Below are 56,206 nucleotides of genomic sequence, written 5' to 3' on the forward strand. Positions count from 1 at the left end.
CCGCAAAATGAAGCGTCGTACAGGCTGGAGCCTGGCCGTGCTGTGGCCGCTGCTCGCCGGCAGCGTCCACGCCGACGAGCAACCGACGCGGCCGGCCATCAAGGCCAATCGCTGGCAGGAAGACTGGTCCGTACTGCAGAACCCGGCGCTGCGCACGCAAGCGCTGGACAACCTCAAGTACATCCCGTTGTCAGGCGCCAACCCGTACAGCTACCTGTCGCTGGGGGCGACCTTGCGCGAGCGCTTCGAGATGAACGACGCCAGTGGCTTCGGCGTGAAGAATGTGCAGCGTGATCGCTACCTGATCCAGCGCTTGCAGGTACACGCCGACCTGCATCTGAACGAACACTGGCGGGTATTTACCCAGCTGGAAGATGTGCGGGCGTACGACAAGACCACCGTCGGTGGCGCCGACCAGAACCGCGTCGATTTGCGCCTGGCCTTTGCCGAGTACGTCAACACCTTCGACAGCGGCACGTTCAAGGCGCGAGCCGGGCGCCAGGACTTTGCCTTCGACTTGCAGCGCTTTATCTCCTCGCGGGACGGCCCGAATGTGCGGCAGTCGTTCGATGCGCTGTGGGCCGACTGGGAGACCACCCACTGGCGCTTTATCGGCATCGCCAGCCAGCCGGTGCAGTACCAGGACGGTCGACATTTCGACGACAAGTCCAACAGCGACGCGCGCTTTCACATGGTGCGCGTCGAGCGGCTGGTGGGTGGCAAGAACGAGCTGTCGGCCTACTACGGCGTGTATGAACGCAGCGCCGCGCATTACCTGGATGCCGACGGTGACGAGACCCGCCACCTGTTCGATGCGCGCCTGGGCGGCGCGGCCATGGGGTTCGACTGGGACATCGAAGCGATGCTGCAAAGTGGCTCGGTGGGCAGCAAGGACATTCATGCCTGGGCCGGCGGCAGCCGCACCGGCTACACCTTTGACAGCCTGGCCTGGAAACCGCGCATCGGCCTGCAACTGGACATCGCCTCGGGCGATCGCAAGGCGGGTGACGGCACCCTCGGCACCTTCAACCCGCTGTTTCCCAACGGCTATTACTTTTCCCTGGCGGGCTACACCGGCTACAGCAACCTGATCCACGTCAAGCCATCGATCACCGTCAAGCCCCTCGACAAGCTCAGCGTGCAAACCGCCGTCGGCCTGTTGTGGCGGCAAACCACCGATGATGCGGTGTACACCCAGCCCAACCTGCCGGTGGCGGGAACCGCCGGCCAGGGTGATCGCTGGACCGGGGCCTACGCGCAACTGCGTACCGACTATGGCTTCACCCCCAACCTCACCGGCGCGGTCGAAGCGGTGCACTACGCGGTGGGCCAGACCCTGCGCGATGCCGGCGGCGCGGACAGTAATTACCTGGGGGTCGAACTCAAGTTCAGTTGGTAGCCCCAAACAAGCACACCGGTACAAGCCGTGAAGCCGGTTTAACGGCCATAGTAATCCCGCGTTTTACCCACCCCTATCAAGGAGTTTTGCATGAGCACATTCGTTGCCAAAGACGGTACCCAGATCTACTTCAAGGACTGGGGCAGCGGCAAGCCCGTGCTGTTCAGCCACGGCTGGCCGCTGGATGCCGACATGTGGGAATACCAGATGGAATACCTGAGCAGCCGCGGCTACCGCACCATCGCGTTCGACCGCCGTGGTTTTGGCCGTTCGGACCAGCCGTGGACCGGCAACGACTACAACACCTTCGCCGACGATATCGCGCAGTTGATCGAACACCTGGACCTCAAGGACGTGACCCTGGTGGGCTTCTCCATGGGCGGTGGCGACGTCGCGCGCTACATCGCCCGCCACGGCAGCGCCCGTGTTGCCGGCCTGGTGCTGTTGGGCGCGGTGACGCCGATCTTCGGGCAGCAACCGGATTACGCCCAAGGCGTGCCGCTGGAAGTGTTCGCGGGTATCAAGGACGGTTTGCTCAAGGACCGTGCGCAGTTCATCTCAGACTTCAACACCCCGTTCTTTGGCCTCAACAAAGGCCAGGTGGTGTCTGAAGGCACCCTGAGCCAGACCCTGCAGATCGCCATGCTGGCCTCGCTCAAGTCGACCGTGGACTGCGTCACCGCGTTCTCCGAAACCGACTTCCGCCCGGACATGGCCAAAATCGACGTGCCGACCCTGGTGATCCACGGCGACGGCGACCAGATCGTACCGTTCGAAACCACTGGCAAGGTGGCGTCCGAGATGATCAAGGGCGCCGAGTTGAAGGTCTACAAGGACGCGCCCCACGGGTTCGCCGTGACCCACGCCCAGGCGTTGAACGAAGACTTGCTGGCGTTCCTGAACCGCTGAAACAGCTGAAACACCGCTCTCCTTATTTGGCCGGGCTTGCCCGGCCCTTTTTATTCAGGCAAACCGCCCGCCCAATGTGAAGCGACCCGGCCCGGCGAGCAGTACGCTGGTAAAGATGATCAGCAGCAACCAGCCGAACTGCCCTTCCAACAACGTCCACTGCGGATGCACCACCAGCATGGCGATCAACAGCACCGCCAGGATCGGCAAGCAGGCCAGGCGCACCAGCACCCCGGCGACGATCAACACGGGGCACAGCACCTCGGCGAAAATCGCCAGTAGCAAGGTCATGTGCGCGCCCAAATGAAACGGGTCTTCGATCTGCTTCAACTGTTCGCTGTAGTCGAGCACCTTGGGCAAGCCATGCACCCACAGCAGGAACAGCGCCCCGCTCGCCCGCAGAAACAACAGCCCCAGATCCTGGTGTTTTGATTCGTTCATATGCGCTCCCTGTAGGTGGTTATCGACGTCGATTGTGTCCACCGAGGCGCATGCACGCTTGCAAGCCTGTGCTGACCTTTACTCCCCCGTGCCGGCGAACGCCGCGACGATTTCCTCGATCACCGCGCGCACCCGTGCGGTGTGACGCAGGTCGGCGTGGGTCACCAGCCACACGTCATACGGCAACGGCCGTACACGCTGCGGCCACAGGCGCACCAGGCCGTCGCGTTCGCCGGTGCACACCGGGATCTCACCGATGCCCAGCCCGGCCGCGATGGCGCGGCGCACCAACAGGCTGGAACTCAACGCCGCGACGATGCGCCCCCGGCCCAAAGGTTCGCTGACCAGCGTCAGGTCCTTGTGGGTTTGCAGGTAGGGTTGGTAGACCACCAGGTCGTGGCCGTCGAACAGGCCGCCCGGCTCAGGGCTGCCGTGGCGCTCGATATAGGCCTGCGACGCAAACAGCCCCACCGGCCAACGGGCGATGCGCCGGGCGATCAGATCGGGATTGTCGGGACGGGTATTGCGCACGGCGATATCGGCTTCGCGCTTGGCCAGGCTGAGGATCTGGGTGGAGGCGTCCAGTTGCACGCGCACATCCGGGTGCTTGCCGTGCAGGCTGGCGATGGCCGGGATCAGGAAATCGATGGCCAGGGAGTCAGTGGTGCTGACCCGCACGATACCGGTCAGGCGGTCGTCCAGGCCTTGGATCTGGCGCTCCAGGTCCAGGGCCGAGCGCTCCATTTTTTCCACCGAGTGCAGCGCGGCCTCGCCCACGGCGGTCAGCGCATAGCCTTCGGAGGTGCGCAGGAACAAGGTCGCGCTCAAGGATTTTTCCAGGGCATTGATCCGCCGCCCGACCGTGGCCTGATCCACCCCCAACACCCGTGCGGCACCGCGCAATGTGGACTCGCGGCATACCGCCAGGAAAACCCTCGCATCATCCCAATTCATCTCCGCTCCCGCTGCATATATGCATCATCGTGCCGTGTAATCGCTGCATTATTGCACCTTCAATCCTGGATATGCTGGGCACCGGAAAAAAATCCTCAGGATCGCCATCATGCACGACACCCCACCCCGCAGCGCTGTCTGGCTGCCGATCTTCGCCGGTTTGTGCGCCAGCCTGGTCAGCATCGGCCTGGCGCGCTTTGCCTACACGCCGTTGATTCCTTCGTTGATCCAGGCCCATTGGTTCAGCGCCAGCGATGTGGTGTACCTCGGCGCCGCCAACCTGGTCGGCTACTTGATCGGCGCGTTGATCGGTCGGCCCATCGCTCAGCGCACCTCCAACAAAACCGCCCTGCGCCTGATGATGGTGGCGGTGACCCTGGCGTTTTTTGCCTGTGGTTTTCCGCTGTCGCTGACCTGGTTCTTCGGCTGGCGCCTGCTGTCGGGCATCGCCGGCGGCGCGATCATGGTACTGGTGGCCGCGACCGTGCTGCCGCATGTTCCCGTCGCGCGCCGGGGCCTGGCCAGTGGTGCGATTTTTCTCGGGATCGGCCTGGGCATTGCCGGTTCCGGCACGCTGGTGCCGCCGCTGTTGAGCCTTGGCCTTGCGCAAACCTGGTTCGGCCTCGGCCTGCTGGCCGTGGCGCTGACGGCCGCCAGCTGGTGTGCCTGGCCCAGTGGCACGCCGCAGCAAGCGCCGACGCCATCGGGCGTCTCTGCACCCACACCGCCGGGCGTCTATCTGCTGTTTGCGCAATACGCCTTTATGGCTGCGGGCCTGGTGCCGGCGATGGTGTTCCTGGTCGACTACGTGGCCCGGGGCTTGGGTGCCGGGGCGCATGTGGGGGCGATGATCTGGGTGATGTACGGCCTGGGTTCGATTGCGGGGCCGGTGACCTACGGTTTTCTGGCGGATACGCTGGGCGCGCGCTTGAGTATCCGCCTGGTGCTGGTGGTGCAGGCCATCGCGGTGGGCGCATTGGCAATGGCGAGTGACTTCATGGCCCTCGCCACCCTGGCGGTGATCCTCGGTTCGTTCCCGCCAGGCATCGTGCCGCTGGCGCTGGCGCGGGTGCACGAGCTGATCCCCAACCATCACCAGCAACAAGTGGCCTGGAGCCGCGCTACCGTCTCCTTTGCCACGTTCCAGGCGATTGCAGGCTTTGCCTATTCGGCGCTGTTCAATCTCAGCGGCGGCCAGCATGCTCTGTTGTTCGCAATCGCCGCCGTGGCAATCATGGTTGCGCTGGCGCTGGAACTGGGCATGATCCTGCTGAACCGCCGACCGCTCGATACGGTCCCAACCCATACGCTCATCGCTGCAGGTACTCTCAAATGACGCTTCCCAACGACATGACCCTGATTGAAATCACCACCCCTGGCGACCCGGATGTGCTGCAACCGCGCCAGGTCGACGTGCCGGTGGCCGGCCCCGGCGAGATCCTGATTCGCGTGCACGCCGCCGGGGTCAACCGCCCCGACGCCCTACAACGTGCCGGCAAGTACCCGATGAAACCCGGCATGAGCCCGTACCCCGGCCTGGAAGTGGCCGGTGAAGTGGCGGCATTGGGCGACGGTGTGTCGGCGTTCAAACTGGGTGACAAGGTGTGCGCGCTGACCAACGGCGGCGGCTACGCGCAGTATTGCGCGGTGCCTGCCGGCCAGGCGCTGCCGGTCCCCAAGGGCATGGACTGGATTCAGGCCGCTGCGGTGCCGGAAACTTTCTTCACCGTGTGGGCCAACCTGTTCGGCCTCGGTGATGCGCACACCGGCCAGCGAGTGCTGATCCATGGCGGCACCAGTGGCATCGGCACCACCGCGCTGATGCTGTGCCGCGAGTTCGGTATACAGGCCTTCGCCACCGCCGGCAGCGCCGACAAATGCGCGGCCATTGCCAAGTTGGGTGGGGAGCCGATCAATTACCGCGAGCAGGACTTCGCCGAGGTCATCAGCCAACAGACCGACGGCAAGGGCGTGGACGTGATCCTCGACATCATGGGCGGCTCGTACCTCAACAACAACCTCAAGGCCCTGGCCATGGACGGGCATCTGGTGATGCTGGGTTTCCTCGGCGGCGCCAGGGCCAATGACGTTGACCTGCTGACCATCCTCGGCAAGCGCGCGGTGATCACCGGCTCGCTGCTGCGCGCGCGCACCCGTGAAGAAAAAGCCGCGATCGCCGAACAACTGCGCGAGTACATCTGGCCGGTACTGGAGGCCGGGCGCTGCCTGCCGATCATCGACAAGGTCTATGCCTACACCGACGCGGCCCAGGCCCATGCGCGGATGGAGGGTGGGGATCATATTGGCAAGATTGTGTTGCAAGTCAGCTGACCTGACAGCCCCCGACGGCTCAAGGGGTTGAGGTGCTTGGCCTCAAGCCCGGCCTTGTGAAAATCTCAAACCAAATGGAGTTTCCCTGTGGGGGCCGCGTGTTTATCCGGGGTACGTGGGGTAGTCGGTATAGCCCACTGCCCCGCCGCCATACATGCCCTCTTCCCGCAGTGGGTTCAGCGGCCAGCCGTTGAACAAGCGTTGCGGCAGGTCTGGGTTGGCAATGAACGGTCGCCCGAACGCGATCAAATCCGCCAGCCCCGCGTCCACCAGTTTGGCAGCGCGTTCAGCGGTGTAGCGCCCGGCGTAGATAATGCGCCCGCTGAAGGTGCTGCGTACGGCTTCACGGAAGCTGTCGGGCAGCACGGGCGCGTTGTCCCAATCGGCCTCGGCGATGGAGACATAGGCAATGCCCGAAGCTTGCAGCACCTTGATCGCTTCGATATAGGTGTGGTGCGGGTCTTCTTCCACCAGGCCGATGTAGACGCGGTCCTCGTCGGTGCCGCTGAACAACGGTGAAAAACGCACGCCCAGGCGTTCCGGCCCGACCACCTTGCACACGGCTTCGACGATCTCGCGCAGAAAGCGCAGGCGGTTTTCCAGGGAGCCGCCGTATTCATCATCACGGGTGTTGGAATGGGCCGAGATGAACTGGTTGACCAGGTAACCATTGGCCGCGTGGATTTCCACCCCGTCGAACCCTGCGTCCAGCGCATTGCGTGCCGCTTGTGCGTAGTACCCGACCAGTTCCTCGATCTCCAGCACGGCCAAGGCACGCGGCACGGGTGGCGACATCAATTCTCCAACCCCAGCACCGGTTTCAATAAAGGCCTTGGCCTGCAACGCCGGCAGCGCGGAAGGCGCCACCGGTGCGGCGCCGCCCGGCTGCAAGGCGTTATGGGACACCCGCCCCACATGCCACAACTGAGCGAAGATCACCCCGCCTTCGTCATGCACCGCGTCGGTGACCTTGCGCCAGCCATTGATCTGCGCCGGGGTGTAGATGCCCGGTGTCCACGCATAACCCTGGCCACGCGGTTCGATCTGCGTGCCCTCGCTGATCATGAAACCGGCGCCGGCGCGCTGGCGGTAATACTCGGCCATCAGGTCGGTGGCGATATCACCGGGTTGCGCGCTGCGCTGACGGGTCAACGGTGGCAGCACCACGCGGTTGTTCAAGGTGCGGTGCCCCAGCTTTACCGGGGTGTTCAAAATACGGTCATTCATAGCGGATCTACCAAATTCAGGACGAGTAAACGCATTGGCGGCCCGTTTGGGTCGCCAATGAATGGAGCGGTCAGTCAGGTCAAGCGGTGAGTTTCAGCAGGGCCTTGGCCACCTCGCTGGAACTGCCGGGGTTCTGCCCGGTGACCAGCAGGCCATCGACGATCACGAAGGACTGCCAATCGGCACCCTTCTCGTACTGGCCGCCCAACTGCTTGAATTCATCTTCAATCAGGAACGGCACCACCTTAGTCAGGCCGACCGCTTCCTCTTCCGAGTTGGAGAAGCCGGTAACGCGACGGCCCTTGATCAACGGCTCGCCGTTGACCGCCTTGACGTGACGCAAGGCGCCCGGCGCGTGGCAGACAAAACCAACCGGCTTGCCGGCACGCTCAAACGCTTCGATCAGCGCGATGGACACCGGCGACTCCGCCAGGTCCCACAGCGGGCCGTGGCCGCCTGGGTAGAACACGGTGTCGAAGTCGTCGGCGTTGACTGTGTCCAGCTTCACCGTGGTGGCCAGGGCCTGCTGCGCGGCCGGGTCCTTGCCAAAGCGCTCAGTCTGCTCGGTTTGCGCATCCGGCTCATCGCTCTTAGGGTCCAACGGAGGCTGGCCACCGGCAGGGGATGCCAGCACCACCTCGGCACCGGCGCCCTTGAACGCGTAATAGGGAGCGGCAAACTCTTCGAGCCAGAAACCGGTCTTGCGCCCGGTATCGCCAAGCTGGTCGTGAGAGGTCAGTACCATTAATACTTTCATGTTCCAGTGCCTCGATCAGTGAATGTCAGTGTGTTCAGGGTGACCCAAGAGCTGTCGGGTCAGCAGCAGCGCCTCGTCGAAAGGCGCGGGTGTACGGGTGATCTTGCTCATCACGCTGGCGCCCAGCCATAACGCGTAAAGCTGAGGGGCCAGTTGTTGTGCGCTGTGCCCAAGGTTCAGCGAGCCTTCGTCGACGCCACGTTGCAGGGCTATCGCCAGCAGTTCGATGGTGCGTGACGTACCGCGCTGCAACGCCAAACGCATCGGCTCTGAAAGATCGGACACCTCGGCACCCAGTTTGACGGCAAGGCATTTACCCGCGTCGGTGCAGCCGGTCTGGTTGTCGGTCCAGGCTTGCCAGTAGCGCATCAACTTGGCGCAGTGGGTCAAACCGGGCTGATCGAACAGTTGCCGCATGCCGCGCACGTAGTTGTCGAAGTAGCTATCGAGCAACACCACGCCGAACGCATCCTTGGAGCTGAAGTAGTGATAAAACGAGCCTTTGGGCACTGCGGCGGCCTGGAGGATTTCGTTCAGGCCCACCGCAGTAAACCCTTTGCGGCCGACAAGCACTTGCGCCGTGTCGAGAATGGTCTGCCGTGCACTTTTGGTTTCGCTGTTCATGCTTGATCCCGTCCGATTAGACCAGTCGTCTAGTTCGTTGGGGCCATGTTAGAAGCCGCGCCGGACGCTCACAATGTCAGATGCGCAAGGATTACGGACATGCCGCGAAGTCGGTTGCCGTTTGCCAGGCACGCGCCGACAATCGCCTCTCCCGACCGCTTGGAGAATGATGATGCACAGCGTTGCGCTGATGGTTTACCCGAACTTCCAGTCGCTGAGCCTCAGCCTGGGCTCGGTGTTCGAGTGCGCCAACCTGCTGCGTGGCGAGCCGGCTTATGAGTTCCACCTGGTGTCGGAATGCGGCGGCGCGGTGATGTCGTCCCTGGGGTTTTCGGTGAATACCTCAGCGGTTCGGCCCGAGGGCTATGACACGCTGATCGTCAGCGGCTACCTGGAATTTCGCCTGCCGGAGGCCAACCTGCTGGAGCTGGTCAAGGCCGCTTCGGCCCAGTCGCGCCGGGTCGCCTCACTGTGCATGGGCATCTTTGTCCTGGCCGACGCCGGCTTGCTGGAAGGCAAGCGCACCACCACCCATTGGATTCACGCGCCGGCATTTCGCAAGCGCTACCCGGCCATTCGCCTGGAAGAAGACAAACTGTTCGTCGTGGATGGCCAGGTGTGGACCGGCGCCGGCATGAGCGCCGGTGTGGACCTGGCGCTGGCCATGGTGGAGAACGACCTGGGCAGTGATTTGGCCCGGCGCATTGCGCGCAAACTGGTGATCGCCCAGCGCCGCGGCAGCGAGCAGTCGCAATTGTCGGCGCTGCTGGAACTGGACCCCAAGTCCGACCGCGTCCAACTGGCCCTGGCCTATGCCCGCGAAAACCTCACGCATGACCTGTCGGTGGAAGCCCTGGCCGATGTCGCGCGACTGAGCCCGCGCCAGTTCAGCCGGGTGTTTCGCGAAGAAACCGGGCAAACCCCGGCCAAGGCCATCGAAGCCCTGCGCGTGGAGGCCGCGCGGGCGATGATGGAAACCAGCCGTCATCCGGTTGAAGTGGTGGCGCGTGAAACCGGCTTTGGCGACCGCGAACGCATGCGCCAGGCGTTTCTACGCGCGTTCGGCCAACCGCCGCAGGCGATGCAGCAGGCGTTTAATGCAACGCCGCACGGGTGATCAGATAACTCACCAACTGCGGCTCATCCTCAAGCTCGATGGCGTGCACCGGGCGCGGCAGGTTATCCAGCACCGTGCGCCAGAACGCTTGGGACACTTCGTCCTGGTCATAAAAACGCACCAGCCAATCGGCCTCGCCGCTGCACAGCACCTGGCTGGCGATGGCGCGGCCGATGCCTTTGCGGCGGTAGCGCTTGAGGATGAACAGGTCGGCCAGCTCCAGGGCGTCGACGCCAGGGACTTCACTGTCTTCGATCAACAGGAAACCGGCGATGAAACCATCGACCAGCAGCAGGTTGGCGCTCCAACGCGGGTCCTGCCAGTAGCGGGCCAGGTGTTCGTCGTGGATGTAGAAACGGCCGTCGGCCTCGACATCCTCCTGCTCCCAGTCCGAGGATTCATAAGCGTAGTACTGGTAAAGATTGCGGATCAGTTGGGCCTCTTCAGGGCCGGTCTGGATCAGTTCGACAGTGGTTTCAGGCATGGGGCTCTCGGTGAAAAATGCACGGCGACATTGTTCACAAATCGGCGGAACAGTCCAATACAGCGGCGAACCTTTCTACTTGCTGAACCGATTGCAAATAGCCGTGCCCTGCTGCCGAAGCGCTGAAACATTTCGAATAGACTTCGCCGAAATCCCCCTTTCTCAAGGACATGTATTTTGACGAACGTCTGTTCCGCCGGCCTGGATGTGGGCTTTGCGTCCCTGGATTATTTGCAGATCTTTATCCTGGGGGTGATCCAGGGCATCACCGAATTGTTGCCGGTGTCCTCTACCGCCCATATGCGCGTGGTGCCCGCCCTGCTTGGCTGGCAAGACCCCGGCTCGGCGTTTTCGGCGGCCATGCAGTTGGCGGCGCTGGCGGCGGTGGTGAGTTACTTCTGGCGCGACGTACGCCAGGTGACCACCGGCAGCATCGGCGCGGTGCGCCGAGGTGACTATAACGACCGCTGGTTCAAGCTGGCGGTGGCGATCGTTTTGGCGACTATCCCCATCTGCATCGCCGGGCTGGCACTGTCTTCGACCTTGAATGCCTGCAACTCGCCCTTGCGCGGGTTGATGGTGATCGGCATTTCCTGCCTGGTCATGGCGGTGTTGCTGGCAGCGGCCGAGCTGCGGGCACGGCACACCCGCGAGGTGGGCCAGATGCGCCTGCGGGATGCATTGATCGTGGGTATCGCGCAGATTGGTGCGTTGATTCCCGGGGTGTCGCGTTCCGGCTCCACACTGACCGCCGCGCTGTTCCTGAACTTCAAGCGTGAAGAAGCCGCGCGCTTTTCGTTCCTGCTGGGCCTGCCGGCCATCGCCCTCGCCGGTTTGAAAGAACTCTGGGTGTTGTTGCACGCCGACCTGCCGGCCCACGCCTGGCCGCACCTGCTGTTCGGGCTGGTGGTGGCGAGCGTCTCGGCGTTCTTTGCGATCTGGGGGCTGATGAAATTTCTGGAGCGCTTCTCGACCTGGCCGTTCGTGATCTACCGCGCGCTGCTGGGGGTGTTCCTGATTGTCGCGGTCAGCACCGGACTGCTGCCAGGGTAGTGGCTCTTTTGAGTCATGTGCTCTTCAGGCCCTCGTTTGGCACTCGCTCCACACCTGACGTATCAGTGCTTTGAGCCTCAACGCCTCGGCCCAGCGATCGCTGATCTCACGCCCATCCGCGCCGGTAATCGCATAAGGCGGCGGGCCCAGTTCGCAGGTGAACGACAAACTCCGCGGGGTATCAGCCCGGGCCAGCCAGTCGTCGATGCCGTAGCGCCACCAACCGGTAAAGCGCTCGACCCAGGCGTGGTGCTGGGGAAACTCAAGCGATACCTGCACCTGCTCGCTGCTGGCCACGCGCCCATGGAAGCCCCAGCTGTGACGCAGGATGGTGCGGATCTGTTCATCGTCCTCAACGGTGCCCGGCTCCGGCAACTCACGCCCGACAACATAGTGCGACAGGTCGGCGAGCAGCTTCAGGTCGGGCATTTGCGCCAGCAGGTCGAGGGTGAACAGCAGGTCGTTGGTCAGCCGATAGCGGTGAGTTTCCAGCAGCACCGGAAAGTCCACCTGCTCGGCCAGGCGTTGCCAGCCTTCGACCAGCCGGGCGGCTTCGGCCTGGGTGCGCGGGCGCACGTCGGCTTGCAGCGTGAGGTGGTGGCAGCCATAACCGCTGATCACATCCAGCGCGGCGGCCAGGTCGTCCACCGTTTGCGGGAACAACTGGCCTTCGACCTGTAAGCCCCGCGATGTGGCGGCGGCGTGCAAGCGCGCCACCTCGGCGGGCCGCCAATAGTGATCGGTGATGCCGTCGAAGCCGGCGGCGGCGATTCGGTCCAGCTGCGCTTCGAGCGGACCGGGTTCGGTTTGCATGGCCCACAGCGATTGAAATACCAGCAATTGGCGCATCGTCAGCCTCGCAGTAACTGTTTAAGGGGCCACTCAGGGTCAGCCAGATGGGCCGCGGTGAGCGGGATCCGAGCACTGATCAGGCGTTCGCACAGCTTGATGTCCTTGGCCACGCTGTTGCCGATGCCCCAGCCGCAGGCACCTTGCAAATGGCCCTCGGTATCGAGGTAAAACAGCAGCAGACCGCCGGCCGGCAGTACGCGACCGGCCGTCGTCGCGGTCATCACGCCCACCGTCTGCAGGCCCCAGTCGTATTGGTCGGACCAGAAACCGGGGATCGCGTCAAAAGCCACTTCACGGCCCAACAGATTCAGCGCCGCATGCCGCCCCTGCGCCTCGGCGTTACGCCAGGTTTCCTGGCGTTGATACTCGCCCCCCTGGCGAAACTCACAGACATCGCCGGCCGCATAGATGTTCGGCGCGCTGGTCCGCAGGTAGGCATCCACGCGAATGCCCTGCCCGACCTCCAACCCTGCGTTGGCAGCCAGTTCGAGATTGGGTTGCATACCGATGCCCACCACCACCAGGTCACAGGGCAACATCTGCCCGTCGACCAATTGCACGGCATCGTCATGGATGGTTTCCAGTGCCACATTCAAACGAACATCGACCCCTTGGCCGCGATGCAGGTCCAACAATGCCTGGCTGATCACCGGCGGCAACACCCGGCCCGCCAGGCGCGGCCCGGCTTCGAGCACGCTGACCTCACAGCCCAGGCTTCTAGCGCTCGCGGCGACCTCAAGGCCGATAAACCCGCCGCCGACAATCACCAGCCGCGTGCCCGGACGCAAGGCACTGCGCAGGGTCAGGGCTTCATCATGGGTGCGCAGGTAAAGCACGTTGGCCTGCGCTTGAGGCAAACGCCGCGCCCTGCCGCCGGTGGCCAGCAGCAACCCGGCATAGGCCAGCCATTGGCCGTCGGCGAGTTGCAGCCGCTGTTGCCGTGGCTGCAACTGGGTCACCGGGTTCCCGGCGATATGTTCGATATTCAACTCAGCCATCCGTGCGCTGTCGCACAGGCTGCAACCGGCCAGGTCCGCGGTGCCCTGCAGCACCCCCTTGGACAGCGGCGGTCGTTCATAGGGCAAGTGCGGTTCGTCGCCGATCAGGATCAGGCGCCCGGTATACCCTTCTTCGCGCAGGGTCAGCGCCGCACGGCCGCCGGCATGGCCGGCGCCGACGATGATCATGGGTGCGCTGATCATCACGCCGTGACCGCGAGCAATACCCGCCCCGCTTCAACGCGCACCAGGTAGGTCTTGAGGTTGACGCACACCGGCGCGCCGAGGGCCTTGCCCGAGCGGTAGTCGAAGCGCCCGTTGTGCTTGGGGCACTCGACCACATGGTCCATCACCAGGCCATCGGCGAGGTGGATTTTCTCGTGGGTGCACAGGCCGGCTGTGGCAAAAAATTCATTGTCGGCGGAGCGGAACACCGCGTAGGTGTGGGCACCGTGATCGAAGCGCAGCACGTCTTCTTCGTCTATTTCGCCCACGGCGCAGACGTCGATCCATTGATCGTTCATGGCGTTATCTCTTGTTTTAAGGAGGATTAGCTAACAGCAGCTTCTGCATGTGTCGGGGCACTGGCAGCCGGTTCTGCCTGGGGGCGAATCGGCCGCTGCACGAAATACGTCGGGTCGCGGCGCTGCTTCAGGATCGTCGGGATGATCTCTTTGTAAGCCTCGAACAGATTGGCGTAGGGCGGCGGGCAGTCGTTGCGGATCTCTTCGTGCAACTGCGCCAGGGCGTGGTACGGCACCATTGGGTACATGTGGTGCTCAAGGTGGTAATTCATGTTCATGTAGATAAAACGCAGCACGCGGTTCATGTAGATGGTGCGGCAGTTGCTGCGGTGGTCGAGCACGTCTTCGGCCAGGCCCACGTGCTGGGTCAGGCCGAACACGTAGCCGAGCCAGGCGCCATAAATACTCGGCAGGCCCACCAGCATCAGCGGCAGCCAGCTGTGCAGGTACAACGCCGTGCCGATGAGCAGCGCATATATACCCACCCAGATCCGCGCGGCGCGGTACACCTTGGGCCACTCCGATTCAGGGATAAAGTCCTGCTCCTGGGCGCTCATTTGGCCGACGGCATGGCGCGCCACACCGCTGAAGGTTTTCCAGGCGAGGGGCAGATTGAACAGGCTGAGAAACATCATCCACAGACTCGGCGGGCGCGGCTCGACGATCTCCGGGTCGCGGCCGACCACGATGGTGTCGGTGTGGTGACGGGCATGGCTCCAGCGCCATACATGCGGTTCGAAAATGCACATGAAGCAGGCGACCTGGTACAGCACGTCATTCATCCAGCGGGTCTTGAACGCGGTGCCGTGGCCGGTTTCGTGCCAGCGCGGGTTGGAGGCGGTGCCGTATAACACGCCATAGGCGAGGAAGAACGGCACGCAGGCCCACGAGCCCCAGAACCAATAGCCGCCAAAGCCGGTGGCAAACAGCGCGATCACCCAGATGGCGGTGTCGAGCAGCGCCGGGCCGTCTCGGCGTTGCATGAGTTCTTTCATGCGTTTACGGGAAATCGGCGACTGGTACCAACTGGCCGAGACCAGGCCTTTTTCGGCCGCGCGGGCAGCTTCGGGGCCGGTCAGGCTGTAGTCGCGCCGGGCGGTTTGGGCGGTGTGTTCAGGCATTGTTATTATTCTCCGCAAGCGAAAAGTTTCAGATGCGTTGCGAGACCCACCATAGAGTGCGGCCAAATCCCCCTCAAGGCCTTGAATCCATTCCCTATCAAGCTATCATCCAGGCCCAGCGGGACTTGATAGTTTTCTATCAAGACGCACAAGGGGCCAGCCATGCACACCACCAAACGCCCAACCATCGCCACCGTGGCCGCCCAGGCGGGCCTCAGTGTGGCCACCGTCGACCGCGTATTGAACGCGCGAGCGCCGGTGAACCCGGACACCGCCGAACAGGTGTTCCAGGCCGCCGAAGCCGTGGGCTACTTTGCCGCGCGGCTGATCGGCCAACGCATTCGCGAACGCCGCCCCACCTACCGCTTCGGCATCCTGCTGCTGGGCACGGCGCAGGCGTTCTATGCGAACCTGGCGCAGTCGATCAGCGACGCCGCAGAGCATCACGCCACGGCCAACCTCAGTTGCCAATTCGAATACATCAACGACCGCACCCCAAGCGCCATCGTCGCGCAGATCGAACAATTGGCCGTGCAGTGCGACGCCCTCGCGGTGGTCAGCTTTGCCCACCCGCTGATCAATGCGTGCCTGGCCCAGATCCGCGCGGCCGGCGTGCCGGTGGTGGCGCTGCTTTCGGATATTCATGAGCAGGCCCTGGAACCTTACGTGGGCCAGGACAACCACGTGGTCGGGCGCACCATGGGCTGGTTGCTCGCACGCACATGCGGCGCGCGCAAAGGCAGCGTGGGGATCCTGCTCGGCGGCCATCGCTTCCTCGGCCACCAGGCACGCGTCGAAGGCCTGCACAGCTACCTGGCCGAACACGCGCCGGGGCTCAAGCCGCTGGAACCGCTGATCAACCTGGACAACTGCGACATTACCGAAGAAGCCACCCTCGACCTGATTAGCCGCCACACCGACCTGCGCGGCCTGTGCGTGGTGGGCGGCGGTGGCGACGGCATTATCAGCGCCCTGGCGCAACTGCCCAAGCGGCCCGCGCTGTGCTGCATTTTGCAGGAGTCCACCGAACTGTCACGCCAGGCGTTGAGCCAGGGCCTGATCGATGTGGTGATGGACTCGCAACCGCGCCAGACGGCGCTGGCACTGGTGCAGTTGCTGGTGGAGTTGCAGAGTGCCGAGGGGTTCGATGCGCTGCGGCATCGGGTGCATATAGCGCCGCAGATTGTTACCTCCGAGAATCTTTAGCGCGCCCGGCACTCGACCTTCAACCCGCCCTCCTCCTGCTCGTGGGTTTCAATCACTACCGGCAGGAAGCGGCGGATCACCGCCATATTGCTGTGCAGATGGTCGCTCATCTGCGGCGTGGTAAAACTGCCAGCGCCCGCCAATGCCATCGGTAACAGCAGTTGATCGGCCAGGTGTTCGCCCACCGCCGTGTCGCTGGCCTGCCATTGCAGGGCCTGGTTGATCGCCTCATCGGCCACGGTTTCGGCGCGAACCCTGGCCATGCCAAAGGCGCTGAACACTTCGGTGACGTGCTCGTGTGCGTACTCCAGCATCAGCACATTGCCCGGGCCTTGATCGGGGTCTATCTCGACCGCAGACAACTGCTCCAGGCTGAAGTCCAGTCGCTGGCGTACGCGCTTGAACTCACGCTCGCTCACCTGGGGGGGCAGGCCGGCGCTCAGCGTGGTCGCCCGCGCTTGCAGCAATGTGCCACGCTGCATCAGGTGCAACGGCGCCAGTTCGCCGGGCTGGATAAACGCCTGCAACTCGCCGCCACCGGCCGGGACGAAACCATGCCGGAGCAGCGTCAACTCGACACGCGCGCCCATGCGCCGCAACAACGGCAACCAGGCACGTTGCAAAAAGTCCACTGGCGGCGCCAGCGGGTTATGAGTGCCGCCGCACAGGGTCACGCGGCTGGCGCCCGGTGCCCGCAACAACGCCGGCAACAGCGTTTGCAACACCAGGGTGCAACTGCCCGCCGTGCCAATCGCAAAGCGGTAGTCGCCGCCCTGAATCGGCCCCGGCGCAAAGCGCAGGGTTTGCGATCCCAGCTCAGCGCCTTCCACCCGCGCGCCACACACCTGGGCTGCGGCCAGCACGGCCGTCAAGTGTTGGCGCATCAACCCCGGGCGGCTGCGCCTGGCGCGGATGTTCCTGATGAGCAACGTCCGCCCGGTTACCATCGACAGGCTCACGCCACTGCGCAATACCTGGCCACCGCCGATGGCACCATCCAGTTCAATCACGTCCTGTTTCATAGTCGTCCTTATGCAAACCGTTTGACCGTGTCCCGCAGGTAGCGGTCCAGTCGTTGCGAGTCTTCCCGAGTGCGTGGCAATACCGGTACCTCGCGTTCCAGCTCAGCCACGATGAAGGCATGCAACGCCGGCCGCCGCGGACCATAAGCCGCCTCACCGGCATTGCGTTTGAGCGCCAGCAATGTCGCCACTTCGTCCAACAGAGGCGCGTCGCTCACCGTGCTCAGCAAGTCGGCGAAGGTCATCGGCGGGCGCCCCAGGCCCAGATCGATCCAGCGCACCGCCAGCAACGGCCGCAGCACGTAGAAGTACTTCTTGAAGCGTACCGTTTCGCCTTGCAGGTAACCGCGAAAGTTCTTCCTGGCCATCGACAAGTAGTGATTACGCGCAGCCGGCGGGCTGTAGAAGGCTTCGGCCAACGCCCGCAACTGCGCGGTGGCCTCGGTTTGCTGGCGATACACCAACGGCGAATCCAGCCACTCCAGTAACGTGGGATTGGATTTGCGCAGCAGACCCAAAGTCTTGCGCAGTTCCCAGCCACTCACGTCCAACTCGTCATCCAGCGGACGTTCGATCACGTCGCGCGGCGCATCCACCTGCATGAACCAATCAGGTTTTTCCACATAGACAAAGCGCACATCGTAGTCGCTGTCGGTGGAAGCAAAACCCCAGGCGCGACTGCCGGATTCGCAGGCATACAGCACTTTCACATTGCGCTCGCGCTCTATTCGGTCCAGTTCCTGCGCAACCCGGGCGCGCATGGCGTCGCTCAACGGGTGCCGTTCTTCCCTTTGCATTTCGATTCCTCCGTTTATCCCTTGACGCACACCACCTGATGCAAGGTGTGCAGCACCTGCACCAACTCGCGCTGGGCGTGCATGACGCGGTCGATGTCCTTGTAGGCCATCGGTATTTCGTCGATCACATCGGCGTCCTTGCGGCACTCCACATGGGCGGTCGCGCGGATCTGGTCGGCGACGGTAAAGGTGTTCTTCGCCTTGGTGCGGCTCATGGTGCGGCCCGCACCATGGCTGCACGAGCAGAACGATTGTTCGTTGCCCAGCCCGCGCACGATGAAGCTTTTTGCGCCCATAGAGCCCGGAATAATCCCCAACTCGCCTTTTTTCGCGGAGACCGCGCCCTTGCGGGTCACCAGGATGTCTTCGCCAAAATGCCGCTCTTTTTGCACATAGTTGTGATGGCAGTTCACCGCTTCCAGCGCCACTTCAAACGGTTTGCTGATCACTTGCCGCGTGGCCTGGACCACCGCGCGCATCATTAACTCGCGGTTCTGCCGGGCAAAATCCTGAGCCCATCCCACGGCTTGCACGTAGTCATCGAAGTGCTGGCTGCCCTCATCGAAATACGCCAGGTCGCGGTCCGGCAGGTTGGCCAGGTGCTGACGCATGTCTGCCTGGGCCAACTGGATAAACAGGTTGCCGATGGCATTGCCCACGCCCCGCGAGCCGCTGTGCAACATGAACCAGACACGGTTGGCCTCATCCAGGCACACCTCGACAAAGTGGTTGCCGGTGCCCAACGTCCCCAGGTGTTGGCGGTGGTTGCTGCGCTCCAGTTGCGGGTACTTGTCGGTGATCGCCTTGAAGCGCGGATGCAACGTGGCCCATACCTGATCGGCCTGGGCCGGCACGTCTTCCCACGCGCCTTTGTCACGGCCTTTACGGCTGCGGGTACGGCCATGGGGCACGGCGGCCTCGATGGCACAACGCAGGCCATACAGGTTATCCGGCAGGTCGCCGGCCATCAGCGTGGTGCGCGCGGCGATCATGCCGCAGCCGATATCCACCCCGACCGCCGCCGGGATGATCGCGCCCACGGTGGGAATCACGCTGCCGATGGTCGAGCCCTTGCCCAGGTGCACATCCGGCATCACCGCGAGGTGCTTGAAAATAAACGGCATCCTGGCCGTGTTCATCAGTTGCTGACGAGCTTCGGGCTCCACCGGAACGCCTTCGGTCCAGAGCTTGATCGGTTTGCCGTTGGCGACTTCCAGCAGTTGGTAGGTGTTGTTTTGCATGATCTCGGTTCTTTTCTGAAAAGCCGTCGTTACGGCGTCGTGCTGGTGATAGCAGCAGACGTGCCAGGTTTTACGCTCGGTGTTAAAAAACACGTAATATATTGTTTTATATAACTATTTTTATCCGCAATCTTTTTATCGCTGAAAAACGATGACAAACCCATCCCCCTATTTCTATCCTTACATATCGTTACTTATATTTTGGTCCAGTCATGAAACACAAGCGCACGGTCGCCATCGGATTTATCGGTTCCAAGCTGGATCGCGTCGGCAAGGGCGCCAATCGCTGGAACCACTGGCGCCCCAGCGTCGGGCTGTGCCAGCAGGATGATCTGCAGATCGACCGCCTGGAACTGATCCACGACGTCGACGCCCGCGATGTCAGCCTTGCCGAGCGAGTGCGCGCCGACATCCAGCAGATCTCGCTCCACACCGAGGTGCGCCTGCACCCGATGCCGCTGGCCAATCCCTGGGATTTCGAAGAGGTGTACGGCGCGTTGCACGACTTCACCAGTGCCTACCGCTTCGACACCGAGCGCGAGGATTACCTGGTGCATATCACCACCGGCACCCACGTGGCGCAGATTTGCTGGTTCCTGCTCACCGAAGCGCGCACCTTGCCGGCCCGCCTGATACAAACCTCCCCCAGCCGACGCCTGGATGCCGACGCACCCGCCACCGGCACCCACACCCTGATCGACCTCGACCTGTCGCGCTACGACCGCATCGCTTCGCGTTTCGCCCACCAGCGCCTGGAAGGCCTGGCGTTTCTCAAATCCGGGATCGCCACACGCAACCCTGCGTTCAACGCTTCCATCGAACAGATCGAACGCGTGGCCGTGCGCTCCACCGCGCCGATGCTGTTGATCGGCCCAACCGGGGCCGGTAAATCCTTCCTCGCCCGGCGCATCTACGAACTCAAGCGCAGCCGCCATCAACTGCAGGGCCGCTTCGTTGAGGTGAACTGCGCCACCCTGCGCGGCGATGGCGCCATGTCCGCGCTGTTCGGGCATATCAAGGGCGCCTTCACCGGCGCGCAAAACGCCCGCGACGGCCTGTTGCGCGCCGCCCACGGTGGCATGCTGTTCCTCGATGAAATCGGCGAACTGGGCCTCGACGAACAGGCCATGCTGCTCAAGGCCATTGAAGAAAAACGCTTCTACCCGATGGGCGCCGACACCGAAGTGGCCAGCGACTTCCTGATCATCGCCGGCACCCACCGCGACCTGCGCGAGCGGGTCGCCGACGGGTTGTTTCGCGAAGACCTCTACGCGCGCATCAACCTATGGACCTTCGACCTGCCCGGCCTGGCGGGCCGCCGCGAAGACATCGAGCCGAACCTCGACTTCGAGCTGGAGCGCCACGCCCGCGAACAAGGCCGTCGCGTACGTTTCAACCTGGAAGCGCGGCGCCGCTACCTGGCGTTTGCCTGCTCCAGCGAAGCGGCCTGGCTGGGCAACTTTCGCGAACTGTCCGCTTCCATCACACGCATGGCGACCCTGGCCGACAGCGGGCGTATCGATCAAGCCCAGGTCGAGGAAGAAATACAGCGCCTGCGTTATGCCTGGGGTCTGAGCGCACCCCACGCGTACCTGCCGGCCGACCTGGATCTGTTTGACCAGTTGCAACTCAAGGCCGTCATCGACATATGCCTGCAATCCGACAGCCTGTCCGATGCAGGCCGACGCTTGTTTGGCGTGTCACGCCAGGCCAAGGCGCAACCGAACGATGCGGACCGACTGCGCAAATACCTGGCGCGGTTTTCGATTGATTGGAAGCAGTTGAAGCCGTAGCGCAGGTGGTAATCGCGGCGCAGGCGCTCGCTCACGCACCGTATTTTCCATGTGGGGCCAATTGCATTTGGTCATGGCTTGTAAAGGGCCAGCAAGGCGCCTCCCTTTTAATTGCAGGACGTTTCCTAGACAATCTCCGCCGCCTTGTGCCTGTTGCAATCGGTGGCTAGTCTTCGCTGCGTCGCTGGATTTCAGTGATCGGGTTTAGCAGCCTGACGTCAATAGGCACACGGTTCACCTCTGCGTTTTATGGTGGCTGTGCGCGGGGCACCCTCGGGTGCGCTGGTTTTCCTATTGACCGGTCTGCTAACCCGCGTACAGCTGCCACCCTCGTTTAGCAGCGTTGGCGGTAGCTCCCTTGCTCAATAGGAGTTACACAATGAATAAAGTCCTACCCGACCCACCCCGCGACCCCGCCAAAGACCGTGCCGCCTTTAACCGCGCCATCGACCACTATTTGCCCACCCAAGGCTTTCACGCCATCAACGAAGACCTGAGCTTCGAAGATGCTCTGCTCTACACCGCCAGTTTGCTCGACAGTGCTTCGGCAACTGCGCTGGATTGCGGCGAGGCACTCGACAATCCTCAGCGCGCGAAGATTCTGGCGGTGTGGCATTTGCTGGAGATTGCCAGGACCACAGTGGATCGCTCTATCGAGTGCATGAAGCCCTCGGCCTAAACTCAGTTCAAATGTGGGAGGGGCGGTGCGACGATTCGACTTGCTCCCGATTGCGGTGGGTCAGCTCAGTAAATTTCAACTGACCCACCGCTATCGGGAGCAAGCCCCCTCCCACATTGTCCGCGGCAGCCAAGCCACACCGACTCAGGTCGCCAGAGGCCAACCGATGCGCGCGGCACGGCGCAGGCTGGCCTTGACGACCAAGCGGTGAAAGGGGGCGATCACGAAGAGGTAGGCCCGGCCCAGACGGTTGTGGCACTGGACCACGGTTGAAAAAACCAGTTGGCGACTGCCTTCCGCCTCTGCCTCTTCAGAACACAGGATCGATATCCGGAAGTCGAGGTGCATGTCGTCCTCTCCCAACACGATTTCAGTCTGGTTCGTGCTGTAGACCTTGAAGGGGCCAACCCGATCAGCCAGTGATGCCAGATGCTTGGCTGTCTTGAGCCCCAGACACACAACGAGAGTGTCTCGCACTTTCAGGAGCCATCCGATCCAGGACGGCTGGTGGAAAAGGATGAATCGAGCCAGCAAATCCGGGTTGCTCGATGTGCCCACCGGGAGCCGGATCGCAAAAGCGTCTGTCAGGTTCGTTGACGTGTAAAGGTGGGTAATGCCGGACCTCGAGGGGACGGGTACGCACATAATGGGTTCAACTTCGCGGGGCATCGGGATCTCTCCTTAGATCTGACTACTCAATAGGTTTCTTGCTACCCAGCCGGCAGAACCGGGCGCAACGTCGCACGGCGCTTGCCGACATCGAACCAGATCAACCAACCATCCCATCCTATAGTGCGCCGACCGGCACCCGCCAGCGCAGAGTTGCGCCATACCCTCTCATCCGCCCCGAAAATCCCCGGCACTCAACCCAAACCGACTCATCTTGTTATACAGCCCACCCCGCGACACGTTCAGCTGTTGAGCGGCCAGGCGGATATTGCCGCTGGTGTTTTTCAGCGCGGCGACGATAGCGTGCATTTCGTGGCTGCTCAGGTCCCGCGTGGGTTGCGACTCATAGGCACGGACCAGTGGGCGAGGCTTGGTGTCCAACGGCAGATCGCCGGGCTGGATCAACTCGCTCATGGCCAGGTTGGTTGCCCGTTCGATGGCGTTTTCCAGCTCGCGCACGTTGCCCGGCCAGGCATGCGCCGAGAGCAAGGCCAATGCCTGCGGCGAAAAACCCTGCACCGATTTACGCAGCGAGCGTGCACAGCGCGTGAGAAAGTGCCGCGCCAGCAGTGGGATGTCATCGCGGCGCATGCGCAGGGGCGGTACGGTCAGGTTCAGTACGTTGAGGCGATAGTAGAGGTCCTCGCGAAAGGCACCCTCCGCCACGGCCTGGCTCAGGTTGCGGTGGGTGGCGGCGATGATACGCACGTCCACTTGGCGTGCGCTTTTGGCCCCGACGCGCGCAATTTCGCCTTCTTGCAACACGCGCAGCAGGCTGACCTGGGCGTCGAAGGACATGTCGCCAATTTCGTCGAGAAAAATGGTGCCGCCATCGGCCAGTTCGAACTTGCCCGCCGAGCCGCCACGGGCCGAGCCGGTGAAGGCGCCCTCGACATGGCCGAACAGTTCGCTCTGCACCAGGTCCCGGGGAATCGCGCCGCAGTTGACCGCCACGAACGGGCCGTTGCAACGCTCGCTGGCGTTATGGATGGCCTGGGCGAAGAGCTCCTTGCCGGTGCCGCTTTCCCCCAGGATCAGCGTGGTGGAATCACTGCGACTGGCGATACGCGCCAGGTGCAACGCATCCTGGATCGCCCGCGATGTACCCTGGATGGTGTCGAAGGTATAGCGCGCCTGGGTACCGACAATACGCCGGGTGATTTCGCGAATGCGCCGGTTCTCGCGCAGCGACACAATCACCCCGCCCTGCTCCAGCGGGCACACCGAGACCAGGCACGCGAGTTGGCTACGGTCGTGCAGGTGGAAGGTGCAATCCAGGTCGCGCACGGGCTCACTCAGCGGATCGCTCAACTCACTGCGCCCCAGTCGCTGGAAGGGACTGCCAATCAGCTCCAGCCCCACCCCGAACAACTGACGGGCATAGCGGTTGAGCGCCTTGATGCAGCCGCGCTCGTCCAGCACCACGAGGCCTTCATTGAGCACTTCGAGCATGGCTTGCTGTTCTTCGAGCAAGGCTTGCAGGGCCATCTGCCGAGAGACAGCATCGGCCGCCGCCTGCACGGTGCCCAGGGTGTGGAAGTGGAACCAGCCGGGTTCGGCGGTGAGGGTAAGCATGGCCAGGGTCTGGCCCTGGGCATTTTTGATCGGCGCGGCGGCGCAGTGCATGCGGCGCTGGCGCAGGCCGACGGCGAAGTTTTCTTCGGCCAGCACATACACCAGACGGTCTTCGGCCAGGGCCAGCCCGGTGCAGTTGGTGCCTTGTACCGACTCCAGCAAGCGGCTGCCCACCGGCGTGATATCCAGCCCACAGAAATACAAGGTGGTGCCGTCTGCATCGGTGAGGTTGATGTGCCCGCGCGGGTTGTAGGCCAGCAAGCCATGCATGACCTGTGCGGCGGCGGCGATCAGTACGCGGTGGCGGGCCAGGGTGGCAGCCAAGGTTTGCGGCGCAACAAAGCGGTACTGGCTGTCGGCGGGGTCGATAGCGGCCTCGACACTGCGTCGCCAGGATTCCCAGATCACTTGGCGCACGTCGGCCGGGCGTTCGCTGCGGCCCTGCTGGCAATCACGCCACGCCTGCTCCAGCGCGGCAACCGGGCCGTCGTTCAACGCGGCCGGCCCCAGGGTCGTGAGGTAATCGAGGTCTTGTACGCTGAAGGCCAGGCTCATCCGATGCGTCCATGTTCATGTTTTTGACATGTCAGTATAGGCATGTCATCAAAATGAACACTTATTGTTTATAGATTTTATATAAACCATTAATTATCAATAACTTATAAATTGGCACAGCCCTTGCTCTCACCCCTTTGCCGCCAGGACTGTCCTGAGGCCAACAATAAGAAGGGGTCACCACATGAGTACACAAATCATCCGCCTGGGCCTGATCGGTGCCGGGCGCATGGGCAGCTTCCACGGCCTGACCGCCGCGCGGCATATCCCCGGCGCCCGCCTGGCCGCGATAGCCGACCCCAGCCCCGGCCAGGCCGCGCGCCTGGCGGCTGAACTGGGGGTAGACAAGGTCTACACCGACCCACAACAGTTGCTCGACGACCCGGACATCGACGGCGTCATCATCGCCGCCCCCGCCCGCAGCCATGCCGAACTGGTGATCCGCGCTGCCCGCGCCGGCAAAGGAATCTTCTGCGAAAAACCCATGGCCATCACCCTCGATGAAGCCGACCGCGCCATTGCCGCCGCCGCCGATGCCCGCGTTGCGTTGCAGGTCGGCTTCAACCGCCGGTTCGCCAAGAGCTTCCGCACAGCCCACCTCGACGTGCTGGCCGGGCGCATCGGTACGCCGCAACTGCTGCGCTCGCTCACCCGCGACCCGGCGCTGAACAACCCGGCCAACTCGCCACGATGGGTGATCTTCCTGGAAACCCTGATCCACGACTTCGACACCCTGCGCTACCTCAACCCCGGCGCCGAGGCGGTGCAAGTCCACGTAATGGCCGACGCCCTGATCGCCCCGGACTACAAAAGCCGAGGCTTCCTCGATACCGCCGTGGTCACGATCCGCTTCGACAACGGTGCGATTGCCACCGCCGAAGCGAACTTTCAAGCGGTGTATGGCTACGACGTGCGCGGCGAAGTGTTCGGCAGCGCCGGCATGCTCACCATGGGCGGCGTGCAGGAGTCCGACCTGCTGCGCTACCTGGCCCAGGGCATCCAGGCCGATACCCAGCGCCTGGACACCGACCTGCTGCGCGACGCCTACGTTGCCGAACTCAACCACTTTGTCGACTGCCTGCGCAGCGGCGCCAAGCCCTTGGCCAGCGGCGAAGATGCGCGAGCGGCGCTGGCGATTGCCCGCGCTTGCATCGAATCCTATGAGCAAGGCCAGGCGGTGGCCCTGTGATCCCGTTCAAGCTGGCGATCAGCGCCGAGATGGTGTTTCTTGACCTGCCCTTCGTCGAGCGCGTCAAACGCATTCATGCACTGGGCTTTTGCGCGGAAATCTGGAGCTGGACAGACAAGGACATCAACGCCCTCGCCGCCACCGGCGCCAATTTCACCTCGATGACCGGCTATATCAGCGGCACCCTCACCGACCCCGACGGCAGCCGCCGCTTGCTCGACAGCGCCCGCGAGTCCTTGAGCGTCGCCGAGCGCCTCAATTGCCCCAGCCTCAACCTGCACGGCACCGGCCTGGGTGACGGTGGCCTGCCGGTGCAACCCGTCAGCCAGACCACCGGGCGCATGTGGCTGAGCGCCTGCAAGACCTTGGAGAAAATCGCGCGCCTGGGGGAAGACGCAGGTCGCGTGTTCCTGCTGGAAAACCTCAACACCGAGGTCGACCACCCCGGCACCCCGTTCGCCCGCGCCGACGACACCCTGGCGTTGATCGAAGCCGTGGGCAGCCCGCACCTGAAAATGAACCTGGACCTGTACCACGCGCAAATCGGCGAAGGAAACCTGATCGAACTGATCCACCGCGCAGGCTCCGCCATCGGTGAAATCCAGGTGGCCGACGTACCGGGGCGCAAGGAGCCCGGTACCGGTGAAATCCACTACCCGGCCATCGCCAGGGCCTTGCACGGCATAGGCTACAGCGGCGTGGTCGGCCTGGAAGGCTGGGCCAGCGGCGACAGCGAACTGGCCCTGGCGCGTTTCCGCCAAGCGTTCACCCTATAACAACAAAAGGAACATCCTCATGCCTCGTTATTCATTGCTCGTTGCCGCACTGTTACTGCTGTTCAGCCAATGGACCTTCGCCGCTTACCGCATCGGGGTCAGCATTGCCAGGGTCGACGATAACTTCATGACCTATGTACGCACCGACCTGGAAGCCGCCGCCAGGCAGCAGGATGTACAGAACCAGTTCGAAGATGCCCAGGGCGACGTGGTGCGCCAACTCAACCAGGTCGAGGGGTTCCTCAACCAGAAAGTCGACGCGGTGATCGTGCTGCCGGTGGACACCTCCGCCACCGCCAACATGACTCGCGCCGCAGTCGCCGCCAAGACGCCGCTGGTGTACGTCAACCGCCATCCGGATGAACGCACGCTGCCCAAGGGCGTGGTCACCGTGGCCTCCAATGACATCGAGGCCGGGCAGTTGCAGATGCGCTACCTCGCCGAAAAGCTTGGCGGCAAGGGCAATGTGGCGATCATCATGGGCGACCTTGCGCAGAACGCCACCCACGACCGCACCGAAGGCGCCAAACAGGTGCTCAAGGACTTTCCGGGGATCAAAGTAGTGGAGCAGCAAAGCGCCGAATGGCAACGCAGCAAAGGCATGGACCTGACCAGCAACTGGCTGCTGGCGGGGGCGCAGTTCGATGCAATCATTGCCAACAACGACGAAATGGCCATTGGCGCGGCCATGGCCTTGCAGCAATCCGGCAGGGCCAAGGGCGAAGTGGCGATTGTCGGTATCGATGGCCTGCCCGATGGTCTGGCGGCGGTCAAACGCGGGATGCTGGCGGCGTCGGTATTCCAGGATCCCAAGGCCCAGGCCACCCAAGCGGTGGCGTCGGCGATTAGGATGATCAAGGGTGAACCGATCGAAGCCGAAGTTTGGGTACCGTTCGAGCTGATCAAGCCCGAACAGGTGGCGGTGTTCGAGCAACGCTACAAATAAACGGGTATACACCGCTCCAAATGTGGGAGGGGGGGCAAGCCCCCTCCCACACTTGAATCTCAGTCAGTCCAGATCACTCGCGTCATGCCGCTCGGCCAACTGCTCTGAAAGCTCGCCCGACACCCGGTTAACCCGGCGCCCCCGCTGCACCGCCGGTCGCGCGTCAATCGCATCCGCCCAGCGCTGCACATGTGTGTACTCATGCACCGATAAAAATTCCGCCGCGCCATACAAGCGGCCTTTGACCAAGCCACCGTACCAAGGCCAGATGGCGATGTCGGCGATGGTGTATTCGTCACCGGCGATGTATTCGCTGACTGCCAGACGCTTGTCCAGCACATCCAACTGGCGCTTGGTCTCCATGGCAAAACGGTTGATCGGGTACTCCATCTTGCTCGGCGCATAGGCGTAGAAATGCCCGAAACCACCGCCCAGGTACGGCGCGCTACCCATCTGCCAGAACAGCCACGACAAACACTCCGCACGTGCGGCCGGTTCCTTGGGAAAGAACGCGCCGAATTTCTCGGCCAGGTATTGCAGGATCGCGCCGGACTCAAACACGCGAATCGGCGTGGCGCCGCTGTGATCCATCAAGGCGGGGATCTTCGAGTTGGGGTTGACCGCCACGAAGCCACTGCCGAACTGGTCGCCGTCGCCGATCTTGATCAGCCAGGCGTCGTATTCAGCGCCCACGTGGCCCAGGGCGAGCAGTTCTTCGAGGAGGATGGTGACCTTCTGCCCATTGGGCGTGGCCAGGGAATAAAGTTGCAACGGGTGCTTGCCCACCGGCAGCGCCTTGTCGTGGGTGGCGCCGGCGATGGGCCGGTTGATGCTGGCGAAGGTGCCGCCGCTTTCGGTGTCCCACGTCCAGACAGCGGGAGGTACGTACTCGGTCATGCTCACTGCTCCTGAGGCGATCAACGAAGCGCTCCAGACTAAACCAAAGACTCGCTGTGCGGGAGCCCGCTGAATCAGCACCGCTCCCACACTCGATTGCAGGGTCTGGAAAGTCGCGCGCTACACCCAGCCGCCGTCGACGATAAAATTCTGCGCCGAACACATCGCCGAGGCATCCGAGGCCAGAAACAACGCCATATTGGCGATATGTTCCGGCATGACACTGCCGGGCATGCATTGGCTGCGGGCGATCAGCTCCTTGGCCGCATCATCTACCCACATGGCCAGTTGTTTTTCGGTCATCACCCAACCGGGCACCAGCGTATTGACGCGGATATGGTGAGGCCCCAGCTCCCGTGCCAGGCCGCGGGTCATACCGTGCGCGGCGGCCTTGCTGGCGGCGTACACCGGGTAACCGGCGGAGGCCATCATCCAGCCGACCGAACCCAGGTTGATGATCGAGCCGCCGCCGGCGCCTTTCATCATGGGCACCACCGCCTTGGCGGCAAAAAATGCGTGCTTGAGGTTGACCGCAATCAGCTGGTCGAACATCTGCGAGTCAACGTCTTCCAAGGTATGGCGCACGTCGTTCGCCGCGTTGTTGACCAACACCGTGATCGGCCCCAGCGACTGCTCAAACCGCGTGATTGCCGCCCGAAAGCCAATTTCGTCGGTGATGTCGCAGCATACGAATTCCACCGTACGCCCCTGTGAACTCAACAGCGCCGCCAGGCGTTCGCCCTGGCTTTGTGCGCGGTCCACAAAGGCCACCTTGGCGCCTTGCGCGGCAAAGGCGCGCACCATGAATTCACCGATACCCGAGGCGCCCCCGGAGATCAGTACGGTCTTGCCTTCAAGGTCGGGATAAACAGCCTGTGCAGTACTCATATAACGGTGCCTCGATCAATTAGTCTTATTTTATTTTACGAAATCGGCGTTTAAGGCTATAAATTCGCTGTCACACCGACAAAATATCGCTATTAGTAGAACTATTCCACTCAAAACAACAAAAGGAAGTTCGACCATGAAGCACCCTCGATACCTGCTCTCGGGCCTTGCCATGTCCATGCTGATCGCCAGCGGCGGCGCCCAGGCGGCAGGGCTCAGCAGCGAGCACAAGCCTTTCGGTAAAACCAACGACGGCACGCCCGTCGAACAGTACATCTTGCGCAACAGCCATGGCATGCAAGCCACCGTCATCACCTACGGCGGCGTACTGCAGTCGCTGAAGGTGCCGGACAAACACGGCAAGGTCGACGATGTGGTACTCGGCTTCGACGACGTACAGGGCTATCAGGCCGGTACGGCGTTTTTCGGCGCGACCATCGGGCGCTTCGGCAATCGCCTGGCTGGCGGCGCCTTTGAGCTCGACGGCAAACGCTTCCAGGTGCCGCTCAACGACGGCCCCAACGCATTGCATGGCGGCGCGCAGGGCTTCGACAAGCATGTATGGAAAGCCGAGCCGGTCAAGGGCAAGGACTCGGTTGGGGTCACCCTCACCTACCTGTCCAAGGACGGTGAGATGGGCTTCCCCGGCAACCTGAAAACCGAGGTCACCTACAGCCTCAACGACAAGAACGAACTGCACATCGACTACAAGGCCACCACCGACAAACCCACGGTGCTCAACCTGACCAACCACAGCTACTTCAACCTGGCCGGCGCGGGCAATGGTGACATCCTCAAACAGGTTGCCACCTTGCATGCCAGCCACTACACGCCGGTCAATGCGACGCTGATTCCTACCGGCGAACTCGCCCCCGTCAAGGGCACGCCGATGGATTTCCTCAAGCCCACGCCGATCGGCCAGCACATCAAGGACGATCATCCGCAGCTCAAATTCGCCGAACCGAAGCAAGGCGGGTTTGACTTCAACTGGGCGCTGGACACCAAGGGCGACGTGAAAAAGCTGGCCGCCGAAGTGCATGACCCGGAGTCTGGCCGGCGCTTGCAGCTCTACACCAGTGAGCCGGGGGTGCAGTTCTATACCAGCAACTTCCTCGATGGTTCGGTGAAGGGCAAAGCAGGCAAGACTTACCTGCACTGGAGTGGGTTTACGCTGGAGACCCAGCACTATCCGGATGCGCCTAACCAGCCCAGCTTTGCATCAACTCGCTTGAACCCAGGGCAGACCTACACCCAGAACACCGTCTTCAAGTTCAGCGCCGAGTAAAACTGTGGGAGGGGGCTTGCTCCCTCCCACCTTTGCCCCTCACAGGGCTTTTGATCAGCGTTGTTTCATACGGTCGATGACCACCGCCAGCAACAGGATCGAACCACGGATCACGTACTGATAGAACGTGTCGATGTTCTTCAGGTTCATCGCGTTCTCGATGATCGCCAGGATCAGTACCCCGGCAATCACATGGCGGATCATGCCGACCCCGCCGCTCAACGACACACCGCCCAGCACGCACGCCGAGATCACCGTCAGCTCGAAGCCCTGGCCGATCATCGGCTGGCCCGAGGTCATGCGCGACGCGAGGATCACCCCGGCCAGCGCGCCGATCAGACCGTGCACGGCAAAGATCAGGATCTTGGTGCGATCAACGTTGACCCCCGCCAGCAATGCTGCTTCCGGGTTGCCGCCGATGGCCATGGTGTTGCGCCCGTAGGTCGTGTAGTTGAGCAGCCAACCGAAGAACAGGAAGCACAGGATGGTGATCAGGATCGGCACCGGCACGCCGAACAACTGGCCGTTGCCGAAGATGAAGAACTGGTCCTGGGACACGCCCACTGCCTTGCCGTCGGCAAAAATGTAAGCCAGGCCGCGCACGATCTGCATGGTCGCCAGGGTGGTGATCAGCGCATTGACCCGCAGCTTGGCAATGACGATGCCGTTGATCAACCCGACGATCAGGCCCATCCCCAGCGCCGCGCCGATGCCGAGCATGACGCTGTCGGTATCGCGCATGACAATGGCCGCGACCACGCCGGCGCAGGCGATCACCGAGCCCACCGACAAGTCGAAATGCCCCGATGCCAGGCAAAACAGCATGGTGCACGCCGCGATGCCCACGGTGGACACCGCCAGGCCCAGCCCGCGCATGTTCAGCGGCGAAAGGAAGTTATCGATCAGCAAGGCGCACAGCACAAAAATGCCCACCGCCGCCAGCAGCATCGCCCAGTTGTCGAGCAGCGCGCGCATATCCAGGGGTTTGCGTGCGGTTGGCAACGCGTTGTTTTGAGTGGTCATGGTCTTCTCTCAGTTCGTCACGCGGCGCGGCAAGGCCAGCTGCAGCAGGTTGGATTCAGTGGCGTGCGCGCGCAGTTGTTCGCCGCGCATGGCGCCTTCGCACAGCACCAGGATGCGGTCGGAAATGCCCATGACTTCCATCAGGTCGCTGGACACCACGATCACCGCGATGCCTTGGGCTGCGAGGTTGTGAATGATCTGGTAGATCTCGGCCTTGGCGCCGATATCGATGCCCCGCGTCGGTTCGTCGAGCAGCAGCACTTTCATCGGCATCGACAGCCAGCGGCCGAGAATGGCCTTCTGCTGGTTGCCGCCGGAGAGGTACATGATTTTCTGCGCGGCGTTCGGGGTCTTGACCTTCATGGCCTTGATTTGATGCTCGGCGTTGCCCTTCTCCCAACCGTCGCGCAGCAGCCAGCCGAAGGTGGAATGGGCGCCCCGCGCGCTGATGTTGATGTTCTCGGCCACGCTCGACAGCGGAATGATGCCTTCCTTTTTACGGTCTTCCGGGCACAGCAATACGCCGGCGGCAATGGCGTCGCGGGGCGAGCGCAACTGCAGTTTTTCGCCGCACAGTTGCAGGCTGCCGGCACTCGCGCGTTCCAGGCCGCTGAGCAGGCGGAACAGCTCGGTGCGCCCTGCCCCCACCAGCCCGAACAGGCCAAGGATCTCGCCTTTGCGCACCGCGAAACTCACCGGCTCACGCAGGCCAGGACCGAGCAAGCCGTCGACCTTGAGCGCTACCTCGCCATGCTCGCGCGGGCGGTAATCGTAGATGTCCTGAATGTCGCGACCGACCATGCAGGTCACCAACTGGTCGTGGGTCAGCGTGCTCATGTCATCGAAGGTGCGCACGTAGCGGCCGTCCTTGAACACCGTCACCGCGTTGCAGATGCGGAAGACTTCCTCCATGCGGTGCGACACATACAGCACCACTTTGCCCTCGTCGCGCAGGCGCGTGATGATCGCCATCAAGCGGTCGATCTCGCGCGCCGAGAGGCTGCTGGTGGGTTCATCGAAGGCAATCACATGGGCGCCACGGGACAGCGCCTTGGCGATTTCCACCAACTGGCGCTGGCCGAGGGACAAACGCCCGAGCTTCTCGTCCGGGTCGATTTCATCGGCCAGGCCCTTGAGGCAGGTCAGCGCCTGCTTGCGCAGCTGGCCGCGGTTGACCACGCCCAAACGCGTCGGCAAATGCCCCAGGAACAGGTTCTCGGCCACGCTCATTTCCGGCACCAGGTGCAACTCCTGGTGGATCACCGCCACGCCGCTGGCGATGCTGTCGGCGGCGCATTTGAAGGCCATGGTCTGCTCGCCGATCTGCAGCGTGCCGCTGCTGGGGATATAGGCACCGCCCAATATCTTCAGCAGCGTCGACTTGCCGGCGCCGTTTTCGCCCATCAAGGCATGTACCTGCCCCGGGTGGGCGGTGAAACAGATGCCGTCGAGCGCCTTGACCCCGGGAAAGGTTTTGCCGATACCGTCAAACCGCAGGGCCGCAGCAGTCATTTCCACAGCCCGATTTTGGTCAGTTCTTCCTTGAAGTTCTCGCGGGTGATCAGGGTCACTTCGTCCATGGCGGTGTACTTAGGCGGCTCGGTGCCTTTGGTCACCCACTCGTACATCATCTCGGCGGTTTTGTAGCCTTCGATGTGCGGGCTGGGCAGCATCGAGCCGAAGAAGCCGCTGTTGGCTTTCTTCAGTTCGCCGATGGCGTCGGTGCCGTTGATACCGATGCCGATCACGTTGGCGGCGGCAAAACCGGCGCTTTCAGTGGCGCGCACGCCACCGAGCACGGTGTTGTCGTTCATGCCGCCGATGATCAGGTTTTTCGCGCCACGGGGCAGTTTGACCAGGGCCGAGTTGGTGGCGTCCATGCTGCCGGGAACGTCGAGGGTTTTCAGCGGGGCGGTGAGGATGTGGTCCTTGAGAATGCCGGCCTCTTCCAGGGATTTGATCGAGCCGTCGGTGCGCTTCTTGCCAGTGTCGAGTTCATTGAAGGTGTTGACCACGGCATAGGTCTCCTTCCAGTCCCACCCGCGTTTTTTCGCTTCGGCGGCCATCGCGGCGCCCTGCTTCTGGCCCACTTCGAAGGCGGCCATGCCCAGGTACGGCACGTCTTCCATGAAATTGCCCTTGGCATCGACGAAGCGGTCATCCACGGCGATCACTTTCATGTCGTTGAGCTTGGCCTTGGCCACGATGGCCGGGCCCAGGGAGACGTCCGGCGGGCAGATCACGAAGCCCTTGGCGCCGTTGGCGGCCAGGCTGTCGATGGCCGAGAGGGTTTTTTCGCCATCGGGCACGGCGATTTTGATGAGTTTGAACCCCTTGTCCTGAGCGGCTTTTTCGGCAAAGGCCCATTCGGTCTGGAACCACGGCTCCTCGGCCTGCTTGACCAGGAAACCGATCTTCACTTCTTCAGCGGATGCGAGGCTGCTGAGGCTGCTTAAAGCAACGGCGGCAGCAAGGACGCGTAGAGCCTTTTTCATGAACGACACCTCTTGTTGTTGTTTTTTGAATGTTGGGGTTAACCGGCAAAACGATGGCAAGGCTTGCCAGGTACATCGACTTCGATAGCCAGCACGGCACCGTCCAAAGGGTGATTCAAAGGACTGGCCGCGCTGGTGATAAACAGGGTGGTGAGGTCGGGCCCACCGAACACGCAACTGGTGGGGCGGCTGACCGGCAGTTCGATGATGCGATCCACCTCGCCCGCAGGCGTCAGGCGCAGCAGGCAACTGCCGTCCCAGCGCGCGTTCCAGATAAAGCCCTCGGCGTCCATGGCCGAGCCATCCGGGCCGCCGCGCGCGTGCGGCCCAAACCACACCCGTGGCGGTGCGAGCTGGCCATCGGCGTGGATCGAATACTGATAGAGCGTGCCGTCCAGGCTGTCACCAAAGTGCACCTGGCTGCCCTCCTCGTTCCACAGCAAGGTGTTGGGAATGCCCAGGCCTTGCAGCAACGGCGTGACCCGCGCATCGGCATCGATACGGAACAGGCCGCCGGAGCGCCGGGTAATCGGCAGGTCTTCACCCTCCTCGCCAATGTTGTTCTGCATGGTGCCCAGCCACAGGCGCCCCTGGGCATCGCAGCGTGCTTCATTGCCACGGTTGCCCGGTTGCGGGTCGGCCACGCAGAGCAGGGTCAAGGCTTCGGTCGCCAGGTCCAGCCGATAGACGCCGCTGCTCAGGGTCACCAGTGCATCGCCGCGTTCACACGGGATAAACGCCGAGACATGCTCGGGCAACTGCCAGATGCGCAATTGCCCGCCCATCAGGCGCAGCGCTTGTTTACCGGCGATATTGACCCAATACAGCGCCTGGGTCGGCACGTCCCAGAACGGCCCTTCGCCCAACTGTGCACGGTGTGCAGTGACTGCATTCCACAACATGAAACCTCCGGGTTCCTTACAGCGACTCGCGCGATGGCGTGCCGTCCACCAGGCGCTGGATACGCAGCGGGTTGGCGTTTTTCAACGCGTCGGGCAGCAGGCTATCAGGGTAATTCTGGAAGCACACCGGACGCAGGAACCGGTCGATGGCCAAGGTGCCGACCGAGGTGCCACGGGCATCGGACGTCGCCGGGTACGGGCCGCCATGCACCATCGAATCGCACACTTCCACGCCGGTCGGGTAGCCGTTGAGCAGGATGCGCCCGACTTTCTGCTCCAGCAGCGGCGTGAGTTCGGCGAACTGCTGAAAATCCGCCGGCTCGCCGATGACCGTCGCGGTGAGCTGACCGTGCAGGCCGTGCAAGGCGGCGCTCAGTTGAGCCTGGTCGGCCACTTCGACAAACACCGTGGTGGGGCCGAACACTTCTTCCTGCAGCGCCTCATCGCCGTTGATCAGCAAACTGGCATCGGCTTTGAACAGTTGTGGCTGCGCCTGGTTGCCGGACTGGGCATTGCCCGCCAGGTGCTGGATGCCAGGGTGCGCCAGCAGTTTTGCCAGGCCCTTGCCGTAGCTGCTCAAGGTGCCGGCGTTGAGCATGGTCTGCGCCGGTTGCGCGCCAATCAGCTGCGCCACCTGCTGGGTGAACGCGGTGAATGCCGGTGAGGCGATGCCGATCACCAGGCCTGGGTTGGTGCAGAATTGGCCGCAGCCTTGCACCACCGAAGCGGTCAGGTCGCGGGCGACGGTTTCGGCGCGGGCGTGCAGGGCCTGGGGCAACACGATCACCGGGTTGATGCTCGACATCTCGGCAAACACCGGGATCGGCTGCGGGCGTGCCGCCGCCATATCGCACAGGGCACGACCGCCTTTGAGCGAACCGGTAAAGCCCACTGCCTGGATCGCCGGGTGCTTGACCAGCGCCTCACCGACGCCGCCGCCGAAGATCATATTGAACACACCGGCCGGCATCTCAGTGGCTTCTGCTGCGCGAATGATCGCGTTGGCGACCTGCTCAGCCGTGGCCATGTGACCGCTGTGGGCCTTGAACACCACCGGGCAACCGGCCGCCAGCGCAGCGGCGGTGTCGCCGCCGGCGGTGGAAAACGCCAGGGGGAAGTTGCTGGCCCCGAACACGGCGACCGGGCCGAGGCCGATGCGGTATTGGCGCAGGTCCGGGCGCGGCAGTGGCTGACGATCCGGCAGCGCCCTGTCGATACGCGCACCGTAGAAATCACCGCGACGCAGCACCGTGGCAAACAAACGCATCTGGCCGCTGGTGCGCCCGCGCTCGCCTTTGATACGCGCAGCCGGCAGTGCGGTCTCGCGGCACACCAGCTCGACAAAATTGTCGCTCAGCGCATCCAGCTCATCGGCGATGGCGTCCAGGAACTGCGCGCGGCGCGCGGCACTCAGGGCGCGATAGGCCGGGTAAGCCTGCGCGGCGGCCTGGGCGGCGGCGTCGACTTCCTGCGCGGTGGCCTGGTAGAAATCCTGGGGCAAGGCTTGGCCCGTGGTGGCATCGACGCTTTGCAGCTTGACGCTACCGTTGGCGCTGCGCTGGCCGCCGATGAAATTGTGGCCGAGGAACTGGGTCATGGTGGTCTCCTTTAAAGGGTGATGACGTTGCCGGGTTCGAATGCCGCATCAACGCTGCCGACACTGTTGACCAGCGGCGCGCCGAACTCGGCCTGGCTGATCTCGAACACGTCGCCCGGCTGGGTACGTATACCGTCGGCAAATGACAGCGTGGCGGTGCCGAAAAAGTGGATGTGCACATCGCCCGGCTTGAGGAACTGGCTGTATTTGAAGTGGTGGTATTCGAGATTTTCCAGGCTGTGGCACATATTGGCCTCGCCGCTGAGGAATTCGTTCCGCCAGATTTCCTCGCCGTTGCGCAGGATACGGCTGGTGCCGGCCAGGTGCGACGGCAGTTCGCCCACGCGCAGTTCCGGACCATAGCTGCAACTGCGCAGTTTGGAATGAGCCAGGTACAAGTAGTTCTTGCGCTCCATCACGTGGTCGGAAAACTCGTTGCCCACCGCAAAGCCCAGGCGATAGGGCTTGGCGTCGTGACCGATCACATAGAGGCCGCCGATCTCCGGCTCTTCACCGGCGTCTTCGGCAAATGGCGGCACCGGGAACGCCTGGCCGGGACGCACGACGATGCTGCCGTCGCCCTTGTAGAACCACTCCGGTTGCACACCGGCCTGGCCGGCGGCGGGTTTGCCACCCTCCACGCCCCATTTGAAGATGCGCATGGTGTCGGTCATGGCGCTGTCGTCGCCGGCCTGCTGGTGCATCTTGTCCCGCGCCGAGGCACTGCCCAGATGGGTGAGGCCGGTGCCGCTGATCAGCATATGAGCGGGGTCCGGATGGTCCAGCGGCGGCAGAATTTTCTGCTCGGCCAGCAAGGCTGCGTAGTCATGGCTGGCGCCCAACCCGAGGCTTTCGACCTGCTGTTGCAGCTTGATGCCCGCTTCGATGGCGGCCAGCGCCAGTTCACGCACGCTTTGCGCACCCAGCACTTCGCGCAATTGGCTGCCGTCTACGACGCCGACACGACACTGGCCATTATTGAGTTCGAACTGCACTAAACGCATGAAGGTTCTCCAAAAATTAAGTACGTGTGGCGCCACGGGCGCTGGCGGCGAATTGGTCGGCCGGCAGTACATGCTTGCGCTCAAGCACGCGATAGACCACGCCGGTCAGCACCAGCCCGAACACCATCACCGTCGACAGAAAGTACAGGCCCGAGGCCAGATTGCCGGTGTATTCCTTGAGCGCGCCGATCACGAACGGACCGATATAACCGCCGAGGTTGCCCACCGAGTTGATCAACGCAATGCCCGCCGCCGCACTGGCGCCGGCGAAAAAACGCCCCGGCAAGGTCCAGAACACCGCCGTGCAGGAAAACAGCGCGAACGCCGCCAGGCACAGCGCCGCCATTTGCAGCACCGGCGCGCTCAGCCAGGCGCTGCAGAACAGCCCGATGGCGCCCAGCACATAGAGCACGGCGAGGTGGCCGTAGCGGTCGTTCAAACGGTCGGAACTGCGCGGGATGATCAGCAGGCCAATGATGCCGAAGATGTACGGCACGGCGGAGATGAAACCGGTGGTGAGGTCGCTGCCGCCGAACTGCTTGATCAGGGTCGGCAACCACAGGCCCAGGCCGTAGATGCTCAGGGTCACCGGCAGGTAAAACAGCGCCAGCAACAGCACGCGCTTGTCTTTGAGCGCATGCAACGGGTTGCCGTGGCGGGTCTGGCCGTAGGCTTGCAGGTCTTTGTTCAGCTCACCAGTCAACCAGGCCTTTTCGGCGTCGTTCATCCACTTGACTTGTTTCGGGCCGTCCGGCAGGTAACGCAGCACCGGCCAGGTCAGCAGGATCGCCGGCGTACCGATCACGATGAACAGCCACTGCCAGCCGTGCAGGCCGAAGATGCCGTCCATGCCCAGCAGGCCGCCCGAGACGGGGCCGGTGATCATCATCGCGATCGGCTGGGAGAGAATAAACAGCCCCAGGATTTTGCCGCGATGGCGCACCGGGAACCATTGGGTGATGTAGTAGAGCACGCCCGGAAAGAACCCGGCTTCAGCCGCGCCGAGCAAAAAGCGCATCACATAGAAGCTGTGCGGCCCCTGCACAAAGGCCATGCCGATGGTAATGGCGCCCCAGGTGATCATGATGCGCGCGAACCAGCGCCGCGCGCCGAAGCGGTCGAGCATCAGGTTGCTGGGGATCTCGAACAGGAAATAACCAATGAAGAACAACCCCGCGCCCAGGCCGTAGGCCGCGTCCCCGATGCCGACGTCGGCACCCATGTGCAACTTGGCGAAGCCCACGGCGGAACGGTCCACGTAGGCAATCAAGTACAGCAGGATCAGGAAGGGAATCAGTTTCAGCGTGATGCGCCGGATAAGCCGCAATTCCTCGCTCATGGGGTCGATCTCCGATTGTTGTTCTTATAGGTATCGGGGATGCCTCTCGCGGAAAAATCCGCCAGGGTCATACCTCAGTTGAGACTGACTATATAGTAGGACTATTTGCAAAACAACACTTCCAAATGGAAGATTTTGCGCTTATGTTTAGCCGCAGAGAGAACATATAGTCATACAATAAGAGAATCGATCATGTCTGATAAAAAGCCCGGCCTACGCTCTGCCCAGTGGTTTGGTACCGCCGACAAGAACGGCTTCATGTACCGCAGCTGGATGAAGAACCAGGGCATTGCCGATCACCAGTTCCATGGCAAGCCGATCATCGGCATCTGCAACACGTGGTCGGAGCTGACCCCGTGCAACGCGCATTTCCGCCAGATTGCCGAGCACGTCAAACGCGGCGTGATCGAGGCCGGCGGTTTTCCGGTGGAATTCCCGGTGTTCTCCAACGGCGAATCCAACCTGCGCCCCACCGCCATGCTGACGCGTAACCTGGCGAGCATGGATGTGGAAGAGGCCATTCGCGGCAACCCGATCGATGGCGTCGTACTGCTGACCGGCTGCGACAAAACCACCCCGGCCCTGCTGATGGGCGCCGCCAGTTGCGACGTGCCGGCGATTGTGGTCACCGGCGGGCCGATGCTCAATGGCAAGCACAAGGGCCAGGACATCGGCTCGGGCACCGTGGTGTGGCAGCTCAGCGAACAAGTGAAGGCCGGCACCATTACCCTGGATGATTTCCTTGCGGCAGAGGGCGGCATGTCGCGCTCGGCGGGCACCTGCAACACCATGGGCACCGCGTCGACCATGGCCTGCATGGCCGAGGCGCTCGGCACCTCGTTGCCGCACAACGCGGCGATCCCGGCGGTGGATGCGCGGCGTTATGTGTTGGCGCACATGTCCGGCATGCGCGCGGTGGAGATGGTGCGCGAAGACTTGAAGCTGTCGAAGATCCTGACTAAAGAAGCGTTTGAAAACGCGATTCGCGTGAACGCCGCCATCGGCGGTTCGACCAACGCGGTGATCCATTTGAAAGCCATCGCCGGGCGCATCGGCGTGGAATTGGACCTGGACGATTGGACCCGCATCGGCCGCGGCATGCCCACCATCGTCGACCTGCAGCCGTCGGGGCGTTTCCTGATGGAAGAGTTCTACTACGCCGGCGGCCTGCCCGCCGTGCTGCGCCGCCTCGGCGAAGCCAACCTGATCCCGCACCCGAACGCCTTGACCGTCAACGGCAAGACCCTGGGCGAGAACACCAAGGACTCGCCGATCTACGGCCAGGACGAAGTGATCCGCACCCTCGACAACCCGATTCGCGCCGACGGCGGCATTTGTGTGCTGCGCGGCAACCTGGCCCCACTGGGTGCAGTGCTCAAGCCGTCGGCGGCCAGCCCTGAGCTGATGCAGCATCGTGGCCGCGCGGTGGTGTTCGAGAACTTCGACATGTACAAGGCACGCATCAACGACCCGGAGCTGGACGTGGACGCCAACTCGATCCTGGTCATGAAAAACTGCGGGCCCAAGGGTTACCCGGGCATGGCTGAAGTCGGCAACATGGGCCTGCCGGCCAAGCTGCTGGCCCAGGGCGTGACCGATATGGTGCGCATCTCCGATGCACGCATGAGCGGCACGGCATACGGCACCGTGGTGTTGCACGTGGCACCGGAAGCCGCCGCGGGCGGGCCGTTGGCCACGGTCAAGGAAGGCGACTGGATCGAGCTGGACTGCGCCAATGGCCGCTTGCACCTGGACATCCCCGACGCAGAGCTGGCGGCGCGCATGGCTGACCTGGCGCCACCGCAGAACCTGATCGTCGGCGGCTACCGCCAGCTGTACATCGACCATGTGCTGCAGGCCGACCAGGGCTGCGACTTTGACTTCCTGGTAGGGTGCCGTGGGGCTGAAGTCCCGCGTCATTCCCACTAATTGGGATGCTATGATGCCGCGAATTTAAGCCAGAGCATCCCGCCCGTTATGGATCACCAGCCGCCCAAGCCGCGCAAGAGCATGCATGCCCAGATCGTTCAGGACTTGGGCATGCACATCGTTTCCGGTCGCTTCAAGCCCGAAGAAAGGCTGCCCATGGAGGCCACGCTCTGCGAGGAGTACAAGGTCAGCCGCTCGGTGCTGCGCGAAGCCACGCGAGTGCTCAGCGCCAAGGGCCTGGTGTATTCCAAGCCCAGGGTGGGCGCGGTGGTGCGGCCGCGCTTGAAGTGGCACCTGCTCGACCCGGACGTGCTGTCCTGGCTGATGCAGTCCACGCCCCATAGCGAGTTCTTCAATACCCTGGCGGGTGTGCGGCGCATCCTCGAACCGGAAATCGCCGCCATGGCCGCGACCACGGCCACCGATGAAGACATCGCCATTATCGAGAAGGCCTACTGCGGCATGGAAACCGCGAAGACCCACGAAGACCTGCTACAGGCCGACCTGGACTTCCACCGCGCTATCGCCGACGCCACGCGCAACGATCTGCTCGCGTACATGTGCAACATGCTGTCGTTGCCGCTGCGCGAATCGATCAACATCACCAACCGGCGCCCGGACATTCAGGGCTTGAGCCTGCCCCGGCACAAGGCGATCCTCACCGCGATCCAAAACCGCGACGCACTGGGCGCGCGGCATGCCTCGCTGGTGCAGTTGGATGACACGCGAGTGGCGCTGGATACGGTGATGAATGTGTTGACGCCGCTTTAAAGCCACTGGAGAGCCAAATGTGGGAGGAGGCTTGCTCCCTCCCACATTTGGAGTTTCACCTATCTTGAGAGCGTGGGCCTGCCCACACGTCCCGCAAGCGCTTTAACGCAAGCCGTAGGCGTGAATGCCGACGTCGTAAAGGTGACTTTGCCTGGCCCAGAACACGCGGTCGCTGGCGCCGTCGAAGCCGCGGATGCCGTGTTCAGCACCGTCCAGCGCCAGACGTCTCCACGACTGGCCCCAGTTCGTGGAATAGAACACCGCCCCCGACGAGATGCTCGCCTTGCCCCACCAGTACAGCCAGCGCGGGGGTTGATGTTGGCTGTAGGTGCTGATCATCAGGCTGTTGCGCCCCACCCACAGTTTTTGGGCCACGGTGCTGGCGGCCAATGGCGAGAACACATTGGGCACCTCGCCCAAAGGTTGCCAGGCCAGGGTGGTGGTGTTCATTTCAGCGACCACGGCCTGCCCATCCGGGCCATGGTCGATCAGGCCAAGCACACGCCCCGCGCCATTGTTGGCAAGGTCGGTGATGTACAGGTCGTCTTCACGCTGGGCAGTGCCCGTCTGCCATTGCCCGTCCACGCGCGTCAGTTCCACGCGCGTGGTGACGCTGACGCTCACATTGCCACCCTTGTCATCGGGGGCGACGCCCCAGAAGCGCTGGGACACCCAGATGTAGGCGCGTCGGGCATCCAGTTGCAGCACGTGGGTCACCTGATCGTTCGAGTCGTGCCACTGCTTGATATCCGGGCGTTTGCGGCTCACGTATTCACGCCCTACCACCAGCGGATGTGGCGTCGCGATCAACGTACTGTGCAGGCCGCCATCGGCGGAGTAATACACCCCGGTCGATACACGGTTGGATTCATCCTCCATCTCATCGGGGAAGCTCCAGGCCCAGACCTCGTCCTTGCTGTAAAAGTACGGATCGAGCAGCATCAGCGCGCCCCCTATCGCGGGGAATAGTTCGCCGGCCAACAAGGTCCAGGTCTTGCCTTGGTCATCACTGGTGAACACCACCTGGCCATCGGCCCCGTTGGGCCGCTTGAGGTCGGTGAGCAGCAACACGCGCGCGCCATCGGCACTGGCCACCAGGGATGCGGCGCCGCTGAGCTGGGCCACTTGCTTGAACTGGCCGTCAGCCTCCAGCCGCGACACGATGGTGGTCTGGGGCTTGCTGCGCGAGAAATAGCCGAAATAGGTGTTTTGCTCTTGCGGCGCCTTCGGCGCCTTGCCGTAGAGCTGCTCGGTCAGGTTTACCGGCCCGGCGGACGGTTCGAAGGTGTGATATTCGTCGTCTACCAGCCCCACCAACCATGTGCCTTGAGCCGTCACCACCACGCCGGTTCCCGACTCGCCAAAATCACGTGGCGTCAGGCCCTGCAAGCCCCCCACCGCCTGCTGATCCGGGCTGGCGCCGCCAATTTCCAGCTTGGGGCCGGTGATAATCCACATGTACCACAGCGCAGCGCCGACCAGCAGCGCGACGACCAGGCGGGGGATAAGGATTGAACGAGGCATGGGATGTCCATCTCCGGGAAAATGGGCACGGTTTTCTCATCTATCGGGCAAGCGGTAAACGCTTATTTGAGGGAACGCGGGGTTTTCTGCCGAGACTGTGAGGTGGCGTGCAAACACCCGCGGATGATGCACGCCACCAGGCAGAATTACAGGGAGTAGGAGATACCCACCTGCACCGTGCGCGGCGCGCCGGGATAGGCGTAGAAGTTCAAGAAGGAGCCTTCGTCATACTCACGATTGAATAGGTTCTTAACGTCGAGGTTGAGTCTGACGTTTTCGTTGACCTTGTAGTAACCGAGCAGGTCGATGACCGTATAAGCATCCATCGTGAACGTAGAGTTGGTGGTCTGCCCGGCTCGGTCAGCCACATATTTACCACCTGCACCAAGGCCCAGGCCTTTGAGTGCACCGTCTTGAAATTCATACACGTTGAGCAGGCTGAAGCTATTGCGCGGGATGTTGGCCAGACGCGTGCCAGTACGGACCGTCGTGTCCTTGGTGACGGCGGCATCCACATAGGCATAGCCGCCGATAACCCGCCACTCAGGTGTGAGGTTACCGGCCACGTTCAGGTCGAAACCGCGGCTGCGTACCTGGCCCGTCGCAACGTTGAAAGCAGAGTTGAGCGGGTCAACACCTTGAACGTTTTTCTTTTCAATCTGATAGATCGCCGCGTCGACGCTCAGTTGGCGATCCAGAGCTTCCCACTTGATGCCCATCTCGTAGGATTTGCCCTTTTCCGGCTCGAAGCCACCGCCTTCGCGCGCAGCACCAATGTTGGGCTTGAACGAGCGTGCGGCATCGGCATAGACCGCCACGGTATCGGTGAGGTCATAGATCACCCCCACGCGTGGGGTGACGGCGTTTTCTGCGGTCTGAAAAGGGTTCACGCCGGGCACATAACTTTCGTAGTCATGCTCAAACCGTTCAAAACGCGCGCCAGCCAGGACTTTCAAGCGTTCAGTCAGGGCCACCTGGTCCTGCACGAAGGCCGCGTAGGTCTTGAGGTTTTCCTTATCGTGGGTCGGCGTACGGGTCAGTGCCGGGCGTGGCTGACCATAGACCGGGTCGAAGATATCGATCGGAAAAGTTCCGGCTGCAAGGCTGGAGCGCTGGATGATTGACTTGTAGTCGTAGTCTTCGTATTCGACGCCAGTGAGCAGCGTGTGCTCCAGCCCACCGGTGGAGAAGTGCCCCGTCAGATTGAGTTGGTAGTCCTTGTCGGTCCACTCCAACTTGCGATAGTTGAAGTTGCGCTGAAGGGTACGCCCATCGGCGCCCAGGCTATTGGCGTTGTTAGCCTCTACGCCATTGCCTTTCATGGTGCCGTCCAACCATTGGAAGCCACCGCCCAGGGTCCAGTTGTCGTTGAGCACGTGCTCAAAGCGCAACTGCGCCACATTGTTATCGTTGTGCAGATCACCGGCGTATTTTTCGCCCCAGAACGTGTCCCGCGACGGGGTACTGCGCTGGTTCGCGAAACGCGTCAAACCACGGTCCAGCGGGTGATTGTTGCGTATGAAATCACCCTCGAAGATCACCTTGGTCGCATCGGTGACCTGCCAAGTGATCACCGGGGCTACGCCGTAGCGTTCGGTCTCGACGTGATCACGGAAGGTGTCGCCGCCCTCGCCCACCACGTTGAGGCGATAGGCCAGGCGGCCTTCTTCGTCCAGCGGGCCGGAGGCATCCAGGGTGCCGCGCTTCATGCCCTGGTCATTCAATTGGCTGCCAAGGGTCACAGTGCGTTCGGCCAGCGGCTGCTTGGACACCACATTGAAGGTGCCGCCGGGATCGCCACGGCCGTACAGCATGGTCGCCGGGCCGCGCAGCACTTCAAGGCGTTCGATGGTATTGGCGTCGGGCGTGGCCGGATAGCCGCGGTTTACGGGGAACCCATTGCGATAAAACTCGGCTGTGGTAAAGCCACGCACGGTGAAACTGGTAAGCCCCTGCCCGCCAAAGTTGTTGGCCCGGCCCACACCGCCAGCGTAATCCAGGGCGTCTTGCAGACGGGTCGCACCGATGTCCTCGACCACGTCCTTGGACACCACGCTGATCGACTGCGGGGTTTCATGAATCGAGGTATCGGTGCGCGTCGCACTCGCTGAACGCGTGGCGTGGTAGCCCTTGACCGGCCCCTGCGCCGTCTCGTAGTCCGCGGCGCCGGTCACGTTGGTCGCTTGCAGTTCGAGGCTGGCTTTTTCGGTGGGCGAAACCTCTGCCCAGGTAAAAGGCGAAAACGCCTGAAGCACGCAGATGGAAATCAGGGTACGACGCATGGATGTTGCACCTAGTGAATGAGCCAGATGGGGCGGCAAACCTGCCAAGAATTCGCGGCGCATGGTATATCAACGCATTCTTGTTTGATATCTATTCTCATTCGTTATTTTTTGGGTATCCGCTTTGTTACGTTCTCCCGCACCCGCGCGCCATCCAGGTACACACAATCCTTGCCATTACCCTTGGCGGTGTACAGGTTGCGGTCGGCACACTTGAGGACCGCCGACATGTCGGCACCCGCCGAGAAACGCGTCATGCCTGCACTGCAAGTGTAATGATGGGGCGGCGCGACGCTGCTGCGAATCGCCTGCAACAGGCGCAGTGCGAAATCGCCGGCAGCCCAAGGGTCATCCCCCAGCACCAACACACCGAACTCTTCGCCGCCGATCCTGCCGAAACTGTGGCTGCCTGGGGTGTTTTTGAGGCTGGCGGCCATGGCGCAGAGAATCCTGTCGCCAACATCGTGGCCGAACTGATCGTTTTTCAATTTGAAACTGTCGATATCCAACATCATGAACCAGCCGCCTTCATTGGCGGCGATCAACTTGGCGAAGCTCTCCATGAAAGCGCGCCGGTTGAGGATGGAGGTCAAGTAATCAGTCTGGGCCAATTCACGAAACTCACTTTCCACCAACAACACTGAGCGCAGGTTTTTCAAGTAGGAGAAGCTCAGGATGAAACCAATCGACACCGACGATAAGCAGAAAATGAACAGATAGGTCTGCGCACCCGGATAAAAACCCGCCGTGATGGTGGGCCACAGCACGGCCCACACCAATGCCGCGCAAAGCAGAAAATCCGCGACGGCGATAAAGAGGATGGCGCTGCTGATGACCACTGTCACCGCGAGCGGTAAGGCAAACACCTGCAGTTCAACGTTGGCGCTGATCACGTAGGCGAAGCCGGCGCAGAGCAGCACCGCGTAGACCACGCCCAATAGGCGCCACACCCGATAATTGACCGCCACGCGATGGCAGCCAAACACGATCAGCAAGCCCAGCGTGATCGCCATCAGGTCCAGCCCCCATATCACCGGGCTCGCCAGCAACACCCCCAACCAAGCGATGATTCCGAGCAATTCGGCCTGGGTGACTGCAGGCGATAACAAGCGCTGCATTCGCGGCCTGAGCTTCAAAATAGCCGGCATGATTTCCTTCCCTGTATTAGTTGCCTATGTACTATCGGCCTGGCTCAACTGAAGGCTGTGTAAGCACGTCGCAAACGAATACGCCATAAAGCGTCTGACCAAATAAATAAACGGCGGCAGCACTTCAAGTTGGGTCTTTGAATGAATCTTGAAATATCCCCGGTCCGCGCCCTCTTGTACCAAACGAATAACATGGGTTTTGGACACCGATAACTGCTCTGCGATTGCAAGATAGGAAGACGACCTGAAACTTGCACCCTGGTTATCCGGCGCACAGGCATCGTTATAAATCGCCAACATCAACATGTGCCCGGCATCGCGCTTTACCAGCCAATAACAGTCAGGCAGTAACAGATCGATGGTCGCGTTGTGCGTCAGCAGAACCGAAAAACCTTTGAAATAACGTGCCAGGTAAGTGCGGTCATCCAACCCCGCCATTTGCGCGACAACGGACTTTTCGGGGCACATCACGCCCAGTGGCTCCACCACGGACGCGAGCATCAGCCTGATCTCCCGGCAGGCCTGGGACGAAGGCCTGAATACCCGCAAGCGGCTGTCATCGGAATGGCCCGTGACCTTCATGAACCCCAGCGCCCGGAACAACAGGAAGATCGACTCCAAACTGTTTCCCGAACAGAACCCGCGCGTCATGCAAAACTCTTTGACCTCGGAGAGTAACGGCACGGGCTTGGAGAAATAAGTGCTCAACAGCGTAAAGGACACCATCAAACGGCTGAACTTTAACGCGGTCTTGTAAAAAAACGGTCTCTTTGAATAGGGCTCCAGCAACATTATGTAATGATTGCGCACGCACGCTTCAAACTTTTCATGACGCTCAAACGCTTGCGCCGAATGCTCCATTGCCAACTTCAACGAACTGCCACACATGAGAAAGAGCCCTGATCAAACAACTTGGATTCACTGATCTCAATTGCAGTACCGGTAATGGCTTTTTGCCTTGAGCGCAATCTATCGTAATTACGCCAACGGACAGCGTCGCTACCAAAATTGTTCCGAAAATGCCCGAGTGGCTTAACCGTTTCAGTGAGCCTTCGAACCTTCCCCCCAGCCCGGCGTCCGAGCTAAGGCACTGTTTGCTTACCGTTCACCGCGAGGTTGTCGTTTGAAAGCCGCCATCATCAAAAAATACCGTTTGATCATCAAGACCATGGGTTACGTAGGCTGGTCGCTGTTCTGGCTGCTGCTGTGGGATATCGCCGTCACGGTGGATTTCATGCTGTTTCTCAACGCCAAGGTCAACTTGCCGCTGATGCCGCTCACCTTGCTGGGTTCGGCGCTCATTGTGTTGATCAGTTTTCGCAACAGCAGTGCCTACAACCGCTGGTGGGAGGCGCGGACCTTGTGGGGCGCGATGGTCAACAACTCACGTAGCTTTGCGCGCCAGGTACTGACCCTGCTGGACGACCCCGGCAGCGACGTGAACCCGACCAAATCCACCCTGCTGCGCCGCCATGTGGCCTATGTGAACTGCCTGGCCGCACACCTCAAGGGCGAGCCGTGCCCGGATGAAGTACGCGCGTTCATCCCCACCGACGAATTCGCGCGCAACGGCGCTACCAATAATTTTGCCAACGATATCCTCACCGGTTCGGCGGCGTTGTTGGCTCGCGAATACAAGGCCGGGCACCTGGACAGCATTCGCCTGGCGCGGTTGGAGTCGACGCTGGTGGACCTGTCCAACGCCCAAGGCGGCATGGAGCGTATCGCCAACACGCCCCTGCCCTACCCTTACGTGTATTTTCCACGGCTGTTTATTTCGTTGTTCTGCCTGATCGTACCGGTGGGCCTGGTGGAGTCCCTGGGCTGGTTCACGCCGTTGGCGTCGACGGTGGTGGGCTTCATGCTGTTGGCCATCGAACGCATCGGCACCGATCTGCAAAGCCCGTTTCGCTCCAGCGAACACCAGATCCAGATGGAAGCCATCTGCGAAACCATCGAAAAGAACCTGCAATCGATGCGCCGCGACGCCCTGGCCGACGACCAAATCGGCTGATCACACCTCGCGCCCTAAAGTGCGTGCCCTACCGGTCGATAAACCAAGGGTACGCATGGCCATATCCCCTCATAACAACACATGCGGCGTTCAGCACTAGCGTTTCTCCTTGCCAAAACTACAAATACCCGCAGGTGAAGTCATGAATATCAAGCAGAAGTTGACCTGGGCGTTCGCGGCAATCGCGTGCCTTCCGGTCATACTCGTGGCCGTGTTGGTAGTGCTGAATCTGCGCGAGGGGGCCCTGGCCAATTTCCTCGACAGCAGCGGTCGCGAAATACGCCAGATCGACAACGGCATGAAGCAGTTCTTCGACGGCATCAGCCAGAACGTCGATTTCGTGGCCAAGGACCCGCGCGTTGTCGCGGCCAAGGACCTCAAGAGCTACGCCGGCGCCGAGGCGGCGCAAATCCCGCTGACCCAGACCAACAAAGAGCTGCTGGCGATTTTCGACCAGTTCGCCAAAAGCCATCCCACCACCGCCTACCTGTCCCTGGGCCTGAGCGACGGCGGCTACGCCAGTTGGCCGGACGACACCAAACTGAACAACTACGACCCACGTGTGCGCCCCTGGTACAAAGCGGCCATCGCCGCCCCCGGCGCCACCGTGCGTACCGGCGCCTATTACTGGGCGCCGGACGACGTGGTGTTGATTGGCACCGTACACACCGTCGCCGATGCCAGCGGCAACATCCTCGGTGTGGTCGGCCTGGATGTGTCGCTCAAGCAGCTCACCGAACTGGTGCGCAACATCAAGCTGGGCGACAGCGGCTACCTCATGCTGGTGGAAGGCAACGGCAACGTGCTGGTGGACCCCAGCGATGCCAAGCACAACTTCAAACCCCTGGCCGAGCTTGGCCCCAACTACGCCGAACTGGCCAAGCGCAGCGACGGCGTGACCCAGATCGACATCGACGGCGTGGCCTACATGGCCAACGTGGTCAGCTCCAAAGACCTGGGCTGGCGCTTTATCGGCCTGATCAAGCGCGATGAAGTGATGGCCGAAGCGACCCGCCTGACCTGGCTGATCGGTGCCATCGCGGCGGTACTCGCGGTGGTCTTCGCCATCGTCGGCGCCAGCTTCGCCCGAGTGATCGTGCGGCCGATTCGCGGCGTGGCCGACGGCCTGCAAGAGATCGCCGAAGGCGAAGGCGACCTCACGCGCCAGCTCAAGGTGCAGGGCAAGGACGAGACCGCCAGCCTGGCGGGCTGGTTCAACCAGTTCCTGAGCATGATCGCGCAACTGGTGCAGCGCATCGGCAACGCATCGTCGGACCTGCAAAGTGCCGCCGCCGACACCAGCGAAGTGGCCAACAACATGAACCAGGCTGCCGGCCGCCAGCGCGAAGCGGTGGAACTGGTGAGCACTGCGTTCAACGAAATGGTCGCTACCGCCAATGAAGTGGCGCGTTCGTGCAGCGCCGCGGCAACCAGCGCCGATGAAGGCTACCGCGACGTGCACGACGGCCAACAGCACATCGGCGAAGCCACCGGCAGCGTGCTCAAGCTCAGCGAAGACCTGCAGAAATCGACCCAGACCATGCAGTTGCTGGAGCAGGACAGCCAGAACATCAACACCATCCTCGACACCATCCGTTCGATTGCCGAGCAGACCAACCTGCTGGCGCTCAACGCCGCCATCGAAGCCGCGCGCGCCGGTGACCAGGGCCGGGGTTTTGCCGTGGTCGCCGATGAAGTCCGCGCGCTGGCACGCCGCACCGCCGATTCCACCGGCGAAATCGACAGCCTGCTGGGCAACCTCGCTCGCCGCACCCAGGAAGTCACGCAGCAGATGCAAGGCAGCCTGCTGGTGTCTCACACCAGCGTGGAGCGCATCCAGCAGGCCCGCGACAGCTTCGACAAGATCCGCGGCTCGGTGGACTCGATCCGCGACCAGAACACCCAGATCGCCACCGCGGCCGAGGAACAGCACCAGGTTGCCGAAGAGATCAACCGCCACATCGCACAGATCCATGCCGATGCGCAGTTGGTGGAAGGCTTTGCGCATTCGGCGCAAACCGGCTCAGGCCGCTTGACCGATATTTCCGGTCAGCTCAAGGGCCTGGTGGGTCGCTTCAAGTTCTAGCCGCTGTCACACCGGGGTCGCCTGCGGGGGCGTGTATTGGCTACTATAGCCACGCGTTTCCCGCCCTTTGCCCAACCACCCCGGAGCCTTAATGCCCAACCCCAAGGACACGGCCGCCGACAGCAGCGCCCCGATGATTCCCGAGCAGCGCCGTGAGCAAATCCTGCGGCAGTTGCGCAAGCATCAGGTGATGAGCGTGCACCAGTTGATGGAGATGTTCGATTGCTCGCACATGACCGTGCGCCGCGACATCGCCTTGCTGGAGCAGGAAGGCCGCGCGTACTCCGTCACCGGCGGAGTGCGTATCGCCAGCCAGTTACACAGCGAACCCAGCCATCAATCCAAAGCCGTCGTGGAACTGCCGCAAAAGCAGGCCATGGCACGGCTGGCCGCGCGGCTATTGCACGCGGACATGACGGTATACTTGGACGCCGGCACCAGCACATTGGAGATCGTCCCGTATATCAAGGCGCTGTCCGGCATGACGGTGGTGACCAATGACTTCGGGATCGTACAGGCCTTGATGGATGCGCCGCAGGTCATGGTGATCCACACCGGCGGCCAGCTGGACCACGACAATCACTCCTCGGTCGGCGGGCTGGCCGTGGCGACGCTGCGCCAGGTGGTCACGGACATTGCGTTTGTATCGACCAGTTCCTGGGATCTGCACCGGGGCATCACCACCCCTTCGGCGCTGAAAGTCGAGGTCAAGCAAGTGGCCATGCAATCGGCGGCTCAAGTGGTGCTGGTGGCCAGCAGCTCCAAGTACGGCACCTTCAGCATGTACCGCATCGCCGGGCTGGAGCCGTTCGACGTAATCATCAGCGACGACGCCCTCGCCCCCGCAGCGGCCGATGGCATCCGCAAGCGTGGCATTGAATTGATGCTGCCGGGCGATCCGTCGCCGGCATGAGCCCCGAGCAATGGCGAGGCTTGGATGGCGGTGGCAGGGCTGGCTGATGGGGTGGTTGGCACACTGCCCCCTCCCACGCGACTAGTGGGCGGCTTTCCAGTCCCGCAACCATCTCAGGCCCGCCGAGGTATCGCCCTTTGGCCGGTACTCGCAGCCCACCCAGCCGTCGTAGCCCAACCGGTCGAGCAGTTCGAACAGGAACGGGTAGTTCAACTCGCCCTGGTCGGGCTCGTGGCGGTCCGGTACGCCGGCAATCTGGATATGGCCAATACCGTCGAAATCGCGGCGCAGTTTGGTGGCTACGTCGCCTTCGACGATCTGGCAGTGGTAGCAGTCGAACTGAACCTTGAGGTTGCTTGCGCCGACTTCCCTGCAGATGGCCTGGGCCTGGTCCTGGCGATTGAGGAAAAACCCCGGCATGTCGCGCGTATTGATCGGCTCCAGCAATACCGTGACGCCGACCTTGGCCGCCGCCGCGCTGGCGTAGGCCAGGTTTTGCAGGTACACCGCGTGATGTCGCTGGCGCAGGTCTTCCGAGGGCAGCAAGCCGGCCATGACATGCACGCGGTTGTTGCCCAGCACGGCGGCGTATTCCAGGGCGCGATCAAAGCCACGGCGGAACTCGGCCTCGCGCCCCGGCAGGGTCGCGATACCCCGCTCCCCCGCCGCCCAGTCACCGGGCGGCGCGTTGAACAGGGCCTGTACCAGGCCGTTGTCCCTCAGGCGCTGGCCAAGCACCTCGGCGGGGTAGTCATAGGGAAACAGGTACTCCACCGCGTCAAAACCATCGGCCCTGGCGGCATCGAAGCGGTCGAGAAACTCATGTTGCGGGTACAGCATGCTCAGGTTGGCAGCGAAACGAGGCATAGAAACTCCCGAAAATCAGACAAAAGGCCAGATCAGCAGTGTAATCACGAAACCCAGGGTACCCAGCAAGGTGGTGATGACGGTCCACGTTCGCAGCCCATCGGCCACATTGAGCCCGGCGAGTTTGGTGAAGATCCAGTAGCCGGCGTCGTTGATGTGCGACATGGCCAGCCCGCCACCGCCCATGGCCAGGCACAGCAGCGCCAGGTGATTGGGCGTCAGGTTGAGGGTGGCGATCAGCGGGCTGATGATACCGGCCGTGGTCACCAGGGCGACGGTGGTGGAGCCCTGTACCGCGCGCAACAGCATGGTCAGCAGGAAACCCAGGGCCAGCACCGGCAGCCCGGTAGTACGCAACAGGTCGGAGACCACCGCGCCGATCCCGGTGTCCACCAGCACTTTACCGAACACCCCACCGGCGCCGGCGATGAGGATCACCATGGCCACGCCCGGCAAAGCCGAGCCGATCACGTCCGACACCTGGCTGCGGCTCCAGCCCCGGCGCGAGCCCAGCAGCCAGGCGCACAACAAGGTGTCGATCAACAGCGCCACCAGGGGCGCACCGAGCACCGTCATCACCCCGCGCAGTGCCGATTCAACCGGCAGCAACGAGGTGGCCAGGGTGCCCAACAGGATCAATACGATAGGCAGCAGAATCAGGTTGACGATCAGGCCAAAGCCCGGCGCCGGGGCCGGCGGCAGCTTGGCGACGATGGCGCTGGTGGATTCTTCCAGGCCCATCGGGGCTTCGGCAACGCCGGCCTGTTGCACCGCGTTGTCGTTACCGTGGGTCCAGGCGCGCAGGTCTTCATTGGTGACATGAGGGCCGTAGACTTCGGCGCGGATGTCGTCGGTCATCGGGTAGAAGCGCCGCGTCATGCGCCCCGCCACGCGGTAACCGACGTAGCACAGCAAGGCGGTGATCGGCAGACCGAACATCAACACCCGGCCCAGGTCCGCACCCAATTGGCTGGCCGCCGCCACCGCGCCCGGATGGGGCGGCAAAAACGCATGCACCGTCAGCAGCGCCGCGCACATCGGCAACGCAAACACCAGCAACGGCTTGCGTGCCCGGCGTGCGACACCATAGGCCAGCGGCATCAGGATAATTACCCCCACTTCAAAGAACACCGGCACGCCGATGATGAACCCGGCAATGGTCAGCGCCAGCGGCGTACGGCTGTTGCCAAACCGCTCGATCAACGACTTGGCCAAGGCCTCGGCCCCGCCGGACAGCTCAATGATGCGTCCGATCATGGCGCCCAGGGCGATGATGATCGCGATATGGCCGAGGGTCTTGCCCATGCCGCCTTCGATGGTCGCCACCAGATCAGCCGGTTTCACCCCGGCGACCAGCGCTACCACGATACTCACCAGCATCAGCGCGACAAACGGCTGGAATTTGTACTTGAGGACCAGAAACAGTAGCAGCGCGATGCCCGCGCCGGCGGTCAACATCAAAATCAATGGGCTCATTGGTAAATGTCCTGTTGTTATTGTTTTTGGGCGCAAGCGGGCCCCATCGAGCGCCGCGGGCGGTTCTCGAGTGGTGCTTGCAATGTCGGTCTACGGGTTACCAGTGCGCGCCGAACGTCTCGCGCAGTTCATCCAATGCGGCCTGGCCAAGCGGCTCGGGCCGGGGGTTGCTCATCAACCACAGGCGTGCGGTTTCTTCCAACTCTTCCAGGGCATAGCTGGCCTTGGCCACCGAGCTTTCCCACACCACCGGCCCGAGGCGTTCGAGCATCACGCCACGCACGCTGTTGGCCAGTTGCGCCACTTGCTCGGCGACGTTGGGCGAGCCGGGGCGCTGGTACGCAATCAGCGGAATGTGCCCGACTTTCATCACCTGATAAGGCGTGAGCGGCGGCAGGATATCGTCCGCCCGCCACACTCCGGCCAGGGTCAGCGCCACCAGATGCGTCGAATGGGTATGCACCACGCCGCCCACCGCCGGGTTGCGGTCATACACCTGGCGGTGCAGGGCCAGGGTTTTTGACGGCTTGTCACCCGACACCCATTCGCCGTCAAGATTGACCTTGGCAATGCACCCGGGCACCAGGCGACCCAGGCAGACATCGGTGGGGGTGATCAGCCAACCATCGTCCAGGCGCGCACTGATATTGCCGGCGCTGCCGACGGTGTAACCGCGTTGGTAAAGGCTGCGGCCCACGTCGCAGATTTCTTCGCGCAGGGCCTGCTCGTTGATGGCGCTCATTGGGCGCCTCCCGCCAGTTGCGCCAGGGCTTTGGCAAAGAAGTCGCGCCCCCCGAAGTTGCCCGATTTCAGCGCCAGCGCCAGCGGTTCGGCGCAACTGCTCACCGTGGCCGGCACGCCGGGATCAATCTGCGCGCCGATCTGCAACAGGGTGACGCCAAGCGCCTTGACCACCGCGCCGGACGTTTCGCCGCCCGCCACCACAAAGCGTCGAACGCCCTCTTGACGCAAACCGGCAGCGATCTCGCCCAGTGCATCTTCCACCAGGGCTCCGGCGCGTTCGACACCCAGTTGTTGCTGCACCGCCTTGACCTCGTCCGGGGTGCTGGTGGCATAGATCAATACGGTGTCGGCACTGTCGCGGGCAAAGGCCAGCGCTTGCGCCACCACCGGTTCGCCGTTAGCCAGGGCGATGGGGTCAAGACGCAACGCCGGGCGCCCCGCTTCGCACCAGGCCGCCACCTGGCCGAGGGTCGCCACCGAGGCGCTGCCGGCGAGCACCACCTCGCCACCGCTGACCGTGGGGCATGCCGTGACATCGAAGTCGCCCAGTTTACCGGCGCGGCGGAAATTGCCCGGCAGGCCCAAAGCCAGGCCCGAGCCGCCGGTGAGCAACGGCAAGTCGGCGCACGCACTGCCCAGGGTGTAAAGGTCCTGGTCCGACAGCGCGTCGGCGATGGCGATGCCCACGCCTTGCCCGCGCAGTTCGACGATCTTGGCGCGGGCGGCATCAACCCCCGCAGCGAGCGTGTCGTAGCGCAACAAACCGACCGGCAATTGCGTCTGCTGTTGCAGCACGCGCACCAGGTTCGCATCGCCCATGGGCGTCAGCGGGTGGTGCTGCATGCCGGACTCGCTGAGCAACTGGTCTTGCACAAACAAGTGACCGCGGAAAATCGTGCGGCCGTTTTCTGGAAACGCCGGGCACGCCAGCGTGAAATCGCTGCCCAGCGCCTTGAGCAACGCCTCGCTGACCTGGCCGATATTACCGGCGGCGGTGGAGTCAAAGGTTGAGCAGTACTTGAAGAAGATCTGCTCGCAGCCCTGCCCGCGCAGCCAGTCCAGCGCGGCCAGCGATTGCTCGACCGCCTCGGCTGCGGGCGTGGTGCGCGACTTGAGCGCGATGACGATGGCGTCGGCCTCCAGCCCCTGGGCGACTTCGCGGCTGGGGATACCAATACTCTGCACCGTGCGCATACCGCCGCGCACCAGCATGTTGGCAAGGTCGGTGGCGCCGGTGAAATCGTCGGCGATGCAGCCCAGCAAGGGACGTGCGTTGGAGTCAGTCATGCGGCGTTCCTCAAACAGGCTCGGGCTTGGCGGTGGGCAGGTCGATACCCGGGAAAATCTTGATCACCGCCGAGTCGTCCTCGCGGCCGAAACCGGCGCTGGACGCCTGCATGAACATTTGGTGCGCCGTGGCCGACAGCGGCAGCGGAAACTTGCTGGCGCGGGCGGTATCGAGCACCAGGCCCAGGTCCTTGACGAAAATATCCACCGCCGACAGCGGCGTGTAGTCGGCCTTGAGAATGTGCGGCACGCGGTTCTCGAACATCCAGGAGTTACCGGCACTGTGGGTGATGACTTCGTACAAGGCGTCGGCATCGACCCCTTCGCGCAGGCCCAGGGCCATGGCCTCGGCGGATGCGGCAATGTGCACCCCGGCCAGCAATTGATTGATGATCTTGACCTTCGAGCCCAGGCCATGCACGTCGCCCAGGCGATAAACCTTGCCCGCCATGCCCGCCAGCACCGCTTCGGCCTTGGCGTAGGCGGCCTGCGGGCC

Annotated in this window: 50 protein-coding genes and 3 pseudogenes (2 of these 53 cut by a window edge); 20 read left to right on the forward strand and 33 right to left on the reverse strand. The window is 62.6% G+C overall.

What is annotated here, in order from left to right:
* The 3 genes and pseudogenes from AB4O23_RS20945 to AB4O23_RS20955 all read left to right on the forward strand — a co-directional run.
* Positions 1–11, forward strand: a pseudogene (locus AB4O23_RS20945) (VOC family protein); it begins 887 nt to the left of the window's first position.
* The gene (locus AB4O23_RS20950) at positions 8–1,399 is read left to right on the forward strand and encodes an alginate export family protein (RefSeq protein ID WP_065878539.1); all 1,392 of its coding nucleotides are present in this window, start codon (positions 8–10) and stop codon (positions 1,397–1,399) included. Before AB4O23_RS20945 ends, AB4O23_RS20950 begins: the two are co-directional and overlap by 4 nt.
* Before the next feature lie 90 nt (positions 1,400–1,489).
* Positions 1,490–2,308: an alpha/beta fold hydrolase gene (locus AB4O23_RS20955; protein WP_068932215.1), complete on the forward strand. Its 819-nt coding sequence runs from the start codon at positions 1,490–1,492 to the stop codon at positions 2,306–2,308.
* Between the two features lie 54 nt (positions 2,309–2,362).
* Here AB4O23_RS20955 and AB4O23_RS20960 read toward each other — a convergent pair whose 3' ends face one another.
* Together AB4O23_RS20960 and AB4O23_RS20965 are read right to left on the reverse strand one after the other, a co-directional pair.
* Positions 2,363–2,749, reverse strand: a complete 387-nt coding sequence (locus AB4O23_RS20960; RefSeq protein WP_017530223.1) for a DoxX family protein — start codon at positions 2,747–2,749, stop codon at positions 2,363–2,365.
* 78 nt (positions 2,750–2,827) lie between these two features.
* Positions 2,828–3,703, reverse strand: a complete 876-nt coding sequence (locus tag AB4O23_RS20965; RefSeq protein WP_065878538.1) for a LysR family transcriptional regulator — start codon at positions 3,701–3,703, stop codon at positions 2,828–2,830.
* A gap of 109 nt (positions 3,704–3,812) precedes the next feature.
* Here AB4O23_RS20965 and AB4O23_RS20970 point away from each other — a divergent pair, with 109 nt between their 5' ends.
* Positions 3,813–5,039, forward strand: coding sequence for a YbfB/YjiJ family MFS transporter (locus tag AB4O23_RS20970; protein ID WP_460069230.1), 1,227 nt, complete (start codon positions 3,813–3,815; stop codon positions 5,037–5,039).
* The gene (locus tag AB4O23_RS20975) at positions 5,036–6,034 is read left to right on the forward strand and encodes an NAD(P)H-quinone oxidoreductase (RefSeq protein WP_017530220.1); all 999 of its coding nucleotides are present in this window, start codon (positions 5,036–5,038) and stop codon (positions 6,032–6,034) included. Before AB4O23_RS20970 ends, AB4O23_RS20975 begins: the two co-directional genes overlap by 4 nt.
* A 102-nt stretch (positions 6,035–6,136) precedes the next feature.
* Here the strand turns inward: AB4O23_RS20975 and AB4O23_RS20980 are convergent, their stop codons facing one another.
* The 3 genes from AB4O23_RS20980 to AB4O23_RS20990 form a co-directional block, all read right to left on the reverse strand.
* A complete protein-coding gene (locus tag AB4O23_RS20980; protein WP_460060416.1) occupies positions 6,137–7,261 on the reverse strand; it encodes an alkene reductase in 1,125 nt (374 codons plus the stop codon).
* Between the two features lie 79 nt (positions 7,262–7,340).
* On the reverse strand, positions 7,341–8,018 hold the full coding sequence (locus AB4O23_RS20985) for a type 1 glutamine amidotransferase domain-containing protein (RefSeq protein WP_065878532.1): 678 nt from the start codon (positions 8,016–8,018) through the stop codon (positions 7,341–7,343).
* A 15-nt stretch (positions 8,019–8,033) separates the two neighbouring features.
* Positions 8,034–8,642, reverse strand: a complete 609-nt coding sequence (locus AB4O23_RS20990) for a TetR/AcrR family transcriptional regulator (protein ID WP_017530217.1) — start codon at positions 8,640–8,642, stop codon at positions 8,034–8,036.
* A 172-nt stretch (positions 8,643–8,814) separates the two neighbouring features.
* Here AB4O23_RS20990 and AB4O23_RS20995 point away from each other — a divergent pair, with 172 nt between their 5' ends.
* Complete coding sequence (locus AB4O23_RS20995; protein WP_017530216.1) at positions 8,815–9,759, forward strand: GlxA family transcriptional regulator; 945 nt, start codon at positions 8,815–8,817, stop codon at positions 9,757–9,759.
* Here the strand turns inward: AB4O23_RS20995 and AB4O23_RS21000 are convergent.
* Complete coding sequence (locus AB4O23_RS21000; RefSeq protein WP_017530215.1) at positions 9,737–10,243, reverse strand: GNAT family N-acetyltransferase; 507 nt, start codon at positions 10,241–10,243, stop codon at positions 9,737–9,739. The two genes, AB4O23_RS20995 and AB4O23_RS21000, sit on opposite strands and share 23 nt — an antisense overlap.
* A gap of 177 nt (positions 10,244–10,420) precedes the next feature.
* On the opposite strand from AB4O23_RS21000, the gene AB4O23_RS21005 reads away from it, so the two are divergent.
* On the forward strand, positions 10,421–11,296 hold the full coding sequence (locus AB4O23_RS21005; protein WP_137220406.1) for an undecaprenyl-diphosphate phosphatase: 876 nt from the start codon (positions 10,421–10,423) through the stop codon (positions 11,294–11,296).
* Between the two features lie 24 nt (positions 11,297–11,320).
* On the opposite strand, the gene AB4O23_RS21010 is transcribed toward AB4O23_RS21005, so the two are convergent.
* Genes AB4O23_RS21010 through AB4O23_RS21025 form a run of 4 tightly spaced genes read right to left on the reverse strand, consistent with a single transcriptional unit; the run spans position 11,321 to position 14,791 of the window.
* Positions 11,321–12,145, reverse strand: coding sequence for a sugar phosphate isomerase/epimerase family protein (locus AB4O23_RS21010; protein WP_460060421.1), 825 nt, complete (start codon positions 12,143–12,145; stop codon positions 11,321–11,323).
* A gap of 2 nt (positions 12,146–12,147) precedes the next feature.
* Entirely contained in the window at positions 12,148–13,350 is a 1,203-nt protein-coding gene (locus AB4O23_RS21015) for an NAD(P)/FAD-dependent oxidoreductase (RefSeq protein ID WP_460060423.1), read from the reverse strand.
* The gene (locus tag AB4O23_RS21020) at positions 13,350–13,670 is read right to left on the reverse strand and encodes a MocE family 2Fe-2S type ferredoxin (RefSeq protein WP_460060425.1); all 321 of its coding nucleotides are present in this window, start codon (positions 13,668–13,670) and stop codon (positions 13,350–13,352) included. Before AB4O23_RS21020 ends, AB4O23_RS21015 begins: the two co-directional genes overlap by 1 nt.
* 26 nt (positions 13,671–13,696) lie before the next feature.
* Positions 13,697–14,791: a fatty acid desaturase family protein gene (locus tag AB4O23_RS21025; protein ID WP_017530211.1), complete on the reverse strand. Its 1,095-nt coding sequence runs from the start codon at positions 14,789–14,791 to the stop codon at positions 13,697–13,699.
* A 162-nt stretch (positions 14,792–14,953) separates the two neighbouring features.
* On the opposite strand from AB4O23_RS21025, the gene AB4O23_RS21030 reads away from it, so the two are divergent.
* Positions 14,954–15,997, forward strand: coding sequence for a LacI family DNA-binding transcriptional regulator (locus AB4O23_RS21030; protein WP_135196938.1), 1,044 nt, complete (start codon positions 14,954–14,956; stop codon positions 15,995–15,997).
* Here AB4O23_RS21030 and rtcA read toward each other — a convergent pair.
* Genes rtcA through AB4O23_RS21045 form a run of 3 tightly spaced genes read right to left on the reverse strand, consistent with a single transcriptional unit; the run spans position 15,994 to position 19,057 of the window.
* A complete protein-coding gene (gene rtcA / locus AB4O23_RS21035) occupies positions 15,994–17,019 on the reverse strand; it encodes an RNA 3'-terminal phosphate cyclase (RefSeq protein WP_460060427.1) in 1,026 nt (341 codons plus the stop codon). The genes AB4O23_RS21030 and rtcA overlap by 4 nt on opposite strands.
* Before the next feature lie 8 nt (positions 17,020–17,027).
* Positions 17,028–17,816, reverse strand: coding sequence for a nucleotidyltransferase domain-containing protein (locus tag AB4O23_RS21040; RefSeq protein ID WP_017530207.1), 789 nt, complete (start codon positions 17,814–17,816; stop codon positions 17,028–17,030).
* Between the two features lie 14 nt (positions 17,817–17,830).
* A complete protein-coding gene (locus tag AB4O23_RS21045) occupies positions 17,831–19,057 on the reverse strand; it encodes an RtcB family protein (RefSeq protein WP_368949657.1) in 1,227 nt (408 codons plus the stop codon).
* 212 nt (positions 19,058–19,269) lie between these two features.
* On the opposite strand from AB4O23_RS21045, the gene rtcR reads away from it, so the two are divergent.
* Both rtcR and AB4O23_RS21055 read left to right on the forward strand, forming a co-directional pair.
* Positions 19,270–20,850 (forward strand): RNA repair transcriptional activator RtcR, encoded by a 1,581-nt coding sequence (gene rtcR, locus AB4O23_RS21050; protein WP_460060430.1) that lies wholly within the window; start codon positions 19,270–19,272, stop codon positions 20,848–20,850.
* A gap of 379 nt (positions 20,851–21,229) precedes the next feature.
* Positions 21,230–21,529 carry a DUF6124 family protein gene (locus AB4O23_RS21055; RefSeq protein WP_003173369.1) on the forward strand — a complete coding sequence of 100 codons (300 nt, stop codon included), beginning with the start codon at positions 21,230–21,232 and terminating at the stop codon, positions 21,527–21,529.
* 144 nt (positions 21,530–21,673) lie between these two features.
* Here the strand turns inward: AB4O23_RS21055 and AB4O23_RS21060 are convergent, their stop codons facing one another.
* Positions 21,674–22,198 (reverse strand): DUF2867 domain-containing protein, encoded by a 525-nt coding sequence (locus AB4O23_RS21060; RefSeq protein WP_305429279.1) that lies wholly within the window; start codon positions 22,196–22,198, stop codon positions 21,674–21,676.
* 168 nt (positions 22,199–22,366) lie between these two features.
* Positions 22,367–24,328: a sigma-54 interaction domain-containing protein gene (locus tag AB4O23_RS21065; protein WP_460060433.1), complete on the reverse strand. Its 1,962-nt coding sequence runs from the start codon at positions 24,326–24,328 to the stop codon at positions 22,367–22,369.
* Between the two features lie 184 nt (positions 24,329–24,512).
* On the opposite strand from AB4O23_RS21065, the gene AB4O23_RS21070 reads away from it, so the two are divergent.
* Genes AB4O23_RS21070 through AB4O23_RS21080 form a run of 3 tightly spaced genes read left to right on the forward strand, consistent with a single transcriptional unit; the run spans position 24,513 to position 27,239 of the window.
* On the forward strand, positions 24,513–25,517 hold the full coding sequence (locus AB4O23_RS21070; RefSeq protein WP_003173365.1) for a Gfo/Idh/MocA family oxidoreductase: 1,005 nt from the start codon (positions 24,513–24,515) through the stop codon (positions 25,515–25,517).
* Positions 25,518–25,546: 29 nt separating this feature from the next.
* Positions 25,547–26,293, forward strand: coding sequence for a TIM barrel protein (locus tag AB4O23_RS21075; protein WP_460064015.1), 747 nt, complete (start codon positions 25,547–25,549; stop codon positions 26,291–26,293).
* Positions 26,294–26,312: 19 nt separating this feature from the next.
* On the forward strand, positions 26,313–27,239 hold the full coding sequence (locus AB4O23_RS21080; protein WP_460060434.1) for a sugar ABC transporter substrate-binding protein: 927 nt from the start codon (positions 26,313–26,315) through the stop codon (positions 27,237–27,239).
* A gap of 63 nt (positions 27,240–27,302) precedes the next feature.
* On the opposite strand, the gene yghU is transcribed toward AB4O23_RS21080, so the two are convergent.
* Both yghU and AB4O23_RS21090 read right to left on the reverse strand, forming a co-directional pair.
* Positions 27,303–28,136, reverse strand: coding sequence for a glutathione-dependent disulfide-bond oxidoreductase (gene yghU / locus AB4O23_RS21085; RefSeq protein WP_017530197.1), 834 nt, complete (start codon positions 28,134–28,136; stop codon positions 27,303–27,305).
* A gap of 120 nt (positions 28,137–28,256) precedes the next feature.
* Positions 28,257–29,024 (reverse strand): SDR family NAD(P)-dependent oxidoreductase, encoded by a 768-nt coding sequence (locus AB4O23_RS21090; protein ID WP_068932207.1) that lies wholly within the window; start codon positions 29,022–29,024, stop codon positions 28,257–28,259.
* Between the two features lie 136 nt (positions 29,025–29,160).
* Here AB4O23_RS21090 and AB4O23_RS21095 point away from each other — a divergent pair, with 136 nt between their 5' ends.
* Complete coding sequence (locus tag AB4O23_RS21095) at positions 29,161–30,309, forward strand: aldose epimerase family protein (protein ID WP_065878515.1); 1,149 nt, start codon at positions 29,161–29,163, stop codon at positions 30,307–30,309.
* Between the two features lie 54 nt (positions 30,310–30,363).
* Here the strand turns inward: AB4O23_RS21095 and araH are convergent, their stop codons facing one another.
* The 7 genes from araH to AB4O23_RS21130 are packed head-to-tail and all read right to left on the reverse strand — an operon-like array spanning position 30,364 to position 38,669.
* Positions 30,364–31,332, reverse strand: coding sequence for an L-arabinose ABC transporter permease AraH (gene araH, locus AB4O23_RS21100; RefSeq protein ID WP_017530734.1), 969 nt, complete (start codon positions 31,330–31,332; stop codon positions 30,364–30,366).
* A 9-nt stretch (positions 31,333–31,341) separates the two neighbouring features.
* The gene (gene araG / locus AB4O23_RS21105) at positions 31,342–32,844 is read right to left on the reverse strand and encodes an L-arabinose ABC transporter ATP-binding protein AraG (RefSeq protein WP_460089673.1); all 1,503 of its coding nucleotides are present in this window, start codon (positions 32,842–32,844) and stop codon (positions 31,342–31,344) included.
* On the reverse strand, positions 32,841–33,827 hold the full coding sequence (locus AB4O23_RS21110) for a substrate-binding domain-containing protein (RefSeq protein WP_460060439.1): 987 nt from the start codon (positions 33,825–33,827) through the stop codon (positions 32,841–32,843). Before AB4O23_RS21110 ends, araG begins: the two co-directional genes overlap by 4 nt.
* 38 nt (positions 33,828–33,865) lie before the next feature.
* The gene (locus AB4O23_RS21115; RefSeq protein WP_065877896.1) at positions 33,866–34,729 is read right to left on the reverse strand and encodes an SMP-30/gluconolactonase/LRE family protein; all 864 of its coding nucleotides are present in this window, start codon (positions 34,727–34,729) and stop codon (positions 33,866–33,868) included.
* A 16-nt stretch (positions 34,730–34,745) separates the two neighbouring features.
* Complete coding sequence (locus AB4O23_RS21120) at positions 34,746–36,326, reverse strand: aldehyde dehydrogenase (NADP(+)) (protein WP_065877894.1); 1,581 nt, start codon at positions 36,324–36,326, stop codon at positions 34,746–34,748.
* Positions 36,327–36,337: 11 nt separating this feature from the next.
* Positions 36,338–37,330, reverse strand: a complete 993-nt coding sequence (araD1, locus tag AB4O23_RS21125) for an AraD1 family protein (RefSeq protein ID WP_460060441.1) — start codon at positions 37,328–37,330, stop codon at positions 36,338–36,340.
* A 16-nt stretch (positions 37,331–37,346) separates the two neighbouring features.
* Positions 37,347–38,669, reverse strand: coding sequence for an MFS transporter (locus AB4O23_RS21130; RefSeq protein ID WP_017528384.1), 1,323 nt, complete (start codon positions 38,667–38,669; stop codon positions 37,347–37,349).
* A 192-nt stretch (positions 38,670–38,861) separates the two neighbouring features.
* Between AB4O23_RS21130 and AB4O23_RS21135 the strand changes: the two genes are divergently transcribed.
* Together AB4O23_RS21135 and AB4O23_RS21140 are read left to right on the forward strand one after the other, a co-directional pair.
* Positions 38,862–40,598, forward strand: a complete 1,737-nt coding sequence (locus AB4O23_RS21135) for an IlvD/Edd family dehydratase (protein ID WP_065877889.1) — start codon at positions 38,862–38,864, stop codon at positions 40,596–40,598.
* Between the two features lie 48 nt (positions 40,599–40,646).
* Positions 40,647–41,369 carry a FadR/GntR family transcriptional regulator gene (locus AB4O23_RS21140; RefSeq protein ID WP_017528382.1) on the forward strand — a complete coding sequence of 241 codons (723 nt, stop codon included), beginning with the start codon at positions 40,647–40,649 and terminating at the stop codon, positions 41,367–41,369.
* A gap of 102 nt (positions 41,370–41,471) precedes the next feature.
* Here AB4O23_RS21140 and AB4O23_RS21145 read toward each other — a convergent pair whose 3' ends face one another.
* From AB4O23_RS21145 to AB4O23_RS21160, 4 genes are all read right to left on the reverse strand, one after another.
* Positions 41,472–42,893, reverse strand: a complete 1,422-nt coding sequence (locus AB4O23_RS21145) for a hypothetical protein (protein WP_065877887.1) — start codon at positions 42,891–42,893, stop codon at positions 41,472–41,474.
* A gap of 146 nt (positions 42,894–43,039) precedes the next feature.
* On the reverse strand, positions 43,040–45,175 hold the full coding sequence (locus tag AB4O23_RS21150) for a TonB-dependent siderophore receptor (RefSeq protein WP_460060446.1): 2,136 nt from the start codon (positions 45,173–45,175) through the stop codon (positions 43,040–43,042).
* Between the two features lie 104 nt (positions 45,176–45,279).
* Complete coding sequence (locus tag AB4O23_RS21155) at positions 45,280–46,323, reverse strand: GGDEF domain-containing protein (RefSeq protein ID WP_026067297.1); 1,044 nt, start codon at positions 46,321–46,323, stop codon at positions 45,280–45,282.
* Positions 46,324–46,347: 24 nt separating this feature from the next.
* On the reverse strand, positions 46,348–47,184 hold the full coding sequence (locus AB4O23_RS21160; RefSeq protein WP_065877883.1) for a hypothetical protein: 837 nt from the start codon (positions 47,182–47,184) through the stop codon (positions 46,348–46,350).
* Between the two features lie 262 nt (positions 47,185–47,446).
* On the opposite strand from AB4O23_RS21160, the gene AB4O23_RS21165 reads away from it, so the two are divergent.
* From AB4O23_RS21165 to AB4O23_RS21180, 4 genes and pseudogenes are all read left to right on the forward strand, one after another.
* Entirely contained in the window at positions 47,447–48,337 is an 891-nt protein-coding gene (locus AB4O23_RS21165; RefSeq protein ID WP_017528377.1) for a bestrophin family protein, read from the forward strand.
* A gap of 298 nt (positions 48,338–48,635) precedes the next feature.
* Positions 48,636–49,511 (forward strand): annotated as a pseudogene (locus AB4O23_RS21170) (cache domain-containing protein); the annotation flags it as partial.
* A gap of 396 nt (positions 49,512–49,907) precedes the next feature.
* Positions 49,908–50,423 (forward strand): annotated as a pseudogene (locus tag AB4O23_RS21175) (methyl-accepting chemotaxis protein); the annotation flags it as partial.
* A gap of 91 nt (positions 50,424–50,514) precedes the next feature.
* Positions 50,515–51,336: a DeoR/GlpR family DNA-binding transcription regulator gene (locus AB4O23_RS21180; protein WP_460069223.1), complete on the forward strand. Its 822-nt coding sequence runs from the start codon at positions 50,515–50,517 to the stop codon at positions 51,334–51,336.
* 81 nt (positions 51,337–51,417) lie between these two features.
* Here AB4O23_RS21180 and otnI read toward each other — a convergent pair whose 3' ends face one another.
* The 5 genes from otnI to ltnD form a co-directional block, all read right to left on the reverse strand.
* Positions 51,418–52,203 carry a 2-oxo-tetronate isomerase gene (gene otnI, locus AB4O23_RS21185; RefSeq protein ID WP_068932184.1) on the reverse strand — a complete coding sequence of 262 codons (786 nt, stop codon included), beginning with the start codon at positions 52,201–52,203 and terminating at the stop codon, positions 51,418–51,420.
* A gap of 15 nt (positions 52,204–52,218) precedes the next feature.
* Positions 52,219–53,679 carry a GntT/GntP/DsdX family permease gene (locus AB4O23_RS21190; protein ID WP_065877879.1) on the reverse strand — a complete coding sequence of 487 codons (1,461 nt, stop codon included), beginning with the start codon at positions 53,677–53,679 and terminating at the stop codon, positions 52,219–52,221.
* Positions 53,680–53,776: 97 nt separating this feature from the next.
* Positions 53,777–54,421, reverse strand: coding sequence for a 3-oxo-tetronate 4-phosphate decarboxylase (gene otnC, locus AB4O23_RS21195; RefSeq protein ID WP_017528372.1), 645 nt, complete (start codon positions 54,419–54,421; stop codon positions 53,777–53,779).
* A complete protein-coding gene (gene otnK, locus AB4O23_RS21200) occupies positions 54,418–55,710 on the reverse strand; it encodes a 3-oxo-tetronate kinase (RefSeq protein ID WP_065877876.1) in 1,293 nt (430 codons plus the stop codon). The genes otnC and otnK overlap by 4 nt, the downstream gene beginning before the upstream one ends.
* A gap of 10 nt (positions 55,711–55,720) precedes the next feature.
* Positions 55,721–56,206 carry the 3' portion of an L-threonate dehydrogenase gene (gene ltnD, locus AB4O23_RS21205; protein WP_017528370.1) on the reverse strand. The gene runs 420 nt beyond the window's last position, so only the last 486 of its 906 coding nucleotides appear in the window; its start codon lies beyond the right edge, outside the window — the gene reads right to left on this strand; the stop codon is at positions 55,721–55,723.

The sequence above is a fragment of the Pseudomonas sp. H2_A10 genome, assembly GCF_054680085.1.

Bases quoted from the DNA above. Each gene is read 5' to 3' on its own strand.
- AB4O23_RS21060 (WP_305429279.1), bottom strand. From the start codon at position 22,198: ATGCCCCGCGAAGTTGAACCCATTATGTGCGTACCCGTCCCCTCGAGG.
- AB4O23_RS21065 (WP_460060433.1), bottom strand. From the start codon at position 24,328: ATGAGCCTGGCCTTCAGCGTACAAGACCTCGATTACCTCACGACCCTG.
- AB4O23_RS21010 (WP_460060421.1), bottom strand. From the start codon at position 12,145: ATGCGCCAATTGCTGGTATTTCAATCGCTGTGGGCCATGCAAACCGAA.
- otnC (WP_017528372.1), bottom strand. From the start codon at position 54,421: ATGAGCGCCATCAACGAGCAGGCCCTGCGCGAAGAAATCTGCGACGTG.
- AB4O23_RS21000 (WP_017530215.1), bottom strand. From the start codon at position 10,243: ATGCCTGAAACCACTGTCGAACTGATCCAGACCGGCCCTGAAGAGGCC.
- otnK (WP_065877876.1), bottom strand. From the start codon at position 55,710: ATGACTGACTCCAACGCACGTCCCTTGCTGGGCTGCATCGCCGACGAT.
- AB4O23_RS21015 (WP_460060423.1), bottom strand. From the start codon at position 13,350: ATGATCAGCGCACCCATGATCATCGTCGGCGCCGGCCATGCCGGCGGC.
- AB4O23_RS20975 (WP_017530220.1), top strand. From the start codon at position 5,036: ATGACGCTTCCCAACGACATGACCCTGATTGAAATCACCACCCCTGGC.
- otnI (WP_068932184.1), bottom strand. From the start codon at position 52,203: ATGCCTCGTTTCGCTGCCAACCTGAGCATGCTGTACCCGCAACATGAG.
- AB4O23_RS21110 (WP_460060439.1), bottom strand. From the start codon at position 33,827: ATGAAAAAGGCTCTACGCGTCCTTGCTGCCGCCGTTGCTTTAAGCAGC.
- AB4O23_RS21150 (WP_460060446.1), bottom strand. From the start codon at position 45,175: ATGCGTCGTACCCTGATTTCCATCTGCGTGCTTCAGGCGTTTTCGCCT.
- AB4O23_RS21115 (WP_065877896.1), bottom strand. From the start codon at position 34,729: ATGTTGTGGAATGCAGTCACTGCACACCGTGCACAGTTGGGCGAAGGG.
- AB4O23_RS21055 (WP_003173369.1), top strand. From the start codon at position 21,230: ATGAATAAAGTCCTACCCGACCCACCCCGCGACCCCGCCAAAGACCGT.
- AB4O23_RS20970 (WP_460069230.1), top strand. From the start codon at position 3,813: ATGCACGACACCCCACCCCGCAGCGCTGTCTGGCTGCCGATCTTCGCC.
- AB4O23_RS21040 (WP_017530207.1), bottom strand. From the start codon at position 17,816: ATGCAAAGGGAAGAACGGCACCCGTTGAGCGACGCCATGCGCGCCCGG.
- AB4O23_RS21145 (WP_065877887.1), bottom strand. From the start codon at position 42,893: ATGCCTCGTTCAATCCTTATCCCCCGCCTGGTCGTCGCGCTGCTGGTC.
- AB4O23_RS21140 (WP_017528382.1), top strand. From the start codon at position 40,647: ATGGATCACCAGCCGCCCAAGCCGCGCAAGAGCATGCATGCCCAGATC.
- AB4O23_RS21160 (WP_065877883.1), bottom strand. From the start codon at position 47,184: ATGGAGCATTCGGCGCAAGCGTTTGAGCGTCATGAAAAGTTTGAAGCG.
- AB4O23_RS20955 (WP_068932215.1), top strand. From the start codon at position 1,490: ATGAGCACATTCGTTGCCAAAGACGGTACCCAGATCTACTTCAAGGAC.
- AB4O23_RS20980 (WP_460060416.1), bottom strand. From the start codon at position 7,261: ATGAATGACCGTATTTTGAACACCCCGGTAAAGCTGGGGCACCGCACC.
- yghU (WP_017530197.1), bottom strand. From the start codon at position 28,136: ATGACCGAGTACGTACCTCCCGCTGTCTGGACGTGGGACACCGAAAGC.
- AB4O23_RS20995 (WP_017530216.1), top strand. From the start codon at position 8,815: ATGCACAGCGTTGCGCTGATGGTTTACCCGAACTTCCAGTCGCTGAGC.
- AB4O23_RS20985 (WP_065878532.1), bottom strand. From the start codon at position 8,018: ATGAAAGTATTAATGGTACTGACCTCTCACGACCAGCTTGGCGATACC.
- AB4O23_RS21130 (WP_017528384.1), bottom strand. From the start codon at position 38,669: ATGAGCGAGGAATTGCGGCTTATCCGGCGCATCACGCTGAAACTGATT.
- araH (WP_017530734.1), bottom strand. From the start codon at position 31,332: ATGACCACTCAAAACAACGCGTTGCCAACCGCACGCAAACCCCTGGAT.
- AB4O23_RS21190 (WP_065877879.1), bottom strand. From the start codon at position 53,679: ATGAGCCCATTGATTTTGATGTTGACCGCCGGCGCGGGCATCGCGCTG.
- AB4O23_RS21070 (WP_003173365.1), top strand. From the start codon at position 24,513: ATGAGTACACAAATCATCCGCCTGGGCCTGATCGGTGCCGGGCGCATG.
- AB4O23_RS21135 (WP_065877889.1), top strand. From the start codon at position 38,862: ATGTCTGATAAAAAGCCCGGCCTACGCTCTGCCCAGTGGTTTGGTACC.
- araD1 (WP_460060441.1), bottom strand. From the start codon at position 37,330: ATGCGTTTAGTGCAGTTCGAACTCAATAATGGCCAGTGTCGTGTCGGC.
- AB4O23_RS21080 (WP_460060434.1), top strand. From the start codon at position 26,313: ATGCCTCGTTATTCATTGCTCGTTGCCGCACTGTTACTGCTGTTCAGC.
- rtcA (WP_460060427.1), bottom strand. From the start codon at position 17,019: ATGAAACAGGACGTGATTGAACTGGATGGTGCCATCGGCGGTGGCCAG.
- AB4O23_RS21020 (WP_460060425.1), bottom strand. From the start codon at position 13,670: ATGAACGATCAATGGATCGACGTCTGCGCCGTGGGCGAAATAGACGAA.
- AB4O23_RS21075 (WP_460064015.1), top strand. From the start codon at position 25,547: ATGGTGTTTCTTGACCTGCCCTTCGTCGAGCGCGTCAAACGCATTCAT.
- AB4O23_RS20950 (WP_065878539.1), top strand. From the start codon at position 8: ATGAAGCGTCGTACAGGCTGGAGCCTGGCCGTGCTGTGGCCGCTGCTC.
- AB4O23_RS21155 (WP_026067297.1), bottom strand. From the start codon at position 46,323: ATGCCGGCTATTTTGAAGCTCAGGCCGCGAATGCAGCGCTTGTTATCG.
- AB4O23_RS21025 (WP_017530211.1), bottom strand. From the start codon at position 14,791: ATGCCTGAACACACCGCCCAAACCGCCCGGCGCGACTACAGCCTGACC.
- AB4O23_RS21090 (WP_068932207.1), bottom strand. From the start codon at position 29,024: ATGAGTACTGCACAGGCTGTTTATCCCGACCTTGAAGGCAAGACCGTA.
- araG (WP_460089673.1), bottom strand. From the start codon at position 32,844: ATGACTGCTGCGGCCCTGCGGTTTGACGGTATCGGCAAAACCTTTCCC.
- AB4O23_RS21095 (WP_065878515.1), top strand. From the start codon at position 29,161: ATGAAGCACCCTCGATACCTGCTCTCGGGCCTTGCCATGTCCATGCTG.
- AB4O23_RS21120 (WP_065877894.1), bottom strand. From the start codon at position 36,326: ATGACCCAGTTCCTCGGCCACAATTTCATCGGCGGCCAGCGCAGCGCC.
- AB4O23_RS20990 (WP_017530217.1), bottom strand. From the start codon at position 8,642: ATGAACAGCGAAACCAAAAGTGCACGGCAGACCATTCTCGACACGGCG.
- AB4O23_RS20965 (WP_065878538.1), bottom strand. From the start codon at position 3,703: ATGAATTGGGATGATGCGAGGGTTTTCCTGGCGGTATGCCGCGAGTCC.
- AB4O23_RS21180 (WP_460069223.1), top strand. From the start codon at position 50,515: ATGCCCAACCCCAAGGACACGGCCGCCGACAGCAGCGCCCCGATGATT.
- AB4O23_RS21045 (WP_368949657.1), bottom strand. From the start codon at position 19,057: ATGCAAAACAACACCTACCAACTGCTGGAAGTCGCCAACGGCAAACCG.
- AB4O23_RS20960 (WP_017530223.1), bottom strand. From the start codon at position 2,749: ATGAACGAATCAAAACACCAGGATCTGGGGCTGTTGTTTCTGCGGGCG.
- AB4O23_RS21030 (WP_135196938.1), top strand. From the start codon at position 14,954: ATGCACACCACCAAACGCCCAACCATCGCCACCGTGGCCGCCCAGGCG.
- rtcR (WP_460060430.1), top strand. From the start codon at position 19,270: ATGAAACACAAGCGCACGGTCGCCATCGGATTTATCGGTTCCAAGCTG.